A 57,671-nucleotide genomic window follows, 5' to 3' on the forward strand; every position below is an offset into this window, starting at 1 on the left:
TGCAACCTTGGGGTACTGGCTGTGGTACGTCACCAGCGCGCCTTCGCAATTCAACTCTCCGGGCATGGACCTCAACAACATGATGCCCGCGGCGCTCAACGAGTGGGGCTGCGCGCGTCTGCAGGAGCGTTTTGCTGATGGTCCGGCACCTTTCGGTTGTGCCGGGGACGATTTTCGAAGCTGGAAATAAAGGCTTTCTCTCTTGGCGTTTATTGGGCCGGTCGCAAGAGCTTGATGGGCTGGCGCGTCGGCCCGGCGTCTCCTGGCTCTTTGTCGATGAGATCGATCAATTATCCAAAGTTGCATTAGAGATTTATAAATAAACCAACTCCATAGTGCGATCGTGGGCGGTTCTCGAGGCTGGGAGAGTGCATCATGTTCACAGTTCTGGAATGCGTTGCGGTACAACACGATCATGCGATCGTGCTGCTTGCAGCGGTTATTTGCCTGCTTGGCATGCATGCTTTCTTCCATTTGTTGTTGCGTGCGGAAGAAAGCCCGGCTGGCCGCAAGCCTTATTGGGTGCTGGTTGCCGCCTTTGCAGCGGGGCTCAGCGTCTGGGCCACGCATTTCGTTGCCATGCTTGCTTATAAGGGTTCAGTCCCGATCGGCTTTGATTTCCAGTTCACGGCGCTGTCGGCGGTTCTGGCCGTTCTGGGGTTCTGGCTGGCGCTCAGGGCGCGCTCGCAGGCGAGCTACAGTCCCGTTATCGTCGGAACGCTGGTTACCCTTTCGGTTGCCGTCATGCATTTCGTCGGCATGGCGGGCATGGATGTGGCCGCTACGATCAGCTATCGCTGGGGCCCCGTTTTGGGTGGCTTTGCCGTTGCCTGGGTATTTTTTCTGCTGGCCTTTTTCCTGTTCCTTCGTTCCGCCGCATGGAAACGCATCGTCATTCCGGCCGGATGTTCGATCTTGGCAATCTGCGCTTTGCATTTCACCGCCATGTCGGCCACGATCCTGTCGCCGGATCCGTCCGTCGCTGGCCCGGATCCCGACAATCTGGCCAGAGTAATCATGATTGCTGCCGTTTCGGGCGTGACTTTCCTGGTCCTCGCAGCCACTGCCACCGCCGCTCTCGTTGACCGTTACCTTGTCGATCTCAAGGGCCTTGTGGATGCGACGCTGGATGGTCTTGCCGTGGTCCGTGATGGCCGTATTGTTGAGCTGAATACCCGTTTTGCCGGGCTTGTCGGCAGCGATGAGGCATCGCTGATGGGTAAAAATCCAGATGATCTCTTCAAGGCCATGGACGGACAGCCCACCTATCTGCCGCGCCTCGCGCCGGTTGAGGCAATCCGCGAACGCAGCGACCGGCCGCAGGTGTTCGAGCTTGCCGTGCGCACAATCGAGTATCGCGGCCATCCTTGCGAAGTGCTGGCCATCCGCGACCTGACGGAAAAGCGAGAGGCGCAAAGGGAGATCGAATATCTGGCCCGCCACGATGTGCTGACCGGCCTTTCGAACCGCACCATGTTCCAGACGCGGCTGCACCAGCAGATCGAACATTGCGACGCGGAGGATGAGTTTGCCTTGCTGGCGCTTGATCTCGACCGGTTCAAGGCGGTCAACGACATTTTCGGCCATGCCGAGGGCGACCGGGTGCTGAAAAAAGTTGCGACCATCCTCGATGAATGCGCAAGGCCGGGAGATATCGTCGCCCGTCTCGGGGGCGATGAATTCGTTATCCTGACTGCCCGGCACACCAAATCGGAGGAGGCACGTCTGCTTGCCGAGACAATCCTTGCCATGTTCGGGTTGAAAATGAATGCGGCCAACGACCCGACCGCTGTCGGCGTCAGCATCGGCATCGCTGTTTTTCCGCGGGACGGGAACAGCAACGAAAGCATCTTGCACGCCGCTGATCTGGCGCTTTACCGCGCCAAGATGGGCGGGCGCGGAATATTGTCCTTTTATGATCCCCTGATGGATCAGGAGGCCCGCGAGCGCCGCCAGCTCGAAACTGATCTGCGGCTCGCCATCAACCGCAACGAATTGGTGTTGAACTATCAACCTGTCCTTTCCGTCGAATGTGGTCAGGTCGTCGGTTATGAGGCGCTGGTACGCTGGCAGCATCCGACAAGGGGTGTCGTACCTCCGGATGTCTTCATTCCGATTGCAGAGGAAAGCGGGATCATCATCTCGCTCGGCGAATGGGTGCTGCGCGAGGCCTGCCGCCAGGCGAGCACCTGGGCGCCGCACCTGAAAATCGCTGTCAATGTTTCACCATTGCAGTTTTCGCTCGCAAATCTCGGCCATGTGGTCTGCACGGTTCTCATGCAGTCCGGCCTTTCGCCGAACCGGCTGGAACTCGAGATCACCGAAGCCGCGTTGCTGAAGGACCGCAAGGCGACGCTGATCATCCTCAACCAGTTGAAGGCGCTGGGTGTGGCCATCGTCATGGATGATTTCGGCACCGGTTATTCCTCGCTCAGCAACTTGCAGAGCTTCCCCTTCGACAAGATCAAGATCGACCGCAGCTTCATCGCCGCCATGAGCGAGGATGATAATGCCCGCGCCATCGTGCGCGCGGTGATCGGCCTCGGTCGCAGCCTCGACCTGCCGGTTACGGCGGAGGGTATCGAAACCGACGCACAATATCGCATGGTTGTCGATGAAGGTTGCGCGCAGGCGCAGGGTTATCTCTTCGGCAGGCCGGATGTGGCTCCTGCCGCGGCGGCAAGTACCGGCAAGCGGAAGAAACATTCCGTCTGAAAGAGGAGTGCGGCGGCGTGATGCCGTCGTAATTCCATTCTCCTACGCCAATGGAACGAGAGCGAACGCAGATCGTTAGGATTGTGTGTGGTGCGTCCGTGTCGCCACCGCCGCAGCCGGCGGCAGACGACAGCCGTGACCTTCCGATGATGAATTCGCTGGTCATGAGACGCACCAAGGATGGAATTCTATCTCTGGGAGAAACCAATGACAGACCGCCTTGAGCCGCAGGACCCGAGCAACCAGTATCCGCGCCCGCCCTTTTCAACGCCGACTCAGGAAATGCCGGGGCTGGTCACGAACATGATGCCTTTCCCTGATCATGGTGAAAAGACCTATCGCGGCAGCGGCAAGCTTGCTGGGCGCAAGGCGCTCATAACCGGCGGTGATTCCGGCATCGGTCGCGCCGTGGCAATTGCCTTTGCGCGAGAGGGTGCAGATATCGCGATATCCTATCTGCCGGAGGAAGAATCGGACGCCGAAGAGGTGGTAGCACTTATCGAAGCGGAAGGCCGCGTGGCGGTCGCCTTACCCGGAGATATTACCGATGAGGCATGGTGCCGCGAACTGGTTGAAAAAGCGGTAGGTGATCTCAACGGCCTCGATATTCTTGTGATCAATGCCGCAAGACAACAATATCGCGAGGGTATCGCCGAGCTGTCGACTGAAGATTTCGACCGCACGATGAAGACCAATCTCTACGCGCTGCACTGGATTGCGCAGGCCGCCGTCCCTTATCTTGAGCCCGGATCGTCGGTAATCACCACTGCATCTATACAGGCCTATGAGCCGTCTCCCATTCTTCTTGATTATGCCACTACGAAAGCCGGCATCGTTGCCTATACGAAAGCGCTCGCCAAACAGCTTATCGAAAAGGGCGTTCGGGCAAATGTCGTCGCGCCTGGTCCCATCTGGACGGTTTTGCAGCCAAGCGGCGGGCAGCCGGACGAAAAGGTCAGGAATTTCGGTAAGGACAGCGATTTTGGCCGTCCAGGCCAGCCTGTGGAACTGGCACCGGTCTATGTGCTGCTGGCTTCGCAGGATGGCAGCTTCATCAATGGCGAGGTCTATGGTGTGACCGGAGGCCGGGGCGTTGCCTGATCGGCTTTGAGGACTTGATATGAAACGACAGACAGAACGTTCAGACAGAGATGTGAAGCCCTTCGATGTCCGCGACCGGCTGATACTGGCGCTTTATGCGCAGCTGAAGGCCGAGCGGCAAACGCGCGAGGCCATGGAATGGGTCATCCGCAATGGCGGGCTTTCGCCAGAGGTCCTGGAGGCAATGGCATCCGACCCTGTGCCGGTGTTGGCGGAGGCGGACGTTCCCGCTATCGAGCGCATCCTTGCTGCGGACCGGGGCAGAGGCCAATCCTCTCAAGATGACAATGGGCGGCCATCATGAACCGGAGAGCGAGCTGGAAGGGTCATCTGACATTCGGCGATTTCACCTGTGAAATCGGTCTCTATTCCGCGCTCACTTCATCGGAAAAAATCTCCTTCAACATCGTCAACCGAAAGACCGGCCATCGCGTCGAAAGGCAATATGTCGATAGCGATACCGGCGACGCTGTCGACCGCGAGGATCAGGTCAAGGGATATGAACTCGACAATGGCGACCATATCGTCATCGAGGGAGATGAGATCGCAACGCTGATGCCGGAAAACGACAAGGTCATCCGCATCAAGCATTTTCTGAGCCACGACGAGATCGACAAGCTCTATTTCGACAAATCCTATTATCTGGCGCCGACGCAGGAAGGTGGCGAAGAGGCTTTGACGCTGCTGGCAAAAGCCATGGACGACGAGAAGGTCTCGGCACTTGGCGAAGCGGTACTCTTTCGCCGAAACCGCGTGCTGTTGATCCGTCCAAGCGGCAAGGCGCTCGTGGCGACGACCTTGAATTTCGGCTACGAGGTTCGCTCGCAAACCACTGTTTTCAAGTCCATTCCAGATATTCAGTTCGATGAAGAGATGCTTGAACTCGCCGGTCACATCATCGGGAAACGGGCAGGCACATTCGATCCGGCGGAATATACCGATCGTTACAATGATGCGCTGGCGGAACTGGTGAAGGCGAAGATCGAGGGCAGGGAAATCAGCAAACAGCCGCCGCGCAAGCAAGATAACATCATCGACTTGAAGGAGGCTTTGCGCCGCAGCGCCGGTGACGGCGACAGCGGAAAATCTACCGCTGGTGCGGGGCGCAAATCCTCCCGGAAAGCGAGCTGATCCATGGGTTTGCAGAGCTATAACGCCAAGCGCAGTTTCGACAAGACGCCGGAGCCGAAGGGCGACAAGGTCGATGCGCAGGGATCGAGTTTCGTCATACAGAAGCACGATGCCCGCCGGCTGCATTACGATTTCCGGCTGGAGATGGACGGCGTCCTTAAAAGCTGGGCGGTAACCCGCGGGCCGAGCCTTGACCCGGAGGACAAGCGCCTTGCGGTGCATGTCGAGGACCACCCTCTAAGCTACGGCGACTTCGAAGGCGTAATCCCGAAAGGTCAATATGGCGGCGGCACCGTCATTCTTTGGGATCGTGGTGTCTGGCGCCCGATTGGCGACGCGAAGAAAGGCTACCGCAAAGGCCATCTCGAATTCGAACTGGAGGGCGAAAAGCTTAAAGGCCGCTGGCATCTTGTGCGTATGCATGGAAAGCCCGGTGAAAGCCGTGAAAACTGGCTGCTGATCAAGGGCGACGACGAAGAGGCAAGGCATGATGGCGGCGCCGATATTCTGGAGGAGCGGCCGGAATCCGTGAAGACTGGCCGAAGTGTTGAAGACGTTGCCGCCAAGCCGAAGGACACCTGGAATTCGAAGCCCGTATCGAAAAAGACCGTTAGTTTTTCCTCGGGCAAAAAACAGGCGCATGCCCTGCCGAAAGGTGCCCGCAAACAGGCGCTCCCATCCTTCGTGCCGCCGGCACTTGCGACGCTGAAACCCAAGCCACCGGAAGGCTCCCGCTGGCTGCATGAGATCAAGTTCGACGGCTATCGCCTGCAGGTCCGTATCGACCACGGCAAACTCCAGCTTCTGACCCGTAGCGGACTGGACTGGACCGAAAAGTTCGGCGATGCCGTGGCTCGAGCGCTCAAGTCGCTGCCGGTCGAAACACTGATGATCGACGGCGAAATCGTGGTGGAACGGGACAGCGGCGCCTCGGATTTCTCAGCCTTGCAAAAGGACTTGAGCGAAGGGCGCAGCGACCGCTTCGTTTTTTATGCCTTCGATCTCCTGTATCTGGATGGCACGGATTTGCGCGGGGCGGCGCTGACGGATCGCAAGGCGCTACTGGAAAAGCTGTTGCCCGCCAGCAACCCGCATCTTCGCTACAGCGAACATTTCGAGGAAAGCGGCGGGCTTGTTCTCGATCATGCCTGTCGCCTCAGCCTCGAGGGCGTTATCTCCAAGGTCAAGGACAGCAAATACGTCTCGGGCCGCAAGGGTAACTGGGTGAAATCCAAATGCTCGATGCGGCAGGAATTCGTCATCGGTGGCTATACCCTGTCATCCGCGTCGGACAATGCCATCGGCTCGCTGGCGCTCGGCGTCTATGAGGAAGGCAAGCTGCGTCATGTCGGCCGCGTCGGCACCGGCTATACCGCTGACATTGCCGAAATGCTGCTTGGCCGCCTGAAACCGCTCGGCATCGATGACAGCCCTTTCGGCGAAAAGCTCACGGCACTTGCGCGCCGCGACCTGCATTACGTCAGGCCGGAACTGGTTGCAGAAGTGGAGTTTCGTGCCTGGTCCGGAGATGGCAATCTGCGCCATGCATCATTCCGCGGCTTGCGGGAAGACAAGCCGGCGGGTGAAATCGAACGCGAGGATAAGGCAGTGTCGGAACAAGGGACGCCGCAGTCAAAGATCAAGTTCACCCATCCGGAACGGCTTTATTGGCCGGGCGATGGCGTGACCAAGGAAGGGCTTGCCGATTATTACACGCAGGTCTGGCGCTATATGGCCCCCTTTGTCGTCAACCGGCCTCTGGCGCTGCTGCGTTGTCCTGAAGGGATCGATGGTCAGCGTTTCTTCCAGAAACACGCCTGGCGCGGTGTGAACAAGGCGATAGAACAGATCAAGGATCCGAAGGACAAGGGCGGGGAACCGCTTATCAGGATTACGGATTTCGATGGCATGATGGCCCTGGTCCAGTCCGCTGCGCTTGAAATTCACCCATGGGGGGCGACAACCGCGAACTGGGAAAAGCCTGACATGATCACCATGGATATAGACCCCGGCGAGGACGTGTCATGGCAGGAGGTAATCGGCGCGGCACTGGAACTGAAGCGGCGTTTCGAAGATGCCGGTCTGGCCGCTTTCGTGAAAACCTCCGGCGGCAAGGGGTTGCATGTCGTGGCACCCTTGAAACCGGAAGCGGGATGGCCGGCCTTGAAGGCCTTTGCAAAGACCATGGCGGATGACATTGCCAAGGCGGAGCCGGAGAAATATCTTGCGGTGGCAACCAAAGCGAAACGCCAGGGCCGCATCTTCCTCGACTATCTGCGTAATGGCAGGGGCAATACGGCTGTTGCGCCCTATTCGACACGTGCCCGACCCGGAGCCGCCATTTCAGCGCCAATCGAATGGGCGGAACTCTCAGATGAGATAGGTCCGGCACACTTCACGGTCAGCAATATCGGCGCGCGCCTTTCTGCCCTGAAGAAGGATCCATGGGACGGCTTTTTCGCTGCCGCGCGACCCCTGCCGAAAAAGGCCCGATGAGCGTCAGCCTTTCTTGTCCGAGGCAAGGCTTTTCTTCAAGGCATCCATGATGTTGATGACATTGCCGCCGGTCCGGGTTTTCGTGCCGGTCTTCTTTTCCGGGGAAGATACGGTCTTGCTCTTGGTTTTTAGCAAAGCGCTGATCTTTTTCTGGATCGGATCCTGCACCAGCGCCGGTTTCCATCCCGTCATCTGTTTGCCGATGCGTTTTTCCATCGCGTCCAGCAGCGGCTTTTCGAATTTCATCTTCGGATCCAGCGCGTCGATGCTTTCGCGCACTTCCTCGCCATAGTGCAGGGTCCACAGAATGATGCCCTTGCCTGACGGTTCCAGCAGAACCGCTCTTTCGCGGCGATAGAGAACAAGCCGCGCAATGCCGACAACGCCGTTTGCCCGCATGGCTTCCCGGATCACGCTGAAGGCTTCCGTGCCGATCTTGTCTTCCGGGCGCAGGAAGTGCGGCCGGTCGTACCATATCCAGTCGATAGAACCTGTGGGTACGAAGGTCTGTATGTCGATGGTGCGGGTGCTTTCGAGCGCGACCGCATCGATCTCGTCATCCTCCAGCAACACATAATCGTCTTCGGCGCGGGGAAACCCCTTCACCTGGTTCTTTGCGGCCACCGGCTTGTGGGTAACGCTGTCGACATATCGGCTTTCGACGCGATTGCCGGTTTTGCGGTTGAGAACGTGGAAGCGGTATTTGTTGCTTTCGGTTGTGGCAGGCGTCAGCGAAACTGCGGCCGTCACCAGCGACAGCTTCAGATAGCCCTTCCAGAAAACCTGCCGTGCCATGATCCGCGATCCGCCTTGTCGCCTGTTGTCTCCCGGATCAACAACCACAGGGTGGCTTTTGTTCCGGGAGCTTTGGCAGAGAGGGCAGTACTCTGTCTCAACCGAACAACGATGTAAGACCATAGACAGATGCGGATATCAGGGCAGCGGCCGGCATGGTCACGACCCAGGCAATGACGATATTGCCCGCAAGGCCCCAACGCACCGCCGAGACGCGACGTGCGGCACCGACGCCGATGATGGCGCCGGTGATCGTATGGGTGGTGGACACCGGAATGCCGAGCCACGTCGCGCCGAAAAGTGTCAGCGCACCGCCGGTTTCGGCGCAGAACCCCTGCATCGGGTTCAGCCTGGTGATTTTCGACCCCATGGTGTGCACGATGCGCCAGCCGCCGAACAGTGTGCCGAGCGCCATGGCCGACTGGCACGAGATCACCACCCAGAACGGCACGTAGAAGCTCTCTCCAAGATGCCCCTGGCTGAACAGCAGCACAGCGATGATGCCCATGGTCTTCTGTGCGTCATTGCCGCCGTGGCCGAGCGAATAGAGCGAGGCGGAAATGAACTGCATGATGCGGAAGGTACGATCCACGGCGAAGGGTGTCTGGCGCACGAACAGCCAGGAGACGGCAAGCACCAGCAGCAGTGCCAGGAAAAAGCCGATGGCCGGCGACATGAAGATCGCGCCCACGGTTTTCAGAAGACCCGACCAGACGATGGAATTGAAACCGACCTTCGCAAAGCCCGCACCGACGAGACCGCCGATCAAGGCATGTGACGAGCTGGAGGGAATGCCGAAAATCCAGGTTACGATATTCCAGACGATGGCGCCCATCAATGCCGCGAAGATGACCTGCGGGGAAACGATGGCCGGATCGATGATGCCGGTGCCGAGCGTTTCGGCCACATGCAGGCCGAAGAACAGGAAGGCGATGAAATTGAAGAAGGCCGCCCATGCCACCGCATATTGCGGGCGCAATACACGGGTGGAGACGATGGTGGCGATGGAATTTGCGGCGTCGTGGAGACCGTTCAGAAAATCGAAGAACAGCGCGATGGCGATAAGGCCGACAAGCAGCGGCAGTGCAAGCGCGACATCCATCAGACGTTCTCGATAACGATGCCGCTGATCTCGTTCGCCACGTCCTCGAAGCGGTCGACGACCTTTTCGAGTTCGCCGTAGATCTCGCTGCCGATCATATAGGCCATGGCATTGCCGGTCGCACCATGGCGCCGGAAGAGGTCCTTCAGGCCCTGGTCATGAAGCTCGTCGGAGCGCCCTTCGACGCGGGTAACCTCTTCGGCAATCACCGACAGGCGCTGGGCATTGGTGCCGACCTTTTCCAGAAGCGGGATGGCTTCGGCGACGAGGCTTGCCGCACGCACGATCTCGTGGCCCATCTCGCGCATCAGCGGGTCGAATTCGGTTTGCTCGAACAGCCGGATCGTCTTGACGGTCTTGTGCATCATGTCGATGGCGTCATCCATGGACTGGATGAGGTCCTTGATATCGCCACGATCAAAGGGCGTTATGAAGCTGCGGCGCACCGCAAGCAGAACGTCGCGGGTAATATCATCCGCCTGGTCTTCGAGGGCGACGATAAGGTCGCAGTTTTTCTCAACGTCGACGCCGCTCAGAAGGTGGTCCAGAGCTGCGGCGGCTTTGACGACCGTTTCCGAATGTTTGCTAAACATGTCGAAGAAACGGTCCTCGCGCGGCATCAGCTTGCGAAAAATGCTCATCATGCGAATTGGCCCTCAATGGCGCTTTATTAGTTGTGGGGGGTGATTGTCATAAAACTGTCATAAATGCACGCGGGGCATTGATGCAACCCGGAAAATCGGCAGTATCAACGGATATGAAATCCATGAAGAAAAGCCGGAAAGCCCGTCCGGCGCGTTCCCTGACATTGCTTCAGCAACTTGCTGCTGTTCCTGAAAAGCTGTTCACCGGCTCTTTCCGGCAGCAATATGCCGCCTTATGCTTCCGTTATACCGGAAGCGGCGAAGAGGTCGAAATCCTCGTCGTCACCTCCCGCACCAGCGCACGCTGGATCATTCCGCGCGGCTGGCCGATGAAACGCAAGAAGCCGCATGAGGCTGCCGCGATCGAGGCGTGGGAGGAAGCGGGCGTTCGTGGCCGCGTGAGGAAGGACGCCGTTGGCCGCTACACCTATCTCAAGATGCTCGACAACGGCGATGTCGTTCCCTGCGTTGTCGATGTCTTCCAGATCGAGATCACCGGGGAGGAAACGAGTTTCAAGGAGCGCGGCGAACGCCTTCTGGAATGGGTTCGCCCGGACGAGGCAGCAAGGCGCGTCCGGGAAATCGAACTGAAATCGCTTCTGGTCGACTTCCGCCCGAGGGGGAAGAGGAAACGCCTGACCGAAGAAAAGTCCTAACGGCAAACGTCACCGGCGAACCTAGGATGGTGAAGATGGACGTTCGGTCGATCCCGTCTCCCCCATCTCGTCCGGTGCCTTCGGTAGCAGGCGGGCGAAACGCCGGGTGATGCTGTCGATGTAAGACAGGATTGTTGGCACGACGATCAGGGTGAGCAGGGTGGAGCTGATGAGGCCGCCGATTACTGCGTGCGCCATCGGCGCGCGCTGCGCCCCGCCACCGCCAACAGCCAGCCCGAGCGGAATCATGCCGAAAATCATCGCAAGCGTCGTCATGATGATCGGGCGGAAGCGGATGATGCCGGCGCTCGCCAGCGCTTCGTTGAGCGAAAGTCCACGCTTCCTTTCGCGGTTGGCGAAATCGACAAGCAGGATGCCGTTCTTTGTAACGAGGCCCATCAGCATGATGAAGCCGATCAGCGAGAACATGTTGATCGTGCTGCCGGCAACCAAGAGCCCGACGAGGACGCCGATGAGAGACAGCGGCAGCGACGCCATGATGGCGAGCGGTTGCAGGAAACTGCCGAATTGCGAGGCGAGCACGATGTAGATGAAGATGACCGCCATTGCGAGCGCAATTACCATGTGGCCAACCGTCTCCTCCATGGTTTCGGCGTCGCCGCCGAAGCGGATACGGTAGCCGTCCGGCAGGTCGCGGGCGGCGGTAAGGGTTTTCAAAACGTCTATCACTTCGCCAAGCGCTCGTCCGGATATGTTGGCCGAAACCAGCACCTCGCGGCGATTGTCGATGCGGCGGATTTCGGCGGGTGCTTCCACGGTGGTGATATCGGCGACCTGATCCAGACGTACCAACAGGGGCGAGCCGTTGGATGCCGTGCGGCTGGTGGCGATCATCAACTCGCTGATCCTCGCCGTGTCGGCACGCCGCTCGCCGGGCAGGCGCACGACGATGTCGTAGCTGTTACCGCCCGCATCCGTCCATTTCGACACGTCCTCACCGGCGATGAGCGGCGAGAGCGCTGCGGCAAGATCGGATCGGGAAATGCCGAGATCGCTTGCCGCCTCGCGTTTCAGGCGTACCGAAAGGATAGAGGTCACGTCGCGGGTGCTTGAGGTCACATCCACGAGGCCGGGGATTTTTTTCATGTCTTCCATCAGACCGTCGGCGATCTTTTCGAGGATCGCCCGGTCGTCGCCAAGAATGCTGAGCTGGACGGGGCTTTCGCCACCGCCAAGACCGTTTTGCAGGATCGCGACCTCTATGCCCGATATGGCCGACAGGCGTTTGCGGATCGGATCGGCCAGCGTGACCGGAGTTCGGGTGCGCATCTCCAGCGGCACCAGTCCCACCAGAACGGCGGCGCGATGTTTACCGACGGTGCCGCCGGTATTGACGGTGGAATAGAGCATCTCGACTTCCGGGAATTCCTGGAGTGCCTTCTCGACCTGCCGCACCTTCGCCGTGGTGTAATCCAGCGAGGAGCCGACCGGTGCCGTGACGTTGATCTGGAAGCGGCCTTCATCCGTATTCGGGACGAATTCCGCACCGACCAACGGCACCATGAGCAGGCTGCCGACAAAAATGCCTGATGTGACGAGCAGGGTGACGAGGCGGTGGTGCAATGTCCAACCGATCACGTGCCGATACTGATCGGCGAGCCATTCGAAGCCGTGATCGAAACGGGCGATCAGCCGGCCCACCGGCCCGCGCGGGGCGTTGGGTTGCGCATCCGGATCGTACCAGACGCTCGACAGCATCGGATCGAGCGTGAAGGCGACGAAAAGCGAGATCAGCACGGCAGCTGAAACGGTGATGCCGAATTCATAGAAGAACCGACCGACGATGCCGTCCATGAAAGCGACGGGCAGGAAGACCGCCACGATTGTCGCCGTTGTCGCGATAACCGCAAGTCCGATTTCGTTCGTGCCGTCGAGTGCTGCGCGGATATGGGATTTCCCCATGTGAAGGTGACGGGTGATGTTTTCGCGCACAACGATGGCGTCATCCACCAGAATGCCGATGGAAAGCGTCAGCGCCAGGAGGCTCAGTGTATTGAGCGTGAAGCCCATAACGTCAATGACCGCCAGCGTGCCGATGATCGCAATCGGCAGCGTCAGTCCGGTGATGACGGTGCTGCGCCAGGAATTGAGGAACAGGAAGACGATGGCCACGGCAAGTGCCGCCCCTTCTATCAACGTCGTCTGCACCTGCGTGACGGATTCCCGGATGGGAATGGATGTGTCCGTAATGACCCGCAATTGCACGTTTTGCGGAACAAGGTCGGCATTGAGGGCGTCCAGGCGCTTTCTCACATCCGCGACAACCTGAACCGTGTTGGCACCCTGAACCTTGACGATGTCGATCGCCAGCGCAGTCTGGCCATTATAGAGGGCACGGTTTTCGGGGTCGGCAGCCCCTTCGGAGAGTGCGGCGATGTCGCGAAGATAAATGGCTGCGCCACCGCTCCGGGCTACGACCATGTCCAGCAGCGCCTGCGGTTCTGCGATGCGGCCCTGGACCTGGATCGTGCGTTCGGAAACGGTATCGACAAGGCTTCCAGCCGGGCTGTTGCTGTTGCCGGTGCGTAGCGCGCTTACCACCTCGTTAATGCCGATCCCAAGCGCGCGCATGCGGGTATCGTCGATCACAATGTCGATCTGCCGCTTGCGGGCGCCGACCAGCGTTGCCTGCCCGACACCGGGAACGGTCGTCAGTTGCCGCAGCACCCTTTGGTCGGCAAGGGTGGTGAGTGCGGGTATGTCGAGCGACGTCGAGCTTATCGCCACCGACAGGATAGGCTCGGCGGCGGGATCGAACCGGGATATGACCGGCTTTTTGGCCTCTTGCGGGAAATTCGCGTCGATGGCGGCGATCTTGTCGCGCACGTCCTGTGCCGCGGTCGCGCTCTTAACCTCGAGCTTGAATTTTGCGACGACGACAGAGCGTCCCTCGTAGGAGGTTGACGTGATCTCGTCCAGACCGCCGATGGCGTTCAGCGCATCCTCGACCGGGCGCGTCAATTCTGTCTCCACCGTTTCCGGCGTGGCGCCCGGATAAGCGGTGGACACCACGACGACCGGAACGTCGACATTGGGGTAGAGGTCGAGCCCCAGCCGCTGCAACGAGAAAAGACCCATGACCAGAAGCGCCACCATCATCATGGTGGCGAAAACAGGGTGGGAGACGGATATGCGGGTCAGAAACATCTCAGCCTGCCTTGTCGACGGTAACGGCCATGTCGAGCTGCAATTCGGGAAGCGGTGCGGTCAGGATCGTCTCACCGTCCTCTAGACCGGCGCCTATCTCGATCAGGCTGCCATCGTTCCAGCGCGATCCCACAGCCACCGTCTGGCGGCGAAGGTGGCCGTTCAGGACTTTAAGGACGTGATAGCCGGTTTCGTCTTTGCGAAGCGCGATTGCAGGAACGACAAGCGCATCGTTTTTTTCGCGCACGAGGATGGACCCGCTGGCGAACATTCCTCCCCACAGCCGGCCGTCGCGGTTGGCAAGCCGGAGATAGACGGCGACAAAGCGCGTCCCGTCTTCGGCAACCGGGCTGATGCGCTCAACGGTGCTTCTGAGAGGCTGGCCGCCGATGCCGTCAATATCGAGTTCGGCGGTCTGGCCAACGGCGACACGTGGGATGTCGCGCGTGGCAACGAGAACCTTCGCCTCAAGCATGCTTTTATCGACCAGCGTCATGAGTTCACCATCGGCACTGACGCGGGAGCCGGCTTCTGCCTGCCGGCGGGTAATGGTGCCATCAAAAGGCGCGCGGATTTCGGCATTGCGAAGGGCAAGGCGGGCGATATCCACCTGCGCCGAAAGGCTCTGAAGCCTTGCCGTTTTCACAACGACATCGCTCTTCGCCTTGTCGAGCTGTTCAGCCGATGCGATGTTTTTTGACGCTAGCTGTTCGGTTCGGGTGAGGGCCTGCATCGCCAGTGTGAGTTCGGCCTCGGCCGCATCCCGGTCGCTCTGCCGCAGCAGGAGAGTCGATTGCAGTTCCTCGGTTTCGAACCGTACCAGCAGGTCGCCCGCCCGCACCGCCTGCCCGTCCCTGACATTCATATCCAGAATTTTTCCAGCCTCGCGGGCGCGGATCACGACACGGCTGACCGGCTGAAGTTCGCCACTGATGCTGAGCCGCTCCGCCATCGCTCGTGTGCCGATCCTTGCGATTTCCGCAGCCGTCAGTTCGAACGGGATACCGGCCGGGCTCATCGAGGTTGACGCCACGATCCCCTTGACGCGCTCGTTCGCATCGACGCTTCCGCGCGCCGGATCGAGAGCCGTGACGACGAGAGCGCAGCCCGCAAGCGCGATCCCCGCCTTGATCGTTCTTTTCACCCACATAACATAATCCTTCCAGGCAAAACTCATCCTGTGACCGATCGAGCGGTCATGTCGCCTGTCTTGCAGGCTGATGGCTTCTGGATAAGTGTTGATAATTGCAGCAGCATTACCCGCCCGCATCTTCTGCGCCGCAATACTGTCGCAACCTTTCTGGCAGACAAGGAGGGGGCGAAGGGACGGTGGCAAATGAGACTTCTGTTGATTGAGGACGAAAAGGAAATGGCGGATGCGCTGTCGGCGACGCTCGGCAAGCAGGGGATCGTCATCGACCATACGATGCGGCTCGGCGATGCGATGGAGCTGGCGCGCCAGCATGTCTATGATGCCATTCTGCTCGACCGTCGTCTGCCGGACGGGGAGGGACTTACCTTCATTCCAAAGCTGCGCCGCGCCGGTATCGATACGCCGATCATCTTATTGACGGCGATGAACGAACCGGAGGAGCGGATCGAGGGGCTGAATGGCGGCGCCGACGACTATCTCGGCAAGCCGTTTCTCGTCGGTGAGCTGTTGGCGCGGCTGCGCGCGGTTTTGAGAAGGCCGGCAAGCATCGCCCCGTCGCAAATCGCTGCAGGCCGCATCGTGATCGATCCGCTTCATCTCAGCGTCACGATCAACTCGCTTCCATTCGATCTGCCAAGGCGCGAGCTGATGGTCCTCATCACGCTGGCGAAACGAAAGGGCAAATCCGTGCTGCGCTCGACGCTTGAGGCCGCCGTCTACAATTACGAGGAGGAAATCCAGTCCAATGCGCTCGATGCGCATATATCGCGACTGCGCAAACGCCTGCTCGACGCTTCGGCCGGGGTTAGCGTGCATAATATTCGCGGCATCGGTTATCTGCTCAGGGAAGACACATGAAAGCGCAGGGCAAGTCCAATCCGTCCTTGTGGTGGCAATTGAGCTGGCAGCTCAGCATTGTCGTCTCTTCCATGATCGCTGTCGTCATTGTCGGGCTTTGCGTTTACGGGGTGATGAAGCTCTCGCCCAATATCGGGCTCTGGAACGATTTGTCGGCGACGCTTGACGAGTCGCTTTCGCTTGATCCGCAAAAGGGTCTGGTCATTACCGAGGGGTCCGCATTACGCGCCTTGAAGGCGAAGAATGAAACGTTGTGGTTCGTGGTCTCGACGCCTGACGGTCACGCGGCCACCTTCGGCACCGTACCGGCTGTTTATGCCGAACTGGCGCGCTACGTTCATCTGATGGCGGACGCCGATATTCGCGGCGGCAGCGGCATATCCGAGGTTGCTTCGGCTGAAAGTATCGAGACGACGTCGGGACCCGTCAGGATCATGTTCGGCGGAACCTCTAATGCACGAGCGTCGTTTCTGACGCTTCTTGCCGGCACCTATCCGATTTATGTCCCCCTGCTGGCGGTTCTTTTGCCTGCGGTGTTTTTCTCCGTGCCACACATCGTGCGCCGGGCGCTTGCTGGCCTGAGTTCCGTCGTCAAAAAAGCACCGGAGATCGACCCGCGACGACCGGGTTCGAAGCTTCCCGTCGAAGATGTGCCGCGCGAAGTCGTTCCGTTGATCGTTTCCTTCAACAGCATTCTCGAGCGGCTCGAAGAGCAGTTCCAGGCGCGGCAACGTTTTCTGATCGATGCCGCGCACGAATTGAGGACGCCGATTGCAATCATGCAGACCCGGATAGAGGGCCTACCCGGACCGGACCAGCAGCGCCTGATGGGGGATGTCGCGCGGCTCGGTGAAACCGCCGAACAGCTTCTGGCCTTTGAGCGAAACGATCAGGTGAACGACCGGCGCGAGGTGGTGGACCTGGTCGATATCGCCCGCACGGTGGTGGCAGAGCTCGCGCCGCTTGCGCTTTCGGCAGGTTACGACATCTCCTTCGAAACGCAGATCGAAAAATACGACATGCAAGGCAACCCCTTCGCCCTGCCGCGCGCCATCAGCAATATCGTGCGCAACGCCATCGACCATGGTGGAAACAAGGGGCTGATCCATGTCTCGGTTCTCGCAAACGGCGAAATCGCGATTTCCGACGAGGGGCAGGGCATACCCGAGGACCAGCAGGAGCGGATATTCGAACCTTTCTATCGGGTCACGCCGAAAAGCACGGGTGCCGGACTTGGCCTCAGCCTCGTCAAGAAGATTGTCGCCAATCATAACGGCCGTATCGTGCTCGAAAGTAACCCCTCTGGAAGCACGTTCCGGGTTCGATTCTGATTGCGCTTTGCGTGCTGTAGACCGGTCGCGGCGATTGTAATGCTGCCGCAACGTTCGCGGTCATAATGTGTGGGCACGGGATCAACCGTGCCAACCGGAGTACACACAGTGACACACCCACCGGATCGTTTTCTTCCGGATTGCCGGCGAGAAGACGGCACGTAGAAAGCGCGTCGCCGGCCCGGAACCTCGCGCAATGCCGTAGCGCCAATGATCGCAGCAGAGCACCAATCCGATTTCATATTCGGTTCATCCTGGGCGCGCACAGTCCCGGCCAAATCACTCCACGCCCCAGTCCAAACAGTCATACTCCCCGGAATTTTACGATGTCGCATACTGAAATCGCCGCATTCGCTGCGGAAAAAAACTCGGCGAAACCCGAGCCGGTCATCGCTGCGCAAACCATGACTGGCGATGGGATGGAACTCCTCCGTTTTCCCCTGGCCTGGAGCGTTGTGACCTTGGTTATGCGCGCCCACTGGAAACGGGGTTTCCTTTTCTGGATGCGTTTTTTGGCTCATCCGCTTGTAACCCTGCGGTGGTGGCGGTTTCTGTCCCGATTCTCGGCGACGCAAAAACTGCCACCGCCGCATGACGAGCTTCTTCAGAAACCCCTGTCGAAATTCCTCGTCGGCAAAATCTCCTATGGAAGACGGCTGGATTTTCTCATGAAGAATTTCGTCATCGCCAGCGGTTGTTTTTCCAGAGAGGTTATGGCTGCGCTCTGGAGTGGAAAAACGATCGAAATCGGTACCATAGGCGGCCGTGCTGACGAATATCGCTGCACGCTTGCTCTTGCGGATTTATGTGGCGGCCGCCACGAAGGCGCTCTCGCGGTTCGGTTGATCAGAACCCGTGACGACGTCACCTTGTGGACGACGAAGTTTATCTTCGTGACGCAGGATGGGGGCGGGTACAGGACGATTGCCGTTGGCGGCATGCAGGGGCCACGCGCCGCAAAGCAGGAGATGGTGGCAGTAACGCGCGACCTTGCGGGTCTTCGCCCGAAGGATGCCGGTTTGATGCTGCTGCAAGGTCTAATAGAGACGGAAGCGGGTTTCTATTTCGCAGTCTCCCACGCCCGACATCCGATCAATTATCGGCGCGCGCGGCGGCAGAAAATGTTGCTTTCCGACATAGACGCATTCTGGCGGGAACGTTCCGCCGAGCCGGACGACGTGTTCGGTTTTCAGGTGCCGGTTTCAACCCTCGAGGGCGCGGACAAACGCAGCAAGATGAAGCTTGCCTTCTTTGCCATGGCCGGCCGGCTTTGCGAGGGTAAAGCTGGGAGTGCTGCGAAGAGTTGAGGCCGCAAATCCGAGTTGGCCCTCGACACCGTCACGCCGCTGCATCGGCAACACGACCGAGTTTTTGCATGCCGCATTCGCGGACGATCTCGGCAATGTGGGTAAACTGCGCCGAGAGCGGATTGCTCTTGCGCCACACCATGCCGATGGTGCGGGATGGTCTTGGCTCTGCCAGCCGAAATACCGAGACGGTGGATTGCCGCGTTTCCATATCGACAGCCATCTGCGGAATGAGCGTGACGCCGATGCCGGCGCCGACCATCTGGACCAGCGTCGAGAGCGAACTGCCCTCCATCAGCACGCGCGGCGGCGCGTTCGTTGTACTGCAGAAAGACAGTGCCTGATTGCGGAAACAATGGCCTTCCTCGAGCAGCAGCAGGCGCATTTCACCGAGCTTGCCAGCGCTCGGCACCGGCATCCCCGCATCCTCCATCGGCCGGACCAGAATGAATTCCTCGGAAAACAGCGGAACCTCTTCCAGCGACGCTTCAGACACCGGAAGCGCGACGATTGCCATGTCCAGCCGGGCTTCCAGGAGGTCCTCGATCAGTTTCTGTGTCACCGCCTCGCGCGGGCGCGTTTCCAGTCCCGGATAATGCCGGGTGAGCGTCTTGATGACCTGCGGTAAAAGATAGGGCGCGACGGTTGGAATGACGCCGATGCGCAGGCGGCCGCTGAGCGGGCCGTGCCTTGCCCTCGCCAAATCCTGCAATTCATCCACCGAACGCAGGATCAGGCGGGTGCGTTCGGCGAATTCATCGCCGAGAGCGGTCAGCCTGATCTGGCGGCTGCCCCGTTCGACGAGAGGTGCGCCGATCAGCTCTTCCAGTTCCCTGATCTGTAGCGAAAGTGCTGGCTGGGAAATGGAGCACGCCTCCGCTGCCCGCCCGAAATGGCCGATCTTCGCCAAGGCGTCGAAATAACGCAGGTGTTTCATCGATAGTCCAATCATAAGCTGAGCATATCGCAGCCTTTAGAATATACAATTGGAAATTATGGAACCCGGCTGTTAGTCATCGTCATGACAGAAAGAGGATGTAGCTGTTCGGTATCACCAGCGTCACTGCGCGCTTTCCGTAAGGATGAACTGCTGTGGGCTGTGGTTCCAACATGCTGCGCATGTCGAATTGACTATGTCGTTTAATTACTAAACCCATCGGAGGGCGAAATGGACGCAACTTCAAAACCGGCTGGCAAGTGTCCCGTCATGCATGGAGGCAATACGGCCTCCGGTAAATCGGTTACCGAATGGTGGCCGAACGCGCTGAACCTCGATATCCTGCATCAGCACGACACCAAGACCAATCCGCTCGGCACCTCCTTCAATTACCGCGAAGCGCTAAAGACGCTCGACGTGGAAGCCCTGAAGGCCGATCTGCGCGCCCTGATGACGGAAAGCCAGGAATGGTGGCCGGCCGACTGGGGCAGCTATGTGGGCATGATGGCCCGCGTGACCTGGCATGCGGCCGGTTCCTACCGCGTGACGGACGGACGCGGCGGTGCCAACACCGGCAACCAGCGCTTTGCACCGCTCAATTCCTGGCCCGATAATGTGAACACCGATAAGGGCCGCCGCCTGCTGTGGCCGATCAAGAAAAAATACGGCAACAAGATTTCCTGGGCCGATCTCATCGCGCTCGCCGGAACGATCGCTTATGATGTCGCGGGTCTGAAGACATTCGGTTTCGCCTTCGGCCGCGAGGATATCTGGGCTCCCGAAAAGGACACCTATTGGGGTGACGAAAAGGAATGGCTGGCACCGAGCGATGGTCGTTACGGTGACGTAACCAAGCCCGAGACGCTGGAAAATCCGCTTGCCGCCGTGCAGATGGGTCTCATCTACGTCAATCCAGAAGGCGTCAACGGCAAGTCCGATCCGCTTGCGACAGCCGCGCAGATGCGCGAAACCTTTGCCCGCATGGGCATGGATGACGAAGAAACCGTCGCGCTCACCGCAGGCGGCCACACCATCGGCAAGTCGCACGGCAACGGCAGCGCCGCCAACCTCAGCCCCGATCCGGAAGCAGCAGGCCCCGAATATCAGGGTCTCGGCTGGATCAACACCAAGGGTCGCGGCATCGGCCGTGACACCGTGGTGTCCGGTATTGAAGGTGCCTGGACAAGCGAACCGACCAAGTGGGACAACGGCTTCTTCGACATGCTGTTCAAGCATGAGTGGACATTGACGCACAGCCCGGCTGGCGCGTCCCAGTGGGCGCCGATCACCATTGCCGAAGAGGACAAGCCTGTTGACGTCGAGGATCCCTCGATCCGCACCATCCCGATGATGACCGATGCCGACATGGCCCTGAAGGTCGATCCGATCTACCGCGAGATTTCGCTGAAGTTCAAGGATGACCAGGACCACTTCTCCGAGGTCTTTGCCCGCGCATGGTTCAAGCTGACCCACCGCGACATGGGCCCGAAGTCCCGCTACTTCGGCCCGGATGTTCCCGCAGAAGACCTGATCTGGCAGGATCCCATCCCGGCAGGTTCCACGAGCTACGATGTCGCTGCCGTAAAGGCAAAGATCGCCGCTTCCGGTCTGGCGGTCGCCGATCTGGTCTCGACCGCATGGGACAGCGCCCGTACCTTCCGTGGTTCGGACAAGCGCGGCGGCGCCAATGGTGCGCGCATCCGCCTTGCGCCGCAGAAGGACTGGGAAGGCAACGAGCCCGCCCGTTTGGCCCATGTGCTTTCGGTGTTGGAGCCGATTGCCCGTGAGACTGGCGCCAGCATCGCTGATGTCATTGTTCTCGCCGGCAACTACGGTGTTGAGCAGGCGGCGAAATCAGCCGGCTTCGATGTCGCCGTGCCTTTTGCACCCGGTCGTGGCGATGCCTCAGCCGAGCAGACTGATGCAGACAGCTTTGCGCCGCTCGAGCCGCTGGCGGATGGTTTCCGCAACTGGGTGAAGAAGGACTATGTCGTCAGCCCCGAAGAACTGCTGCTGGACCGCGCTCAGCTTCTGGGCCTCACGGCGCCGGAACTGACCGTTCTCATCGGTGGCCTGCGCGTCATTGGCGCCAATTACGGCGGCGCAGCGCATGGTGTGTTCACGCAGACCCCAGGTGCTCTGACCACCGATTTCTTCACAACGCTGACGGATATGGCCTATTCCTGGGCTCCGACCGGCGGCAATCTCTATGAGATTCGCGATCGCAAGTCCGGAGCAACCCGATATACGGCGACCCGCGTGGACCTCGTTATCGGCTCCAACTCCATCCTGCGTGCCTATGCGGAAGTTTATGCGCAGGACGACAACAAGGAAAAGTTCGTGCGTGATTTCGTCGCCGCCTGGACGAAGGTCATGAACGCCGACCGTTTCGACCTTGTCTGATAAGGCTGACTAGTCCAAAAAAGCCCCTCCCTGAGCGATCAGGGAGGGGCAATTTTCTATCTGCGGTCTGAGGATGGAACCGGTTTTTCGGGTGATGGCTTTTCGCCACTATCCCCCGGCGCCTTGCCGCCCTTTTCATTCTCATGCGCATCCGGCCCAGCGACGATGACGCCGCGGCCCTGCTCTTCGCGCTTCTTGTCGGCGAAATCGCCGGGTTCCCTTTTGTCGTTCATAGTGATCTCCCTTCGTGATTTCATTTGTCTGGAGATCAAACGGCTGGTCGGGGCAGAGGTTCCAAGGCTCACATTGGAGCGGGATCGACTGGCAGCACAGCAATGTTTTGCATTACAACCATCTTTGCTATTAACATGAATTGATAAGTCATGTTATTGCGGCCTCATATGGTGGAGCGTGCGGCGCCGTTATCGTGACGCGCATGTCTTACAACCTCGGCTCGACAACTGAACGGTACCCGCATTGAGTTTCTGGCACTCCATGACCTGGCACACGGAAGGGATCAGCGTCACTGCGCCGGTCAAATGGCGCCAGCTGGACGGGCTCGTCAGCGCCTTCTGGGAGGCAGAGAGCCAGATGGGCGCGAAGGGTTATTACCTGGCCGCCGATCCACGTATCATGATATTCTTCAACGATGTCTCGTCGCGCATCAGCATTTCCAACCGCGACGGCGAGTTCACGCAGCATTCCCGCCCCATGACGCGGGCGGTCTATGTGCCGGCCGGTGTTCCGATGTGGACGAGCAGCAATGCTACGCACAGGTTTTCGCATCTCAATCTGCATATCCACAAGGACCGCCTGCTGCGTTTCCTGTCGCCATCGGTCGGCAGTTCGGCGGCGATGACAGCCTTGCGCCGCCCGGTCGAGATACAGGATATCGGTTCGGTCGAAACACTGGCTGGACTGCTTGTCGATGAACTCGCCGAGCCTTCGAAACATGCGGTCTATGCGGAAAGCCTTGTTGGCAGCATCGTTGCCGGTCTTCTCGATATTCCCGGATCTTCGCCGGAACAGGTAAATGGCAGGCTGACGCAGGCGCAGATGAACAAGCTGCTTGCCCGTGTCGAAAGCCGCGGTGACGACCGCATGACGGTTGCAGAAATGGCCGACATCGTCGGGCTTTCGGAAAGCTGGTTCGCAACGGTGTTCCGCCAGACAACGGGCAAGACGCCGCTGCAATGGCAACTGGAGCGGCGGATAAGCCTTGCCCAGAAACTGTTGCTCGAAGGCGATCTCACGGTGGCCGATATCGCTGCCCAGCTAGGCTTTTCCGATCAGGCCCATTTGACCAAAGCCTTCCGCCACTCCGTGGGCAATACGCCAGCCGCCTGGCGGCGCATGCACAGGCTGCTTTGAATGGTCGCCTTGCCGTCTATGCGGAGCGGGTTCGGCGCATGCCTCGAGCTTCGTTCGACGTCACCCCAGGGGATGACGTGGAACGTTAGGATGGTTACGTAGTATGTTGAAAAGTAGGGATATACTTACCCTCACCACGTCTTGCGCAGCGTAGCTGAGAACGCTCGGCCGGGGTTGTAGAAGTCTGCGCCGAAACCGCCATAAGAGACGTGCTTCTCGTTGAAGAGGTTGGAAACATTCACCTCCAGCGAGGTGGTTTCCTGGATTTTGTAGCTGAACGCTGCGTCCATGGTCACGCTGCTGCCGGTCGAAACCTTGTTCGCGTCATCAAAATAATACGCGCCGGTGAAGCGTCCGCCGAGCCCGAAGGTCATGTCGCCGCGTTTGTCATTGCCGGCCAGCGTGTAGTTTACCCAAAGCGAGGCCTGATGTTCAGGCACGAATTGCGGGCGGTTGCCGACATTGCCAGCGATGCCGTTTTCGGTGATTTCCGCGTTGAGATAGGAATAGGCCGCCGTCAGGCTCAGCTCGTCGGTAACCTCCGCCTTGGCCTCGAGGTCGAGACCGCGCACGCGCACCTCGCCGATGGTGGTGGGCAGGCTGGTGATCGGGCTGGTGACGGTAATATTGTTCTTCTTGAGGTCGTAGATCGATGCCGTGAACAGGGCAGGGAAGGCATCCGGGCGATACTTCACGCCAAGCTCGATCTGCTCGCCGCGTTCGGGCTCGACGGTCAGGCCCGAGGCCGGCACTACGGATTCGGCGTAGCTGATATAGGGCGCGATCTCGTTCGTGACCTTGTAAGACACGCCGATGCGCTTTGTCAGTTCGCTGATATCGCCGCTTGCCGTCGTGCCGTTCAGCCTGTTGGTCTGGTCGGTGTCGATCCAGTCATTGCGCAGACCGGCGCTGACGGTAAGCCTGTCGAAGAAGGTCAGGTCCTGCTGGAGGTAGAGTGCCCTTGTCTTTTGATCGGTCAGCGAGCTGGCGTAGAGCGGCACTGAGGCTGGTGCACCGGTATAGACCGGGTTCAGCCAGTTGATGCCTGGCGCAGAACCGAAGTAGCTTTTGCTGCCGGACGAGTAGTCGTTATAAAAAACGCCGACAAGGCTGCGGCTTTCGACGCTTTCGAACGTCGTGTCATATTGCAGCCGTGTGTCGATCAGGAAATTCTCGGTTTCGGTCTCGTTGCCGAAATAGGAACGGTTGGCGATGGTCGAGCCATTGGTCGGTGTGGACGAGATATACGCGTAACCGAAATCGGTATTTGCCTTGCTGTAGCGCGCGTTCGAACTCAACGTCAGGCCAGAGCCGAAATCATGGTCGAACATCACGCTCAGCGAATTGCGGTTGGTGCCGCGGTAATTATAGTCCGGTTCACCGAAGAAACGGCTTCTGTCGAAATGCGAGCCGACCGGATGGCCGCCGCCGCCGGGAACGCCGTCCTTGTTGAGATGATCGTATACGACGGTGAGGCTGGTGGCATCGGTGGGCCGCCATGTCAGGCCGCCCATGAAGAATTTTTCATCGTCGCGGGAATAGTCATATTCCGCGTCGGCATTTCTGAGCTTGCCGGTCAGGCGGTATGACAGTGTGTCGTCGCTGGTGATGTTGTCACCGAAATCGAAGCCGGTTTCAGCGCGGCTATAGGAACCGCCTGTCACATAGGCCTCACCAAAGCGGCTGCGTTTGGGAACCTTCGTCGAGTAGTTCACCGAACCGCCGGGATCGGATACGCCAAAGGTCGTGGAATTGCCGCCCTTCAGGACTTCCACGCGCTCATAGGCATAGGTCTCTTCTCGCAGCGCGCCGAAGGGACGGCCGAGCGTCAGCCCGTCGCGATAGGTGTAGGCGTCGAAACCGCGAATCTTGAAATAGTCGAAACGGTCGTCCGAGCCGTAGAAATCCGCGGTCACACCTGCCGTGTATTGCAAGGCTTCTTCCACGGTCTGCACGCCACGCTGCTGCATTTCCTTGGAGGTGATGACGGAAACGGCGGCCGGCGTATCGAGAATGTCGGTTGCCATCTTGCTTCCGCTTGTGGTGCGGGTGGCGACGATCGACTTCTGGTCATCGTCACCGCTGTCGATGGTGATGCGCTCGAGAACCGTGCTTCCGCCCGTATTGGCGGCCTCCTGCGCCAGCGAACGAGCGGGCAGTACCGTCACAAGCGCCGTGCAGGCAAGAAGGGCTGCCTGCCCATAGCGCAGTCGCGCGGTCCTGCTGTTGACGCCATTCATTTCAGTGTTCATTGCTAAATTCCAGAAGTTGATGCCCCAATCGCCGCTTCCACGGCCCGCTCTCGAAGCGCCCAATAACTTGAGAAAGATTGTCCGGTATTGTAAGTTTTTGCGGTTTTGTACAAAACCCCGGAAATTTCACCACTGTTGTGGCGGCATTTCCTCACCGGGGTTGACGGGGGCATGTGAAGCTGAGAGTTCAAGTCCACTTTTGAACCGTTGAGAGCTTCGCCCATGCTTTTCCTGTTTCGCTGCCTCGCGCCGGCATTCGTGTTTTTTCTGTCGATGATCGTGCCGACCATTGCCTCGGCGGAAGAGGCGACGCGCTATCCCGTCGTCATCAAACACGCCTTCGGTACGACCACGATTGCGAGGAAGCCTCAGCGTGTCGCGACCGTCGCCTGGGCAAACCACGAGGTGCCGCTGGCGCTCGGCATGGTGCCCGTCGGTTTTGCCGCTGCCAATTTCGGCGATGATGACGGTGATGGATTGCTGCCGTGGGTGGCGAAGCAGCTTTCTGAATTGGGTGCTGCAAAGCCTGTTCTGTTTGACGAGGGTGATGGTATCGATTTCGAGGCCGTGGCGGCAACGCAGCCGGATGTCATCCTCGCCGCCTATTCCGGCCTCAGCCAGTCCGACTACGATACGCTAAGCCAGATCGCACCGGTCGTTGCCTATCCCGTGTCACCGTGGGCAACCGACTGGCGCGAGATGATCCGGCTGAACAGTGCCGGGCTTGGCATGGCGCCGGAAGGTGAGGCGCTGATCAAACGCATCGAGGGTGAGATCGCGCAGGTGGTTGCCGGCCATCCGCAGCTGAAAGGCAAGTCTGCGATGTTCGTCACCCATCTCGACGCCACCAATCTCAGTGTCGTCAATTTCTATACCGCCAATGACAGCCGGGTGAAATTTTTCACCGATCTTGGGCTGACCTCGCCGAAGAGCGTGGCGGAGGCGACGAAACCGGGGCAATTCGCCGCCGGCGTCAGCGCCGAGCGCGTCGATGCCTTCGACGATGTCGATATCGTCGTGACCTATGGCAGCCAGCCACTGCTCAAGGCGATGCGGGCCGATCCGCTGCTTGCCCGCATGCCCGCCGTTGCCGATGACGCCATCGTCATGCTGGGGCGTGATCCGCTCGGCACCGCATCTAATCCCACACCGCTGTCGATTTCCTGGGTTATGAAGGATTACGCCGATCTTCTGGCGAAAGCAGCGGATAAGTCCTCTGGTAAAGCGAAATGACAATGGAAGGGCCTGCCAAAGGTCCGGCCGTACTGCAAGGTGGCCGCTCCAACCGCATGCGGACGGCATGGCTCAGCGCCGTGCTGGCGCTTCTGGCGCTGCTATGTGCGCTTTCCGTGGCGATTGGCACCCGTGACGTCACGTTCGCTGACATCACGGCAGCGCTTGGCGGTCGCGTGGAGACGGTGGCGGAAGCGGCTGTTGCGGTTCGCCTGCCGCGAACGCTGCTTGCCCTGCTGTCCGGGGCAGCGCTCGGGCTCGCTGGCGCCATCATGCAGGGCGTTACGCGCAATCCGCTTGCCGATCCCGGTATTCTTGGCGTCAATATGGGCGCATCACTTGCCGTCGTTATCGCCATCGTCTGGTTCGGCATTGCCTCGGCGCAGGCCTTTATCATCACGGCGATTGTCGGGGCGGGTGCAGCTGCAGTTTTCGTTTATGTCGTCGGCTCGCTCGGACGCGGTGGGGCAACGCCGCTGAAACTTGCTCTGGCCGGTGCCGCCACCTCTGTCGCCTTCTCCTCACTCGTCATTGCCGTCGTGCTGCCGCGCAGCGATATTGCCGGTGGCATCCGTTCCTGGCAGATCGGCGGTGTCGGTGGTGCGACCTTTGACCGGATTGAGACCGTGCTGCCGTTTCTTGCCGCCGGTTTTGCCATCAGCCTTCTTTCGGCACGCAAGCTGAATTCTCTGGCGCTTGGTGATGAGTTGGCCGCCGGTCTTGGCGAGAATGTCGTGGTTGCGAGAGCCATTTCATCCTTTGGAGCTATCCTCCTCTGCGGCGCGGCGACTGCCATCTGCGGGCCAATCGGTTTCGTTGGGCTGGTCGTTCCGCATCTCTGCCGCCTGCTCGTTGGCGTCGACAATCGCTGGCTTCTGCCATTTTCCGCGCTCGGCGGCGCCTGTCTGCTGCTTGCGGCCGATATTGTCGGGCGCATCGTGGCGCGGCCGTCCGAACTCGATGTCGGTATTGTCACCGCCCTTGTCGGCGCACCTTTCTTCATCTGGATCGTCAGACGTCAGCGGGTACGCGAACTGTGAACATGCACACGTCCGTCATGGAAACATTGCTTTCCAATCGTCACGACCGCCAGCGCCGGCGTCGCCTTGTCATTGCAGCCCTTTCAGCTCTTTTGATCGCGGTTTTCGCATTGACGCTGATGCTGGGACAATCCTTCACGCCGCCCGGTGACGTCCTGCGGGTGCTGCTCGGAGAGGACATTGCCGGCGTCACTTTCACGGTCGGGCAGTTGCGCCTGCCACGCGCGCTGCTTTCCGTTCTCGCGGGACTGAGCTTCGGGCTGGGTGGTGTCGCCTTCCAGATCATGCTGCGCAACCCGCTTGCCAGCCCTGACATTATCGGCATCAGTTCCGGCGCAAGCGTGGCAGCGGTGTTTGCCATCGTCGTCCTGCATCTGAGTGGACCGCTTGTTTCTGTTTTCGCCGTCGTCGCCGGGCTTGGCGTCGCATTGCTGGTCTATCTGCTGTCCTTCCGCAACGGGGTTGCCGGAACGCGGCTGATCCTTGTCGGCATCGGCGTTTCGGCCATGCTCGAAAGTTTCATCGCCTATATCCTGTCCGTTGCACCGGCCTGGACGCTGCAGGAGGCGATGCGCTGGCTGACGGGCAGCGTCAACGGCGCAAAACTTGCCCAGACGCTGCCGCTCTTCGTCGCGCTCATCCTCTTTGGCGGCCTGCTGCTCAGTCGCGCGCGCGATCTCGAGGCATTGAGGCTTGGCGATGATACGGCCGCGGCGCTTGGGGTCCAGGTGGGGAGAACGCGCATTATCGTGATTATCGCCGCCGTCGGCATGATCGCCTTTGCCACGGCAGTGTCGGGGCCGATTGCTTTCGTCGCCTTTCTGTCCGGGCCGATTGCCGCGCGTATCGTTGGCAGCAATGGGTCGCTGCTCATTCCGGCTGCGCTCGTTGGGGCAGCCTTGGTGCTGGTGGGCGATTATTGCGGCCAGTTCCTGCTGCCTGGCCGTTACCCGGTCGGCGTCGTCACCGGCGCGCTCGGCGCGCCCTATCTGATCTACCTTATCGTGCGGGTGAACCGCAGCGGAGGCTCGTTATGACCAGCCACTCCCTTTCCGTGAACCGTCTTTCGGCCGGATACGGTGAAAACCTCATCATCGAAGGGCTGGATCTTGTCGTTCCGCGCGGACGGATCACCGTCATCGTCGGTGCCAATGCCTGCGGCAAGTCCACGCTTCTTCGCAGCATGTCGCGGCTTATCTCTCCCCGCGCCGGTCAGGTCCTGCTCGACGGAAAGTCGATCCACCGTCTTCCCTCGCGCGAACTTGCAAGACGGATGGGTCTTTTGCCGCAGTCACCGATTGCGCCCGAGGGCATTGTCGTTGCCGATCTGGTCAGCCGCGGCCGGCATCCCCATCACGGCCTTTTCGCGCGGTGGTCGCGCCAGGATGATGAGGCCGTGGCCGCAGCCCTCGTCGCCACCGATACGATGGAACTTGCCGAGCGGCCGGTGGACGAACTCTCCGGCGGGCAACGGCAACGCGTATGGATCGCCATGGCGCTCGCCCAGGAGACCGAGATATTGCTGCTCGACGAACCCACCACCTTCCTCGACATCAGCCATCAGGTGGAAGTGCTGGATCTTCTGACGGACCTCAACCAGGCCCGTCAGACCACCATCGTCATGGTGCTGCACGATCTCAATCTCGCGGCGCGCTACGCTGATCATCTGGTCGCCATGACCGGTGGAAAGCTACATATCTGCGGCACGCCGGAGGAGGTGCTGACGGAAGAAAACGTGCGGCACGTCTTCGGCATAGAAAGCCGTGTCATCGAAGACCCGACGTCTGGCAAACCAATGATGCTGCCGATCGGGCGGCACAGGACGGCGGCGCAACGGCCGCAATAATCCATCTATTTTTGCGGTGACCGTCTGCGTCCACGGGTGGTGGTTTTAACCGGAACGCTCGCGCCGTACTCGTTCCACCATGCCATCAATGCCTCCATGGTCGGGCCAAGTCCTTTCGCCTTTGCCGTAATTTCATATTCCACGCGTGGCGGAACCTCTGCAAAGACGGTGCGAGATACCAGTCCATCGGCCTCGAGCTCACGCAATTGAGAGGTCAACATGTGCTGTGTGATGCCGGGAATGGCTTTGCGCAGCTCGTTGAAACGATAGATCCGCTGGTTCAGAAGCCACATGATTTCGAGCTTCCACTTGCCGGAAAGCAGCGCGAAAGCGCGACGCATTTCCTCGTGCATGTTAATGGCTTCACCGCCATTGGTCTGGTTTTCCATACTTACCACGCCAAATTCATCCTACTTGCGCATATTCATTCAATAGCACATTTTCCATGTGAACGCCGGATCATGAGCCCCAAGCTGTTCCGGAACAACGAAAATATTGAACAAATCAAGCTGCCGAAGACATTCGGCGGCAATGGATATCCCATGTCTTCATTCTACATCTACTGGGTCGCAACAACCCTTCTCCTCCTGCTCTATCTGGCGTCGGCAGTCACCTACGTCGTCAAATCCGACTGGGTGAGGGAGACGATAACCGGCTTCGGTTACCCTGCATACCTTGTGCCTCTTCTGACGGCGGTGAAGATTGCCGCCGTCATCGCCATCCTTGCGCGGTTCAACGTCGCCATCAGCGATCTGGCGTATGCGGGGGTACTGTTTCACCTGCTGCTGTCCGGCCTTGCACATATCGGCGTCCGCAAACCTGCCGGCGCACTGCCTGCCGCCATCGGCCTCGGGCTGCTCGTCGTTTCCTTCGCCATGCAGAACGCTGCACGCGAAGTCCCATCCCCCTATGCCCTTGCACGGCAGCTCTGACGCATTCATCACGAAAGGAAATCAAAATGGGAAAACTGACCGGAAAAGTAGCCATCGTGGCGGGCGCAGGCAGAGGGATTGGCCGTGCGACGGCAGAACTCTTTGCAAGGGAGGGCGCCAAGGTCGTGGTATTGTCCTTGACGCCTGCAAATGTGGACGCGGTCGTCAGTCAGATACAATCCAGTGGTGGCACCGCGCTCGGCATCGTCTGTGATCTTGGCGATGGCCAACAGATCACCCGGGCTGTGGCTGAGGCAGCGGAGGTATTTGGCGGCATCGACATTCTCGTGAACGTCGCGTTCGATCCGACTGTCGTCCACTCCCCGATCCTCGAGCTGACAGTCGAGCAACTGCAACGAAACCTCGATATGGGGCCGATCGCCTATCTTCGCATGATGCAGGCTTGTTATCCGTACTTGAAGGCCAGTGGCGAGGGCCGGATCATTAATTTCGCGTCGCTGGCCGGTATTCTCGGCATGTCGCCGTATGGACCTTACAATCTTGCAAAGGAGGCCGTCCGCGCCCTGACGAGATCTGCTGCGCGCGAATGGGGTCCTGACAATATCACCGTGAACAACCTGCTTCCCGTTGCCGACACCTGGGGTGCGGGCGTCGACGCTCCTGCTCCCACGAATGCCCTTGGTCGTTACGGTTCCCCTGAAGAGGATGTCGCTCCGGTCGCTCTTTTCCTCGCAAGCAGCGATTCGAGGTTCATTACAGGCTCGAGCCTGACCCCCGACGGCGGCCAGATTATCGACAGCGCCCGCTAACGCCCCGTTGGAGTGCCGGGCAAACAGGCCGGCACTTCGCTCCGTTGTCTCTTCTGCCGCTCCTGATTTGCACCTGCCGGGCAGAACTCAAGGCCATGCGGCATAGGACGGCGGTGCTACGTTCTGTATGCGCACCGCCGTTCGCCGGAAACGGCCGGGAGACGTGCCTTCATTGCGGCTGAAGAAGCGGTTGAAATACCCAGGATCCTGAAATCCCAATCGAAACGCAATTTCAGCGACTTGCAGTGAAGAGTTGAGAAGAAGGTCGCGCGCTTCGGAAAGCAGTTCGCGGTGAATATAGGCCTGTGGTGAAAGCCCCGTTGCCTTGCGCACCACAAATCCAAGACGTTCACGGTTGACGCCGAGTTGACCCGCATAGTCTTCCACGCCCCATTGGTCGCGTTTGTGCTGACTGACAAGTAGCACAAACCGCTCCGTAAGGCTGCCTGCGGTGGAAGCCGCGCCCGCGACGTCGGCCATGGCATGCTGGCAGATGCGGATAAGGGTGACGGATAACAGGCTGGCGATAATCGTATCCGATCCTGTCGATGACCGGAAACTCTCATCCGCGATGGTGTCGAGATAACCCGCCAGTTCCTGGCTGTCCTTTTCAGCCAACGTCCGGGTCAGAACGCGCTGCAATGTGCTGCGCACCATGATTGCGCTCGTTCCGGTTGGCATGGCATGCGCAAGGCCGATTTCAGTCGTTTTCAGCAGTGATCCGCGGCTTCCGGCATTCAGCCGCAGGCGGCCGGCGGGGCCGGAGGCAGGCAGCCAGGCCAGCCCCGGCGCGGTAACCACAAGTGTCTTTTCGCCCTGAATGATCTCCGCTTCACCGGCTGAGACGAGGACAAAATGGGCTGCGCCCTGTTCCAGCTTGAACTCCGACACGCGCAGGGACGAAGTCAGCATGCGCGCCGTCGTTTCGATCCTGTTAGCAGCTATCTGTCCGTGACGCGGCATTCACCCTCCAAAAGTACAATAATGCACTACATTAGTGCATTTTATATGCGCCTGTCGTTGCTAAACTTCCATCAGCGCAGGGAAGCCTTGAGGAGAATGGTAATCCCGCTACTGCGCCGATGGAGGAAAATCATGAATGGTATGAAGCGCAGAACGCTGTCCTGCCTTGCGCTGGCGCAACAGGGTGTTCGCGGTAGCTTTGCCCTTGTCGATCGCGATTATCTGCTGGAAGCCGGAAGGATCGCAGGGGCGGGGACGGCAGCAGCCCTTTCCTCCCGTCCCACCTTGCAACGGGCGTTTTTCGGCGGTGCCGCCGCCACCATTTTCTGAATTCAGGAGGAAGACCATGCAGACTGTCAATCTTTTCATCGGTGGCGACCATTGCCCGGCCGCAAACGGCAAGCGTTTCGAGCGCAACAATCCGATTACCGGGGACCTGGCAACCAGTGCGGCGGCGGCAACGCCTGAGGATGCCACACGTGCGGCCGATGCCGCAGCCGCAGCCTTTCCCGTCTGGTCGGCAACGCCGCCCGGCGAACGCCGTCGCCTGCTTCTTGCCGCGGCGCAGGCGCTCCGCGATGCCGGGCCGCAGATTACGCTGGCGATGAAAGAGGAGATTGGCGCGACGGATGCCTGGGCCGGTTTCAACGTGATGCTGGCCAGCGACATGCTGGTCGAGGCGGCCAGCCTGACGACCCAGATAAAGGGCGAAATCATTCCCTCCAACCGCCCGGGAACCACGGCGATGGCACTTCGCCAGCCGGCAGGCGTGGTTCTGTCCATCGCGCCATGGAATGCACCGGTCATTCTCGGCGTACGCTCCATCGCCACGCCACTTGCCTGTGGCAACACCGTGGTGATGAAGACCTCGGAGCTTTGCCCGCGCACCCATGCGCTGATCATCGAGGCCGTCGCTTCGGCAGGTCTGCCGAAAGGTGTGCTGAACGCCGTCTCCAACGCGCCGGAAGATGCGGCGAAAATCGTTGAAACACTGATCGCCCATCCGGCTGTCAGAAGGGTGAATTTCACCGGTTCGACCCGCGTCGGTCGTGTCATCGCGGAAACGGCGGGCCGTTACCTGAAGCCAGCGCTTCTGGAGCTTGGCGGCAAGGCACCCTTCATCGTGCTTGATGATGCCGATATCGATGCGGCAGTGGCTGCGGCCGCCTTTGGCGCTTACATGAACCAGGGCCAGATCTGCATGTCGACGGAACGCATCATTGTACTCGACAGCGTTGCCGACACCTTTGTCGAGGCCTTTGCCAAAAAAGCGACGAGCCTGAAGGCTGGAGACCCTCGCGAGGGAAAAATGCCGCTTGGCTCCTTGGTCAGCGCCGAGGCCGCGTCCCGCATCCGGGCGCTGGTGGATGACGCCGTTGCCAAAGGCGCACGCCTTGTGGCGGGCGGAGGCGGCAATGGTACCATGCTGGATGCGCTTGCCGTCGATGGCGTGACCTCTGCGATGCGGCTCTATTCCGAAGAAAGCTTCGGCCCGGTCGTTTCCATCATTCGCGCCGGCAGCGTCGATGAGGCAGTCAGTATCGCCAACGAAACCGAGTTTGGTCTTTCCGCTGCTGTTTTCGGCAGGGATCAGGCAAAAGCACTCGCGGTAGCCGGACGAATCGAAAGCGGCATATGCCACATCAACGGACCCACCGTTCACGACGAGGCGCAGATGCCGTTCGGTGGGGTGAAGGCCTCCGGTTACGGCCGTTTCGGCGGCACGGCGGGCATTGCGGAATTCACCGAACTGCGATGGGTCACGCTGCAGGACGGACCGTTGCATTACCCGATTTAAGCCGGAAGCATCACCGGCTGGCTGGTCACGTCAACGCTTCTCGTCGATCAGCCAGCCGGTGAGTTTTCTGACCGCACTGTCGCTGCTTTTCGGCCTCAGCAACCAGTAGCCGCGACCCGGCGCATCCAGACTCGGGCCTGCGGTCACCAGCACGCCTGCCTCGACCAGCGGATCGACCAGTCCCGCCCAGCCGAGGGCAAAACCCTGTTCGCCGATCGTCGCCTGAACCACCATGGTGTAATTGTTGAAGCTGATGTCTCCGCTTTCGTTTTCCGCGCCTCTCAGCACGCCGAAATGCTTGAAATAGGACGCCCAGTCGAACCAGTGCGCCTGTGAGGTATTTTCGAGGTGGATGAGTTTCAGCCGCGAAAAATCAGCCACTGTTTCTGGCGCCGACTGCTCCGCCAAAAGCGCCGGCGAGCAGACGGGCGTGACCTTCTCCGAAAGCAGCAGCACCGCGCCGTCGCCGGCATCCTGCCGCGTGCCGAAGATGATCATCACGTCGCTGTCGTGTTTGCCCTGTCCGAGCGGATCCTGCGTGGCGACGATCTGGATGTTGATGTCAGGATTGAGCGCGCGAAAACCATGCATGCGTGGGATGAGCCAGAGAGAGGAGAAGGCATAGTCCGTGTGCAGGCGGATTGTCTGCCGCTCCTCCGTTCTGCGAAGTTGCTGGGCCAGAAGGTCGATGGCATCGACATTGCGCGAGACGATCTCGAACAGCTTTTGCCCCTCGGCCGTCAACTCGATGCCGCGATGTTTACGCCGCACCAGTGCAACGCCCAGATCGTCTTCCAGCCGGCGGATCTGATAGCTGACGGCTGGCTGGGTCAGCCGCAGGGACGCCGCCGCTGCCGTCAGGCTGCCGCGACGGGCGACCTCGGTAAAAATGCGCATCCATCCAAGATCGAGCGGCCGCTCTGTCATAGAAATTCCTTATATCAGTCATCGAAAAATACCCGCTTCACAGGCAAAAACAATGTGGTGTTCAATAAACTGGACTAATAAAAGGGGAGCCGCAATGAAAACCGTTTCTCGCATGCACCGCATCGCCGCCGGTCTGTTTTTGTCCGTGGCGGCCTTCTCCACCCCGCTTTATGCCGCCGATGATGCGGCCTGCAAGACCATTCGCCTCAGCGATCCTGGCTGGACCGACATCACCGCCACCAATGGCCTCGCCTCGGTTCTGCTCGATGCTTTGGGGTATGAGGCTGACGTCAAGACGCTGTCGGTGCCGATCGGCTATCAGGCCATGAAAAACGGCGAGATCGACGTCTTTCTCGGCAACTGGATGCCCGCCCAGAAATCCTTCGTTGACGACCTCAACGCCGCCAAGGCGGCCGACCTGATGACGAAAAACCTTGAAGGCGCCAAGTTCACCCTGGCAGTGCCTTCCTATATGGCCGAAAAGGGCGTGAAGGATTTTTCGGATCTTGCCAAACACGCTGACGAATTTGAAAGCAAGATTTACGGCATCGAGCCGGGCGCACCCGCCAACCAGAACATTCAGAAGATTATCGATGCCAATGATTTCGGCCTGAAGGGCTGGCAGCTTGTCGAATCCGGCGAGCAGGCGATGCTGGCGCAGGTGGAACGGGCCGGAAAAGACAAAAAGGCGGTCGTCTTCCTAGCATGGGCGCCGCACCCGATGAACGAGAAGATCGATATCGCCTATCTCTCCGGCGGTGACGCCTATTTCGGCCCGAATTTCGGTGGCGCCGAGGTCTATACGCTTGCCCGTACCGGCTGGCCGCAGAAATGCCCGAATGCGGCGACGCTTTTCAAGAACCTCAAATTCGATATCGGCATGGAAAATGCCCTGATGGGTTCCATTCTCGGTGGCGAGGATTCCAAGGCGGCGGCAGCGACGTGGCTGAAGGCCAATCCGACATCGCTGGATGGCTGGCTGCAGGGCGTTACCACGCTGGATGGCAAGCCGGGTGCGGATGCCGTCAAAGGCAAGCTTGGCCTCTGAGACTGTAGGGTGAAATGCCGCGTCCCAATATCCTGATTCTGATGGCCGACCAGTTCAACGGGACGTTTTTTCCCGATGGCCCGGCCGATTTTCTCCACGCGCCACATCTGAAAGCGTTGGCGGAGCGGTCTGTCCGTTTCGCCAATACCTATACGGCAAGTCCGCTTTGCGCGCCGGCCCGGGCTTCGTTCATGTCCGGTCAATTGCCCAGCCGGACGCGGGTTTACGATAATGCCGCCGAATTCGCGTCGGATATTCCGACCTATGCGCATCACCTGCGGGCAGCTGGTTATTACACCGGCCTTTCCGGAAAGATGCATTTTGTCGGACCGGACCAGCTTCACGGCTTCGAAGAGCGTCTGACGACGGATATTTATCCGGCGGATTTCGGTTGGACGCCTGATTATACCAAGCCGGGCGAGCGGATCGACTGGTGGTATCACAATCTCGGTTCGGTCACCGGCGCGGGCGTTGCCGAAATCACCAATCAGATGGAATATGACGATGAGGTTGCCTATCACGCAACCCGCAAGCTCTACGATCTGTCGCGCCGGCTCGATGACCGCCCATGGTGCCTGACCGTCAGCTTCACCCATCCGCATGACCCGTATGTGGCACGGCGGAAATTCTGGGATCTCTATGAGGATTGCCCGGCGCTCGATCCGCAGATAGGGGCGCTTCCCTTCGAGCAGCAGGATCCGCATTCAAAACGGTTGCTGGAAGCCTGTGATCATCAGGCCTTCGATATTTCACCCGACGAGATACGCCGGGCGCGGCGCGGTTATTTCGCCAATATCTCCTATATCGATGAGAAGGTCGGCGAAATTCTCGACGTATTGAAGGCGACGCGGATGGAGGAGGACACGATCATCCTGTTCCTCTCCGACCATGGCGATATGCTGGGCGAGCGCGGCCTGTGGTTCAAGATGTGCTTTTTCGAGGGTTCGGCCCGCGTGCCCTTGATGATCGCAGCACCCGGCTGGAAACCGGCGCTTATCGACGCGCCGGTTTCGACGCTGGATGTCACACCGACGCTATGCGGTCTGGCGGGCCTCGATATTACCTCACTGAAACGCTGGACGGATGGCGAAGACCTTGCGGCTTTGGCTGCAGGAACAGGCGAGCGTGGGCCGGTGCCGATGGAATATGCCGCCGAAGGTTCGATTGCGCCACTCGTCGCCATCAGGGATGGCCGTTACAAGCTCTCAGTCTGCGAAGCGGATCCGCCGTTGCTCTACGACCTCGAGACGGATCCAGAAGAGCAGATAAACCTTGCCGGCAATCCTGAATTCGCTGATGTGCTGTCATCGCTTTCGGCTGAAATCGGCCGACGCTGGCAGCTGCCCGTTTTCGACGCATCGGTGCGGGAAAGTCAGGCGCGGCGCTGGGTGGTCTACAAGGCGCTGCGAAACGGCGCCTATTTCCCGTGGGATTATCAGCCGTTGCAGAAAGCCTCGGAACGCTACATGCGCAACCACATGGACTTGAACGTGCTGGAAGAAAACCAGCGTTTTCCACGCGGGGAATAACGCTGGCATGGATTATGCGGCGGCGTTCGTTCTCGGCGCGCCGCCCGTGGCCTGCACGGCAAGGCTACCCGCCGCGACGCCTGCCTCAAGGCATTGCTTCTCGTCCGCCTGCCGAAGCCAGGCATCGATGAAACCGGCATTGAAGGCATCACCCGCGCCCGTCGTGTCGACGACGGGTACCTTCTTCGCCGCCGCATGGTGTAGGCCTGTCTGCGAGGACACCCAGGCGCCCTCTGCCCCGCCTTTCAGGGCGACGACAGGAAACGACCCCGACAAGGCTCTTGCCGCCGACTCAGGGTCAGAATGGCCTGTGATCGCCTCGGCTTCTTCGAGGTTGGGCAAAAACACGTCGACGCCATCACACGCCTTGAGCAAGCCTTTGTCATAAATCAGCGAGGCATCCCAGCTGGGATCGAGCGAGACGGACAGTCCGCTGTCCCTGGCGCGGGCGACGAGATCGGGGATTTCGTGCAGCGTGGCGAATTCTGCGATGTGCAGATGGCCGGCCCCGTTCCACGAAAAGGCGGAATCAAGGGTCGATGGCCGGGCAATACCGGCGCGCCGTGTCAAAAACGCCCTGTCATGGCCAACCACCGTCGCGACGGTGACTTGCGGGCCCGCATCTGCCGAGTGTTCCACAAATTGCAGGTCTACACCGCTTTGCTGCATTTTCTCGCCGATGGCGCGTGAGAAGGTGTCGGTGCCGAGCCTTGCCAGCAGCGTGGCCGTGCGGCCGATATGGGCGAAATGCGCAGCCGCAATGAAAGCCCCGCCACCGGCGGCGATTTCCATGTCGCTGGCAAACAGCTCCCGTCCGAGCACCGGCAATTCGTCAAGCCCGGTGAAAATGAGGTCGCAATAGATCCGGCCGATACTGATGACCGCTGACTTTTCCGTGTCTGTCGTCATCATGCGCGGCCCAGAAGCTTTTCCGTCTTGGCATCGAAAAGATAGAGCGCGCCTGCCTGCGCCTCGCATTGCAAGCGGCTACCCACCGTGGGAATGGCCTTGCCCCTTGCTGTCGCGATGACCGAGGTCGTGGGCGTGTCCAGATGAACCAGCGTTTCCGGGCCGAGCGGCTCCACGGCTGTCACTGTTCCCTCCAGCGAGAAGGACCCTTGAGTTGTCTCGCCTTCTCCAACCAGCAGATCATGGGGGCGAATGCCAATCAGCAGATCGCCATCGGCAGACTGTGTAACGCTGTTCGTCGTTCTTTTGCCCCGCAGCAGGTTCATCGATGGGCTGCCGATGAAACGCGCAGTGAAGACGTCCACCGGCGTCTCGTAAAGTTCCGAGGGCGTACCGACCTGCAGGATATGGCCGTCCTTCATCACGACAATCCGATCGGCCATGGTCATGGCTTCCACCTGATCGTGAGTGACGTAGACGGTGGTTGTCTTAAGACGTTGGTGCAAGCGCTTGATTTCAATGCGCATCTGCGATCTCAACTGGGCGTCGAGATTGGACAGCGGCTCATCGAAAAGGAAGGCTGAGGGATCGCGCACCATGGCGCGGCCGATGGCGACGCGCTGCCTCTGTCCGCCTGACAAAGCCGCGGGCCGACGGTCGAGCAATGCCTCAAGTCCGAGCACCCGACCGGCCTCCTCGATACGCCGGTTCTTTTCCGCCTTGTCGAGCTTTGAGGTATAGAGCCCGAAGCCGATGTTCTGGCGAACCGTCATATGCGGGTAGATCGCATAGTTCTGGAAGACCATGGCGATGTTGCGCTGTTTCGGTTCTTTCTCGTTGACGACGTTTCCGGCAATTTTCAGCGTTCCGCCCGAAATCTCTTCCAGACCCGCGATCATTCTGAGTGTCGTGGATTTGCCGCAGCCGGAAGGGCCAACGAATACGACGAATTCGCCGTCTTCAATGGCAAGGTCGATGCCTTTGACTGCCTCCACCTTGCCGTAGCGCTTTACGAGTTGATTGAGTTCGATTGTCGCCATTATCGCGCTCCCGTCAGGGCGGTAAATTTCTCTGCAAGCTCAGCGGCTTTTGTCGCTGCGTAGTCGGCGGATCGCTGGGCTTCTGCTTCAAACGCAGCAAGTTTGTCGCGATAGGCCGTAATCGCCTCGCGCATCGGCTCCGGGGCAGGGCCGCCGAAGCGGCTGCGCACGGCGACAAAGTGCTCGGGCGAGACGATCTGCCTGAACTTTTCCTCATCGACACTGGTCTCGCGTCCTGCCAGTTCCTCGAACGCCCTGCGGAACGGCTGGTAACCGTCGTTCGGCAGGTCGCCCTTCAGCGCGACAACGCTTTTGGCGACGGTTGCGGCAATTTCATGGGCCTGGCGGAATGACAGGTCTTCGATGCGGACAAGAGAATCTGCCAGTTCCGTGATGGTGATGCAGGAACGGCGAATATTCTGGTCGACCCTTTCCGGATCGATACTGATCTTGCCGACAAGGCTGGCAAGGAGATCGAGCACCCGGCCGGCAGAGGCGAAGGCTTCGTAACCCATGCCCTGGGTTTCGCCCTCGCTGTCGTTCATGTCGGTGAAGGGCGTGTTGTGCATCACGTCGAGCATGGTCCTTGCCCGCCCGAATGTCTGGCTAGCAAGGTGGCGCAGATGTTCGATCGGGACCGGGTTTCGTTTCTGCGGCATGATCGACGAAATCTGCACCAGCGAATTCGGTACGTAGATCTGCCCGACTTCGAAACTCGTCCAGAACTGGAAGTCCTGAATGAGCCTGCCGAGATGCAGGAACATCAATTCGATGGCGCCATAGGTCGCTGTTGTATAGTCGACGGCGGCGATGCAGGAATAGGAATTGCGCAAGGGTGCCGCAAAGCCGAGAAGTTCGGCGACACGTGCCCGGTCGATGGGAAAGCCAGACGTGGTGATGGCCGCAGCGCCCATGGGTGAGAGATCGACGATGCGCCGGGCCTCAGTGAAGCGGTCAATATCCCGGATCAGCACTTCGATGGCGGCGGAAAGATAGTGGCCGAAGGTGGTGGGCTGGGCCGGTTGTCCGTGCGTATAGGCGACGATCAACGTCTTTTCATTGCGCTCGGCGGCGTCGATCAGAGCGGCCAGCAGACGCCGCGCCTTGGCAGTGAGCGTGTCGATCTTGTCTTTCAGGCCGATTTTGAAAAGCGTGTGATCGATGTCGTTGCGCGAGCGTGCCGTGTGCAGGCGGCCTGCCACATCGACACCGATGCGGGCTTTCAGCTCCTTTTCGATCAGGAAGAAGAAATCCTCGACCTCGCCGGTATAGACCAGCTCCGACGGATTGATGGTCCTGTCGATGTCATCAAGCGCTCCGGCGATTTTTGCTGCCGTGTCCGCATCGAGAATGTCGGTCTCGCGCAGCATGACCAGATGGGCGCGGTCGATGCGGCGGAAACCGTCGACATGGTGGTTCTTGGCGCCATCGAAAAGCGGACGCAGCACGGTTTCCTTGTAAACTGGGTCGGGAAACTTGCTGGTATCCGACAGGCGCGGGTTCATATCGGCCATGATGTTATCCTTTCAGGCCTGCCAGCATCACACCGCGAACGATGTAGCGTTGCAGGACGATGAAGACGATAAGGGTTGGGATGGTCGCAATGGCAGCGCCGGTCATGATCATTTCCCACTGGATCTGTTGTTCCACCGCAAAGCTCGATAGGCCGACGGGCAGCGTGTACAGCTCCTTGCTGGTAGTCACGATCAGGGGCCAGAAGAATGCTGTCCAGTTGCCGAGGAAGGTGAAGATTGCAAGCGCCGAAAGGGCAGGCGTCACCAGCGGCAGGGCTACCTTCCACCAGATCTGGAATTCGTTCAGCCCGTCGACACGCGCTGCCTCCAGGAAGTCATTCGGAACCGTCTCAAAGAACTGCTTCATCAGGAAGGTGCCGAAGGCCGTCATCATTCCCGGGAACATGATGCCCCAGTAGCTGTCGAGCCAGCCAAGCTGGCTGGACATCAGATACCAGGGGATAACAAGCATTTCGGTCGGGATCATCAGCGTGGAAAGGATCGCGAGGAAGATGAAGTAGCGACCGCGAAACTCGAATTTGGCCAGCGTATAACCGACCAGACTGTCGAAGAAGCAGTTGGAGATGGTGACGATAACCGCAACGAACATCGAGTTGAAGAACCAGCGGAGAAAACGGCCGTCGGCCATGACAGTCATGTAATTCGCAAGCGTCGGTGCTGCGGGAATGAGCCTGAGATCATAGACCTGATCCGCGGTCTTGAACGAGGTCGAAAACATGAAGAGCAGCGGCGAAATCATGATCAGGCCGCCGATGAACAGCAGCGTCCAGGCAAGGATGCGGCCGGGGCGGACGCGGGCGTGGGAGAGTGGCAACGCTTCGCTCATTTCTTTTCCCTCAGAACCCAGAGCTGGACCAGCGACACGACAAGAAGAATGGTGAACAGGACAACCGTCTGCGCAGCGGCATAACCCATCGCATAAGAATTGAACGCGGTCTGGTAGATCATCAGCACCAGCGGTTTGGTTGAGCCGAGCGGTCCACCCGGATCGTTGGTGGTCATGTTGTAGACCTGATCGAAAATGCGCAGGAACCCGATTGAGGAGAAGACGACCAGGAAAACGGTGGTTGGTTTCAGGAGCGGCAGCGTGATCTTTCGAAGGATCGCCCATTCGCCAAGTCCGTCGATGCGCGCGGCCTCATAAAATGTCGTCGGAATGGAGCGCAGGCCCGCCATGAAGATAATGATCTGGAAACCAAGCCCCGCCCAGATGGACGTCACCATGACCGAATAAAGCGCCTGATCGGTGGAACGGATGAACGGCTGCTGGGGAATTCCGATCATGCCAAGCACGTCGTTGATGATGCCGATCGGCGGCGGCTGATAGAACCAGCGCCAGACCCATGCCATTGCTGCTGCCGTCGTCAGATAGGGCAGGAAATAAAGCGCGCGGATGAAACCGTGCAGGATGCGCACCCGATCCAGATAAAAGGCGATGACGAAAGCCAGAACCAGACTGATGGGCGTGCCGACGATGAGATAGGTGAAGGTGTTCTTGAAAACCTTCCAGAATTGCGGATCCTTGAACAGCTTGACGTAATTGGCAACGCCGATGAACTTTGCCGGGCGCAGCAGGTCCCAGTTGGTGAAGGACAACCAGAAGGCCTGCAACGTCGGGTAAAAACGGATGATGCTGTAAAACAGGATCGGGATAGCAAGAAAGCTCCAGATCCACACAAGCCGCTTCGTGCGCATGGAAAAGCGATCCCCGAAGGAGCCGCCGGGACGGCCGGATGCCGCCCCCTGTTGATCGATCGCTGTCATGATTGGACCTGCGGTTTTACGGTTTGGCCGCGTCGATGATTTCCTGCTCGGCGCTGGCGGCCTGCTTGATGGACTCCTCGACGGATTGACCCTCGAGCAAAATCCGGTTCGTCATGTCGATGGCGTTCTGCCGCTGGGCTGCCTCATCCATGAACCGTGTCGTATGGGCGTATTCGAGACCCTTCAGGAACGGTGCATAGATCGGGTCTTTCAGGTTCTCCTCGGTCAACGCCGCAGATCGCCGCGCCGGCAACTCGCCAACCGTCTTCAGCCAGATCGCCATGGCTTCCGGTGAGGAGATGTAAGCGAGGAATTTCTTCGACGCTTCCAGTTCTTCACCGGTTGTCTTGGCGCTGATGCCATTGGCGAAATAGCTGGCATAGTTGGAGCGGATATTCTTGTCGTTGGTGGGAAGCTCGGTCACGCCCCACTCAAAGTCCTTGATGGTTCTGAAAGATCCAAGCCTGAACGTGCCGTCGATGGTCATGCCTGCCTTGCCCGCACGGAAGGCAGCCTGGCCTTCGTCCATGAAGCCCACCTGACCGATCTTCTTTTCAAGCTGCAGGCTCGTATAGAACTTCAGCGCCTGGATGCCCGCCTCGCTGTCATAGGTGACTTTCTGGTCGTTGTCGGTGTAGGGCTCGCCGCCATATTGGCGGATAAGAACTTCGCGCCACCATTGGTGGTCCTGACCGCCCATATCGAGCGTGGAGCCTGCAACGGTGAGGTTTCCAGCGGCATCGTGCTTGGCGATCTTTTCCGCCGCGGCAACAAATTCGTCCAGCGTCTTCGGCGGATTGGCGGCGTCGAGGCCGGCTTCCGTGAAGAGCTTCTTGTTGTAGAAAAGTGCGAGCGAGCGAACCGCCGTCGGCAGGCCGTAATAATCGTCGCCGCGCTTCATGGCGCCGACGATGGGGAAAAATTCGCTTTCGATCTTGTCATGCGGGAAAGCGTCGGTCGGCAGCGGCTGCAAGATACCGCCGGCTGCAAACTTGTCGAGCCAGCCGTAGAAGAGCTGCATCACGTCAGGGCCTTTACCGGACATGTTGGCGGCAATCACTCGCGTCTGGTAGTCGGCATAAGGGAAGGTCACCTGTTTGACGGTGATATCCGGATTGGCCTTCTGAAACTCGGCGATAAGCTCGTCCATCGCTTTGACGCGTGTGTCGAAGACATATTGCCAATATTCGATTTCAACCGCCTGCGCGGCGTTGAATGCAAATGTGCTGAAACCGGCGACCAAGCCGGCGAACAAAGTTGCCCTGCGCATGTAAGCCTCCATTTTCTCCGCCCGGTCTTCCGGATGCGGAGTGATCGTTCCCTTTATCCGCGCTTTCGCGCGCGCTCATCGATTTGCCGGCAGCGGGATTTTTACGCGTTCCGCCCCTTGCAATTCTGACCCCCGGTCGCTCTCTACGGTTCTCTGAAGGCGAGCATTTGTCAATAACATAATTTACTTGAATTATTATATTGCGCTTATCCTCACTTCGACGCTATGAATTTTCTAACGGACGGGAAGTTGAAGACATGACGGTGCACACGGTGGATACCTATCCCGTAGCAATCGGAAAAAATCCTGAGCGCAGCCGCGAACACAACAGGCGAGTCGTACTCGACATCGTCAGGCGGCACGGCTCGCTCGGTCGCGCCCAGTTAGCCAAGATCACGCATCTCACACCCCAGGCGGTCGCCAATATCGTCGATGAACTGGTGGGCGAGGGACTCCTGAAAGAGCTTGGTCGCCGGCGCACCGGCAGGGGCCAGCCGCCGATACAGTTTGCTGTCAACCCGGATGGTGGCGCAACGATCGGGGTGGAGATTGCCGCAGACCATATGGTCACCGTCGGTCTTGATCTGGCCGGCGTGTTGCGCACGCAGCGCGTTACCCCGCTAAAGGACACCACGCCGGACGCCATACTCAAAACCTTTGCGGCGGAGCATGCAGCGGTTGCGAAGAATGTCGGGTGCAGGCTGCTTGGCACCGGCGTCGTCATGCCCGGGCCTTTCGAGATTGACGGCATGACCTCTGTCGGTCCGACGACGCTTTCCGGCTGGGTGGGTATCGATGCCCGCCAGATGCTGAGCGATGCCTGCGGCCAACAGGTCGTGGTGGAAAACGATGCGACGGCCGCTGCCGTCGGCGAGCGCCTGTTCGGCGCAGGGCTGGCTATCCCGAATTTCTGCATGATCTATTTCGGCGTCGGCATTGGTCTCGGCATCATCCAGGATGGTTCGCCCTATCGCGGCGCTTTCGGCAACGCCGGCGAAATCGGCCATGTGACGGTCTCGCCCAAGGGAAGGCCTTGCCCGTCTTGCGGGCAAAGAGGTTGCCTGGAGGCCTATGCTTCCGTCTATGTGCTCAAGGAAAAGCTCGTCTGCGCCGGTGTTGCGGACACGGAGCTTGACGATCTTGAAGCCCTGTTCAGCGCGGGCAATCCGGTCGTGATGGAATGGATCGACGAGGCAGCCGTCCATCTGGCGCCCATGGTGGCGATGCTCGAGAACATTCTCGATCCGCAGACGGTCATTCTCGGCGGTGCGCTGCCTGAGAACATCATCAGCGAGATCATTGCGCGGATGGGGCATCTGCCGACTTCGGTTGCAAGCCGGCGGCAAAGAGAGTTGCCGCGCGTCATCCACGGCAAGTCCGGACAGTTGACGGCGGCGCTTGGTGCTGCCGCCTTGCCGCTGTTCGACATTGTCACACCAAAACTCGAGACGTCCCTGGGCGCCGCAGCGCAGGTGCCCGGCTGAATATTGGAGGAGACCGCCCATGCTTAACCCCCGGGAGCGCATCGAACGGCAGATGGCCGATCCGTGGCTCGTGCGTCTGCACCGTAGACTGAGCGCACTGAAATCCACTGTCACCGTCATGCACACCGGTGCGCACCCGGACGACGAGCAGAACGGGCTTCTCGCCTATTTCCGGATGGAACTGGGCATGCGGATCATCATCGCCTGCTCGACGCGCGGTGAAGGCGGGCAGAATGCGCTCGGGCCGGAGCGGCTGGGCGCGCTTGGCGTCATCCGGTCGCGGGAGCTGGAGGAGGCTGCCCGCATCATCGATGCGGACATAAGCTGGCTCGGCCATGGCCCGGCGGATATCATCCACGACTTCGGCTTCTCCAAGGATGGCGACCAGACCTTCGGTCGATGGGGGCAGCAGCGCATCGTTGAGCGGCTGGTGCGCGCCTATCGCAAGGAACGGCCCGATATCGTCATTCCGACATTTCTCGATGTGCCGGGACAACACGGGCACCACCGCGCCATGACGCGCGCGGCGAAAAACGCAATCGCGCTGGCGGCTGATCCTGCCGCCTATCCCGAGCATTTCTCCGAGGGGCTGAAGCCGTGGAAGGTGGCCAAATATTATCTTCCTGCATGGTCTGGTGGTGGTGACACCTATGATGACGAGGTGCCTCCGCCGGAAACGACGCTGACAGTCAATGCGGTGGGCAAGGAGCGGGCAACCGGCGCGCAATATGACCGCATCGGCGAATGGTCGCGTTATTATCATGCCTCACAGGGAATGGGGCATTGGCCGAAGCGGGCGCAGGAAGCATGGCCACTGCATCTGGAACTCTCCAACGTCGCAGTCGGTAAGGAAAGCTCGATCCTCGACAGCCTGTCGTCGTCGCTGGCTGATCTCTCGGCTTTTCCGGGTCTTACCGCCGATTTGGCAAAGGCGCTGGTTGCGGCCGAACAGGCAATCACTGACGCAATCGATGCCTTTCCCGACAAGCAGCGGATCACGGCCTCACTTCGGACGGCGGCAACCCTTTTGCAAGAGGTCGACGAGGCCGCAGCGCCGGACTTCAGGGAGTTGCATGGGCACCGGATCGCGCGCAAACGGGCGCAGGTCGATGCCGCTATCCTGACGGCACTCGATCTTTTCGAGCGAGCTTATGCCGAGCCGGCCGAGATCGTTCCGGGCGGGACGTCATCTCTCTATGTGGAACTCGCGGGAAAGGCGGCTGAATTTGACGTCGAGGTTACTCCCGTCCTTCCGGCTGGCGTATCGTCTTCGGTTCAGTCGCGTGGCCAGACAATGGTCTTCTCACTTGCCGCCGATCAGGACGCGGCCGTTTCCGGGCTTTACCAGCCCGACTGGAAAGCCTCAGGCGGCAATGGTCATGCCTCGGTGCGCCTGTCCGTAAGGATTGGAGGCAGGGAGGTTTCGGCCGCTTTCGATCTGGAGGAGCCGTTTTTCGTGACGCCGGCGCAGTCGGTGACGATTTCGCCCGATGCGCTTCTGGTTCCACTTGGACAGGGGCAGGATTCCCATGTTTTTCAGGCACACATAAAGGGTGCCGATGCACCGCTGTCTTTCAGGAGTGCGGGTGGCTGGAACCTGCGCAAGACCGGCAATGACTGGATTGCCGAGCGTACCGGTGAGGCAGCGGTTGGCCTTGCCCAGATCGAAGCGCTTGTCGGTTCACAACCTGCCTTCCAGATCACGCCCATCGCATATCCGCATATAGGCCGGGCGCGGTTTCTGGCACCCTCCGCTCTGAAAATCCTCTCGCTCGATCTCAAGCTGCCCGAGGGCGCACGCGTCGGTTATGTCGGCGGCGGTGCCGACCGGGTCGGGTCATGGCTTTCGCGCATGGGTCTTGATGTCACAGAACTCGATGCGCAGGCGCTTGGCGGTGATCTCTCGTCCTTCACGACAATCGTTGTCGGCATCTTCGCCTTCGGCATTCGCAAGGATCTGGCTGCGGCAACCGAAAGGCTTCACCGCTTCGTCGAAGAAGGCGGCCATCTTGTCACGCTCTATCACCGTCCAACCGACGGATGGAATCCCGAGACGACGCCCGTCAGGCGGCTTGAGATCGGTAAGCCTTCCCTGCGTTGGCGGGTGACGGACCCAAATGCGGAGGTGACGGTGCTATTGCCCGATCATCCATTGCTTGTCGGGCCCAACACGATCCGTGCTGCCGACTGGACGGGCTGGGACAAGGAGCGCGGGCTCTATTTCGCTGCGCGCTGGAATGATGCTTATGAACCCCTGCTCGCCATGCACGATGTCGATGAACAGCCTCTGAAAGGGGCGCTGGTCTCGGCGGCCATTGGCAGGGGCCGGCATACGCATACAAGCCTCGTGCTGCACCACCAGATGGACAAGCTGGTGCCGGGGGCATTCCGCCTCATGGCAAACCTTGTGCAACCCGCGTGAATGGCCAGGACCAGAGTGAAAAACAGGAAAACCCGCGCGAAAACGATGCTCGCGCGGGCATCGGCTGGCTGCTCATGGATATGGCCCTCGTTTCGGGTGGAATGACAGCCCTCGTCAAGGCGCAGGGTGTGACCTATCCGGCATTCCAGCTTGTCTTCATAAGGGCGATGATCGGCCTGATCTTCATCCTGCCGCTTATCTGGCGACACCGGGGGGAAATGGCGCGCGTCAAATATCCCTGGCGCAACCTTTTCCGAATCTGCTGCAACGCCATTGCACTCACCAGCAACTTCGTCGCCATCACCCTCTTGCCGCTCGCCACCGTCAATGCTGTCGGCTTCTCACGCCCGCTGGTGACGATGGCCATGGCGGTTGTCTTTCTCGGTGAAAAGGTAAGCCGATATCGCTGGGTCGGCGCTTGCCTCGCATTTGTTGGCGTTCTTGTAGTCATCGGGCCGGGCGGCGCGGAGATTAACGCAGGCGTGCTCGTCGTCCTCGTCTCCGTCGTGTTCGGCGCGCTTGCGGTGATCCAGACCCGGGCGCTGCGGCAGGAAAACACCACTGTCATGATGGTGTTCTACACGGTGGGTCTTGCCGTCATTACCGCCGTTCCGGCGATCTGGACGTGGAAACCGGTCATGCCGCTCGACTGGGTGGCGCTGCTCGCCATCGGCCTGCTTGCGCAAATGGGGCAATATTGCTTCCTGCGGGCCTATCGCATCGCTGACGCCAGTGTTCTGGCGCCCGTCGGATATCTGTCGATATTGTTCGTGACCGCTGTGGGATACTTCCTGTTTGACGAGGTGCCCGAAGCCCGTGTTGTTCTTGGCATTGCCATCATTCTCGTCTCCTTGCAGGCAACCGCCTTTGCGGAATATCTTTTGAAGAAGTTGCGCGGCCGGCGGTGAAAGGTGCCGCTTTTATCTTTGACGCGCCAGAACGCTCAGCCGGATCCAGCCCAGTGTCGCGCGCTTGAAGCGATCGTAAAACGAACGGGCAAACCGCACATATCGCATGATCCATGCGAACCAGGCGTAGGTGAGGAGCTTCTCCCGACCGGCGTGGTAAATGCGCTCGACAATCAGGAATGTGGCGAGGTGAGCGAGGATCGTCAGCGCAATTCCCGTTTTGACGGTGCCGTGCGCGATGAGGAGCAGGCCGATGATTTTCATCGGTTCGGCGATGGCAAATGGCACCGCCAGCAAAAGAAGAATGGCAAGACGCGGTAATCCGCCAATCCGGCTTTCCAGTTTCCTGATGAATGTCAGTCTGGATATCGCCTTGATGATCGGCCGATAGAGCGGGCGAAAAATGCCGTCGAGGACCAGGACAAACACGATGATTGCCCGAAGCGGAAAGATGAGGATCTTCCTGATTTTGTTGTTCACCTCATTCGGTCTCCAAAAGGGGCTGTATGGCCAATTCTTAATCGCCTGAAACGTGGCAAAACGAAGTTGTTTTTTACGATCTGCTCTGCTGAACGCTCGCATACATGCCGGTGGTGCGGAATTCGCTTGGATTGATGCCATATAGCCTGCGGAAGACCTTCGAGAAATAGTTCGGGTCTTCGAAGCCGCATAGCACGGATACCTCCTTGATGGGGATGTTTTCGGCTGTGGTGAGAAGCTTGGCTGCCCGCCTCAACCGTCGCTGCAATACAAATTCGGCCGGTGGCAGGCCTTCGCTTGCCGTGAAGATGCGGGAAAAATGCGCACGGCTGAGGCCGGCGACGGCGGCAAGATCGCTGACGGAAAGACGCTCTCCGAGATGCCCGTCTATATAGCTCAGCACCTGCTGCATGGTGCGATATTCACCGCCAAAGGAGGGATGCGAGCCGAACACGTCGTCATAAAGCGTCATCGCCGCTTCATAGGCGACGGCGGAGGCCGCCCCTGGTGTTTCCGCGCCGTTGACGAGGCGCGAGCAACAATGGGCGAGATGATCGACGGTTTCCTGTTGCAGCTTGAGGATAGGCCCGGTGACGGCAAGAATATTGCGGTGAATGCGCAAGGCCTCCTCGCCATTCATGGAGATCCAGAAGAACTCCCATTGCTTTCCCGCTTCCAGCCAGTAGCGATGATTGTGCGGGATGAGCAACAGGAGGGTTTCGCCCGGCTTCACCACGTAATGACGGTTCTCGTAACGAAGGTTTCCCTGTCCGCCAATGCAATATTGCAGCACAGTGAATGGTGTCTGTCCGCGCTTTCGACCGTCCCAGTCATAATTGTCACTGCTGCGGATTTCATAGCCGCTGCTGGTGGGCATTGTGTGCAGGGTCTGGCGGCCGCGGGGCAGCGAGACGGTCCTCATCCCCGGCCCTTGATCGATCAAATCGCGCAGCACAAAATTACCCATGAAAGCATAATCCTTCTCTGGTTCCGCTCGTCATTATACGCATAATCCCGAACCGAGGAGACAGCCAGCGCGATATTGTTGCGGAGAATTTTTCAGGAGTGCCGGTTTTCCGGGGTTCTTACAGGTATATTCTCGCATCGCCTTATTATGATCGTTTGGCCCGTTTCACCCGTTCGATTTGCAACAGAGGTGGCGTTATGAGTTTCAAAATCGCTATAATCGGCGCCGGAAGCGTCGGATTCACGAAAAAACTGTTCACCGATCTCCTGTGCGTGCCGGAGTTTCGCGACATCGAGGTCGCGCTGACGGATATCAGCCAGCACAATCTGGATATGATCAGGGCGATCCTCGACAAGGTCGTGGAGGCAAACGGTTTTCCGGTGAAAGTGACAGCGCATACCGACCGCCGTCGCGCGCTTGAGGGTGCGAAATACATCATAAGCTGTGTGCGGGTCGGCGGTCTGGAAGCCTATGCGGACGACATCCGTATCCCGCTGAAATACGGGATCGACCAGTGCGTCGGTGACACCATCTGCGCCGGCGGCATTCTCTATGGCCAGCGTAACATTCCGGTCATTCTGGATTTCTGCAAGGATATCCGCGAGGTCGCCGCACCCGGTGCCAAGTTCCTGAATTACGCCAACCCCATGGCCATGAATACATGGGCAGCCATCGAATATGGCAAGGTGGATACGGTTGGTCTTTGCCACGGTGTGCAGCACGGTGCGGAGCAGATCGCTGAAATTCTCGGCGCAAAATCCCCGTCCGAACTTGATTACATCTGCTCGGGCATCAACCACCAGACATGGTTCATCGATCTAAGGCTGAATGGCCGCAAGATCGGCAAAGAAGAGCTGGTCGCCGCTTTCGAGGCGCATCCGGTTTTCTCACAGCAGGAAAAGCTGCGCATCGACGTGCTTAAGCGCTTCGGTGTCTATTCGACGGAGAGCAACGGCCATCTGTCCGAATATCTGCCGTGGTACCGCAAGCGCCCTGATGAAATCGCTCGCTGGATCGATATGTCGGACTGGATTCACGGCGAAACCGGCGGTTATCTGCGCCACTCCACCGAGACGCGGAACTGGTTCGAAACGGAATTCCCGCAGTTCCTGGCGTCAGCCGCCAAGCCCATCGAACCGGAGAAGCGCTCCAACGAACATGCGAGCCACATTCTCGAAGCGCTTGAGACCGGGCGTGTCTATCGCGGCCACTTCAACGTCAAGAACAATGGCGTCATAACCAACCTTCCTTCTGATGCGATCATTGAGTCGCCCGGTTTCGTGGATCGTTTCGGCATCAACATGGTCTCGGGTATCACGCTGCCGGAAGCCTGCGCAGCGACCTGCATGGCGTCCATCAACGTGCAGCGCATGTCGGTACATGCGGCGGTCAGCGGCGATATCGATCTTCTGGAGCTTGCCGTGCTGCATGACCCGCTGGTCGGCGCCGTCGCCACTCCGGAGGAGGTCTGGCAGATGGTGGACGAGATGGTCGTCGCACAGGCGCGCTGGCTGCCGCAATATGCGGATGCCGTGCCTGATGCCAAGGAGCGGCTTGCGAAATCCACCGTCAAGACCCGCGACTGGGCGGGTGCGGCGCGCCGCAATGTGCGCTCAATCGAGGAACTACGGGCCGAGAAATCGGCGCTGAAAAAGGCCGTTTGAAGGAAAAGGCATGGGAACAGGCCGGTGGTGAAAAGGGAGTTCGCCGCCGTGGCTATCGCGACAACAGAGGGTGGGCGGTCGAAGAGCTGCCATTTGGGAGGAATGACGATGCAACTTCAACGCAAGATCGGTATCATCTCGGCATTGGGTCTTGGTGTTTCGATGATCGCACTCAGTGCGAACGCCTTCGAAACCACCACGCCGCCGGAGCCGCCGCAGTTTCCGGCGGAAGGCAAGATCAATTATGTGGCGCGCGACTCGATCCTCGAATTCAAGGCCCTGCCTGATTACAGCGAGCCGGACTGGATCACCGAAAAATTCGAGAAGACAGGCAAGCTGCCGCCCTTGAAGGAACGCTTGCCTGAGGAGCCGCTGGTCTACAAGACCGGCAACATGGTGGATGGCATCGGCGTTTATGGCGATACGATGCGCCATGTGATCGGCGGACGGCCCGAAGGCTGGAACTACATTGCCGGCCAGAGCCAGGGCTGGGGCGGCATCGATATTGCGCTTTCCGAATGCCTGACGCGCACAGCGCCGCTGTTTCAGGTGAATGCCAAGGACACCGAACCGCTGCCCAATCTCGCCAAAGGCTGGGAATGGTCGCAGGATGGCCATAAGCTGACGATGCATCTGGTCAAGGGTGCCAAATGGTCTGACGGTGTGCCGTTCAACGCCGATGACGTCATGTTCTACTGGGAAGACGCGGTTCTCGATCCCAACGTCTCGCCGCTCGGCGGCGGCGCGTCGCCTGAAGCCTTCGGCGAAGGCACCACGCTCAAAAAGATCGATGACTATACGGTGGAGTGGACTTTCAAGACCGCTTTCCCGAAGCAATATCTCTACACCATGGCTTATCCGAGCTTCTGCCCCGGACCGGCGCATATTCTGAAACCACAGCACCCGAAATATTCCAAGAACACCTATAACCAGTTCAAGAACGCCTTTCCGCCGGAATATATGAACATGCCTGTCATGGGTGGTTGGGTGCCGGTGGAATATCGCCCCGACGACATCATCGTGCTCAGGCGCAATCCATACTACTGGAAGGTCGACGAGAAGGGCCAGCAGCTGCCTTATCTCAACGAGCTTCATTACAAGCTCTCCACCTGGGCCGATCGCGATGTGCAGGCTGTGGCGGGATCGGGCGATTTCTCCAATCTCGAGCAGCCGGAGAATTTTGTCGCTTCGCTGAAACGCGCAGCTGACCCGAATGCGCCGGCTCGCCTTGCCTTCGGGCCACGCCTGATCGGCTATAACCTGCAGATGAACTTTTCCGCCAATGGCTGGGGCAATCCGGACGAGCGCGGGCAGGCCATTCGCGAGCTGAACCGCAACGAGGTGTTCCGTCAGGCGGTGACCTCGGCCCTCGATCGCAAGGCAATCGGCGACTCGCTCGTCAAGGGCCCATTCACGGCGATCTATCCGGGTGGCATTTCCTCGGGCACCGGTTTTTACGATCGCAATTCCACGGTCTATTACCCCTTCAACCTTAAGGAAGCGAAAGCCGCCCTTGCATCAATCGGCCTGAAGGACACCGATGGCGACGGCTTCTTGAACTTCCCGAAGGAGACACTGGGCGGACGAAACGTCGAGATCATTCTTCTGGTCAATAACGGCTACACAACGGACAAGAGCATTGCGGAAGGCCTTGTCGGGCAAATGGCGAAACTTGGCCTTCGCCTCGTCATCAACAGCCTTGATTCCAACCAGCGCGATGCGGCCCATTATGGCGGTCAGTTCGACTGGCTGGTGCGCCGCAACTCCACCGAGCTTTCGTCCGTGGTGCAGAATACCGAGCAGTTGGCACCCGTTGGCCCGCGCACCAGCTGGAACCATCGCGCACCTGAAGGCAAGGAACTGGATCTGATGCCGTTCGAAAAGGAGATGGCCGATATCGTGCGCAAATTCATCTCCTCGCAGGACAATGCCGAGCGGGCGGAACTGATGAAGCAATATCAGAAGGTCTACACGCAGAACCTCTACACGATCGGGCTTACCGAATATCCCGGCGCGCTTATCGTCAACAAGCGGTTCTCGAATGTGCCGCAGGGCACGCCGATCTTCATGTTCAACTGGGCTGAAGACGCCATCATCCGCGAACGCCTTTGGGTCGCGGCCGACAAGCAGGGCAAATACGAGCTTTTCCCCGAGCAGCTTCCCGGCAAGCCGGGTGAGGGCGGCCCGATCAACTAGAACTCCTCCCGGAGAAAACCCGGTACCGGTCGCGCGTGAAGCGCGGCCGGAGACACACGGACTAGCCAAGCGGAGGATACCCGTTCGATGCTGAGATTCCTGACAATACGCATAGGCTCCGCCATTCCGGTGCTGCTTATCCTGAGCGTGGTGACATTCGCCATCATTCAGGCGCCACCCGGCGACTATGCTGACTACATCCGCTCGCAATTGATGAACCAGGGCGGTGCGTCCTTCGAACAGGCGGAAGCGCAGGCGCAGGCCTACCGCATCGAACACGGTCTCGATAAGCCGATCGTCGTGCAATATTTCAACTGGATCGGCGGCATCATCACACGCGGCGATTTCGGCTACAGCTTCTATTACAACAAGCCGGTTGCCGATGTGGTCGGCGAACGCCTGCCGCGCACCATCGCACTCGCCCTTGTCTGCCACATTCTTTCATCGCTTCTCGGCATCGGTTTCGGTATCTGGGCTGCCACCAGACAATATTCCTGGATCGATAATCTGCTTTCGACCGTCGCCTTCCTCGGCATGACCATTCCGCGCTTCCTGATGGCGCTGATCCTCGTCTACCTGATGGTGTTTCATTTCGACGTGTCGGAAATCGGCAGCTTCTTTTCGCCGCAATATGGCGGTGCGCCATGGTCATGGGGGAAGTTCGTCGATCTCGTCAGCCATGTCTGGCCGGTGGTTGCCATCGCCGTTTTCGGTGGACTTGCCTATAATATGCGGGTGATGCGCGGCAATCTGCTGGATACGCTGAACGCCCAATATGTGGAGACGGCGCGCGCCAAGGGCCTTTCGGAAGGCGCGGTCATCATGCGCCACGCCGTGCCGAACGCCGTGCATCCGCTCATTATGTATCAGGGCGTCGTGCTGCCCTACATGCTGAGCGGCGAAATCGAAACTGCGATCATCTTTGCGCTGCCGACCGTCGGTCCCGCCATCGTCGGGTCCATGGCGGTCGGCGATGTCTATGTCACCGCAACCTTCATGATGGTGCTGGCCGCCACGCTCATCGTCGGCAACATCATCGCCGACATGCTGCTCGCCATGCTCGACCCGCGTGTGCGCGAATTCGGGAGGGCTTGAGATGGTGGCCGTTGACGAACTCAAGAATGAATCGGCTGCCGCACCGAAGCCCGAGCGGGGTGTTCAGGGTAACGAGTCCTATCTCGCTCTGGTGTGGCGGCGCCTCAGACGCTCTTTCACCGGCATGGTGGGGCTGGTGCTGGTGGTGCTGTTGATCACGATCTCAGTCTTCGCCGATTTCTTCGCGCCGATGAACCCGCTTGAAACCAATGACAGTTTCTCCCCGCCGCAGGTGGTGCGGTTCTCCGACAAGGACGGCAATATCAGCCTGTTCCCTCGGGTCTATGCCACCGCTGAAACGGACGAGCTCGATCCGGTGACCTTCCAGCCTATCGTCGGCCCGGATTACGACAATCCGCTTTATCTCGGCTTTTTCGTGAAAGGCGCGGAATATCGGCTGTTCGGCCTCATCCCGGCAAACCGGCACTTCTTCGGCACCACGGACGGGCAGCCGGTGCATTTTCTCGGAACCGACAAGTTCGGACGCGATGTGCTGTCACGCGCCATTTATGGATCGCGCATCTCGCTTGCCATCGCGCTCAGTGTCGTCACCATCGTTACCGTCATCGGCACCAGCGTCGGGTTGATCTCAGGATATTTCGGCGGGCCGCTGGATGCCTGGGTGCAGCGTTTCGTGGAAGTGGTTCTGGCCTTTCCACAATTGCCGCTCTATCTCGCCTTGACGTCGCTTATCCCGGTCACTGCCCCGACGACTGTTTTCCTCCTCTTCGTGGTCGGCGTCATGTCGGCGCTCGGCTGGGCGCAGATGTCTCGCGAAGTGCGCGGCAAGACGCTGGCGCTGGCGCGTATCGATTATGTCCGCGCCGCGATTGCCGTCGGCGCCACCGACCGGCGCATTATTTTCCAGCACATCCTGCCGAATGTGATGAGCCATGTGATCGTTGCCGTCACGCTGCATATTCCAAGCGTCGTGCTGCTCGAATCCTTCCTTGGCTTTCTCGGTTTCGCGGTCAAGCCGCCGCTGATCTCCTGGGGGCTGATGCTTCAGGATACGGCCACCTATTCAGTCATTGGTTCCTATCCATGGATCCTTGCGCCGGTCGGCTTTGTGCTGGTCACCGTTTTTGCCTTCAACGCGCTGGGCGATGGCCTTCGCGATGCTGTCGATCCCTATTGAGAGGAGCGTAACATGGTTGCTGCACAGAACAACTACGCCCCTGCCATCCGCTTCGATGCTGATAATCGAAACGACCAGGCCATCATCGATGCACGCAATATTGCCGTGACTTTCAAGGTTGAGCACGGCACGGTGGAGGCAGTGAAGGACATTTCCTTCCAGCTTTACCGGGGGGAGACGATCGCCATCGTTGGCGAATCCGGTTCGGGAAAATCGGTGACCGCCCGCACCATCATGGGGCTTTTGACGAAGCGGGCCTCGGTTTCGAAAACCGCGACCGTGCGCTTCAACGGCGACGACATCCTGAAATTTTCAAGCCGCCAGCGGCGGGCGTTGCGCGGCAACCGTATCTCGATGATCTTTCAGGAGCCGATGAGTTCGCTGAACCCGATCTATACGATCGGCAGTCAGATCGTCGAGGCGATCCGCGTCCACTCGAAGCTGAGCAGGAAGCAGGCCGAAGCGAGGGCGCTCGATCTTTTGCGGCAGGTGCAGATTCCGGAACCCGAGGCGCGGCTGAAGCAATATCCGCACCAGCTTTCAGGCGGTCAACGGCAGCGTGTCATGATCGCCATGGCGCTCTCCAACGATCCGGATGTGCTGATCGCCGACGAACCCACCACAGCACTGGATGTGACAGTACAGGCGCAGATCCTCAACCTCATACGCGATCTGCAGAAGAAGCGCGGCATGGCCGTGGTGCTCATCACCCATGACCTGACGATCGTGAAGCAGTTTTCCGATTACGTCTACGTCATGCAGCATGGCGAGATGCGTGAGCACAACACCACTGAGCGGCTGTTTGCAGCGCCGAACCACCCCTATACCCGAAAGCTGCTTGCTTCCGAGCCGCATGGCACCGCCAAACCATTGCCGGAAAATTCCGGTGTGCTGCTGACGGCGAATGGCGTGCGGGTGTCGTTCATGATGCGCTACGGTGGCCTGTTCAAGCCGGAATTGAAGGAACTTGTTGCCGTCGACGATCTTGGTCTTACCCTCAAGCGCCATGAAACGCTGGGAATTGTCGGCGAATCCGGGTCTGGCAAAACGACCTTTGGCCAATCCCTGTTGCGGCTGAACGAGCCGGTGGCCGGAGAGGTGATTTTCGATGGCGAGAGGGTCGACGGCCGCTCCCGGTCTCAAATGCGGCCTCTGCGCTCTCGCATGCAGGTCGTCTTTCAGGACCCTTTCGCCTCGCTCAATCCACGCATGACCATCGGCCAGATCATCGAGGAAGGGCTGGTTATCAACGGGCTTGGTAAAACCAAGGCCGAAAGGCTGGAGCGGGTGCGC

Annotated in this window: 49 protein-coding genes (2 of these 49 only partly in view); 30 read left to right on the forward strand and 19 right to left on the reverse strand. The window is 59.4% G+C overall.

All coding sequences use genetic code 11. The features are described from left to right. The 6 genes from GH784_RS08655 to ligD all read left to right on the forward strand — a co-directional run. Positions 1 to 190, forward strand: partial view of a hypothetical protein gene (locus tag GH784_RS08655; protein WP_153793348.1) — the 3' end only. Its footprint begins 914 nt before the window's first position; the window shows 190 of its 1,104 coding nt (coding positions 915-1,104); its start codon lies beyond the left edge, outside the window; the stop codon is at positions 188 to 190. 185 nt (positions 191 to 375) lie between these two features. Next, positions 376 to 2,715, forward strand: a complete 2,340-nt coding sequence (locus GH784_RS08660; RefSeq protein ID WP_111800786.1) for a bifunctional diguanylate cyclase/phosphodiesterase — start codon at positions 376 to 378, stop codon at positions 2,713 to 2,715. Between the two features lie 207 nt (positions 2,716 to 2,922). Next, positions 2,923 to 3,816, forward strand: a complete 894-nt coding sequence (locus tag GH784_RS08665) for an SDR family oxidoreductase (protein ID WP_153793349.1) — start codon at positions 2,923 to 2,925, stop codon at positions 3,814 to 3,816. Positions 3,817 to 3,835: 19 nt separating this feature from the next. Continuing rightward, positions 3,836 to 4,120: a hypothetical protein gene (locus tag GH784_RS08670; protein ID WP_111804004.1), complete on the forward strand. Its 285-nt coding sequence runs from the start codon at positions 3,836 to 3,838 to the stop codon at positions 4,118 to 4,120. Next, positions 4,117 to 4,947, forward strand: coding sequence for a non-homologous end joining protein Ku (ku, locus tag GH784_RS08675; protein WP_013761132.1), 831 nt, complete (start codon positions 4,117 to 4,119; stop codon positions 4,945 to 4,947). The genes GH784_RS08670 and ku (GH784_RS08675) overlap by 4 nt, the downstream gene beginning before the upstream one ends. Positions 4,948 to 4,950: 3 nt before the next feature. After that, the gene (gene ligD / locus GH784_RS08680; protein ID WP_153793350.1) at positions 4,951 to 7,443 is read left to right on the forward strand and encodes a DNA ligase D; all 2,493 of its coding nucleotides are present in this window, start codon (positions 4,951 to 4,953) and stop codon (positions 7,441 to 7,443) included. A gap of 3 nt (positions 7,444 to 7,446) precedes the next feature. Here ligD and ku (GH784_RS08685) read toward each other — a convergent pair whose 3' ends face one another. The 3 genes from ku (GH784_RS08685) to GH784_RS08695 all read right to left on the reverse strand — a co-directional run bounded on the left by ku (GH784_RS08685) (position 7,447) and on the right by GH784_RS08695 (position 9,984). Then, positions 7,447 to 8,238 carry a non-homologous end joining protein Ku gene (gene ku, locus GH784_RS08685; RefSeq protein WP_065660285.1) on the reverse strand — a complete coding sequence of 264 codons (792 nt, stop codon included), beginning with the start codon at positions 8,236 to 8,238 and terminating at the stop codon, positions 7,447 to 7,449. Positions 8,239 to 8,335: 97 nt separating this feature from the next. Beyond that, positions 8,336 to 9,340: an inorganic phosphate transporter gene (locus tag GH784_RS08690; protein WP_004431194.1), complete on the reverse strand. Its 1,005-nt coding sequence runs from the start codon at positions 9,338 to 9,340 to the stop codon at positions 8,336 to 8,338. Then, positions 9,340 to 9,984: a DUF47 domain-containing protein gene (locus tag GH784_RS08695; RefSeq protein ID WP_004431197.1), complete on the reverse strand. Its 645-nt coding sequence runs from the start codon at positions 9,982 to 9,984 to the stop codon at positions 9,340 to 9,342. Before GH784_RS08695 ends, GH784_RS08690 begins: the two co-directional genes overlap by 1 nt. A gap of 113 nt (positions 9,985 to 10,097) precedes the next feature. Here GH784_RS08695 and GH784_RS08700 point away from each other — a divergent pair, with 113 nt between their 5' ends. Further along, positions 10,098 to 10,640 carry an NUDIX hydrolase gene (locus GH784_RS08700; RefSeq protein ID WP_065660287.1) on the forward strand — a complete coding sequence of 181 codons (543 nt, stop codon included), beginning with the start codon at positions 10,098 to 10,100 and terminating at the stop codon, positions 10,638 to 10,640. A gap of 21 nt (positions 10,641 to 10,661) precedes the next feature. On the opposite strand, the gene GH784_RS08705 is transcribed toward GH784_RS08700, so the two are convergent. Next, complete coding sequence (locus tag GH784_RS08705) at positions 10,662 to 13,808, reverse strand: efflux RND transporter permease subunit (protein ID WP_153793351.1); 3,147 nt, start codon at positions 13,806 to 13,808, stop codon at positions 10,662 to 10,664. A gap of 1 nt (position 13,809) precedes the next feature. Then, positions 13,810 to 14,958, reverse strand: a complete 1,149-nt coding sequence (locus GH784_RS08710) for an efflux RND transporter periplasmic adaptor subunit (protein ID WP_153793352.1) — start codon at positions 14,956 to 14,958, stop codon at positions 13,810 to 13,812. A 186-nt stretch (positions 14,959 to 15,144) separates the two neighbouring features. On the opposite strand from GH784_RS08710, the gene GH784_RS08715 reads away from it, so the two are divergent. The 3 genes from GH784_RS08715 (at position 15,145) to GH784_RS08725 (ending at position 18,457) form a co-directional block, all read left to right on the forward strand. Beyond that, positions 15,145 to 15,819 carry a response regulator transcription factor gene (locus tag GH784_RS08715; RefSeq protein WP_111788565.1) on the forward strand — a complete coding sequence of 225 codons (675 nt, stop codon included), beginning with the start codon at positions 15,145 to 15,147 and terminating at the stop codon, positions 15,817 to 15,819. After that, the gene (locus GH784_RS08720) at positions 15,816 to 17,150 is read left to right on the forward strand and encodes a sensor histidine kinase (protein WP_153793353.1); all 1,335 of its coding nucleotides are present in this window, start codon (positions 15,816 to 15,818) and stop codon (positions 17,148 to 17,150) included. The genes GH784_RS08715 and GH784_RS08720 overlap by 4 nt, the downstream gene beginning before the upstream one ends. Positions 17,151 to 17,476: 326 nt before the next feature. Then, on the forward strand, positions 17,477 to 18,457 hold the full coding sequence (locus GH784_RS08725) for a DUF535 family protein (protein ID WP_153793385.1): 981 nt from the start codon (positions 17,477 to 17,479) through the stop codon (positions 18,455 to 18,457). Between the two features lie 31 nt (positions 18,458 to 18,488). On the opposite strand, the gene GH784_RS08730 is transcribed toward GH784_RS08725, so the two are convergent. Then, positions 18,489 to 19,409 carry a hydrogen peroxide-inducible genes activator gene (locus GH784_RS08730; RefSeq protein WP_112496107.1) on the reverse strand — a complete coding sequence of 307 codons (921 nt, stop codon included), beginning with the start codon at positions 19,407 to 19,409 and terminating at the stop codon, positions 18,489 to 18,491. A 216-nt stretch (positions 19,410 to 19,625) separates the two neighbouring features. Here GH784_RS08730 and katG point away from each other — a divergent pair, with 216 nt between their 5' ends. Next, positions 19,626 to 21,797: a catalase/peroxidase HPI gene (gene katG / locus GH784_RS08735; protein WP_153793354.1), complete on the forward strand. Its 2,172-nt coding sequence runs from the start codon at positions 19,626 to 19,628 to the stop codon at positions 21,795 to 21,797. 56 nt (positions 21,798 to 21,853) lie between these two features. Here katG and GH784_RS08740 read toward each other — a convergent pair whose 3' ends face one another. Then, entirely contained in the window at positions 21,854 to 22,030 is a 177-nt protein-coding gene (locus GH784_RS08740) for a hypothetical protein (protein ID WP_035200363.1), read from the reverse strand. Positions 22,031 to 22,274: 244 nt separating this feature from the next. Here GH784_RS08740 and GH784_RS08745 point away from each other — a divergent pair, with 244 nt between their 5' ends. Then, the gene (locus GH784_RS08745) at positions 22,275 to 23,168 is read left to right on the forward strand and encodes a helix-turn-helix domain-containing protein (protein WP_210251782.1); all 894 of its coding nucleotides are present in this window, start codon (positions 22,275 to 22,277) and stop codon (positions 23,166 to 23,168) included. 131 nt (positions 23,169 to 23,299) lie between these two features. Here GH784_RS08745 and GH784_RS08750 read toward each other — a convergent pair whose 3' ends face one another. Then, positions 23,300 to 25,420 (reverse strand): TonB-dependent siderophore receptor, encoded by a 2,121-nt coding sequence (locus tag GH784_RS08750; protein ID WP_153793356.1) that lies wholly within the window; start codon positions 25,418 to 25,420, stop codon positions 23,300 to 23,302. A 222-nt stretch (positions 25,421 to 25,642) separates the two neighbouring features. Between GH784_RS08750 and GH784_RS08755 the strand changes: the two genes are divergently transcribed. Genes GH784_RS08755 through GH784_RS08770 form a run of 4 tightly spaced genes read left to right on the forward strand, consistent with a single transcriptional unit; the run spans position 25,643 to position 29,539 of the window. After that, positions 25,643 to 26,653 carry an iron-siderophore ABC transporter substrate-binding protein gene (locus GH784_RS08755; RefSeq protein ID WP_153793357.1) on the forward strand — a complete coding sequence of 337 codons (1,011 nt, stop codon included), beginning with the start codon at positions 25,643 to 25,645 and terminating at the stop codon, positions 26,651 to 26,653. Then, positions 26,650 to 27,693 (forward strand): FecCD family ABC transporter permease, encoded by a 1,044-nt coding sequence (locus GH784_RS08760; RefSeq protein ID WP_153793358.1) that lies wholly within the window; start codon positions 26,650 to 26,652, stop codon positions 27,691 to 27,693. Before GH784_RS08755 ends, GH784_RS08760 begins: the two co-directional genes overlap by 4 nt. A 2-nt stretch (positions 27,694 to 27,695) precedes the next feature. Next, positions 27,696 to 28,730, forward strand: coding sequence for a FecCD family ABC transporter permease (locus GH784_RS08765; protein ID WP_112161240.1), 1,035 nt, complete (start codon positions 27,696 to 27,698; stop codon positions 28,728 to 28,730). Beyond that, positions 28,727 to 29,539, forward strand: coding sequence for an ABC transporter ATP-binding protein (locus GH784_RS08770; protein WP_153793359.1), 813 nt, complete (start codon positions 28,727 to 28,729; stop codon positions 29,537 to 29,539). Before GH784_RS08765 ends, GH784_RS08770 begins: the two co-directional genes overlap by 4 nt. 5 nt (positions 29,540 to 29,544) lie before the next feature. On the opposite strand, the gene GH784_RS08775 is transcribed toward GH784_RS08770, so the two are convergent. Further along, a complete protein-coding gene (locus GH784_RS08775; RefSeq protein ID WP_173995299.1) occupies positions 29,545 to 29,928 on the reverse strand; it encodes a winged helix-turn-helix transcriptional regulator in 384 nt (127 codons plus the stop codon). A 153-nt stretch (positions 29,929 to 30,081) separates the two neighbouring features. Here GH784_RS08775 and GH784_RS08780 point away from each other — a divergent pair, with 153 nt between their 5' ends. Then, on the forward strand, positions 30,082 to 30,471 hold the full coding sequence (locus tag GH784_RS08780) for a DoxX family protein (RefSeq protein WP_173995265.1): 390 nt from the start codon (positions 30,082 to 30,084) through the stop codon (positions 30,469 to 30,471). A 26-nt stretch (positions 30,472 to 30,497) separates the two neighbouring features. After that, on the forward strand, positions 30,498 to 31,241 hold the full coding sequence (locus GH784_RS08785) for an SDR family NAD(P)-dependent oxidoreductase (protein WP_153793361.1): 744 nt from the start codon (positions 30,498 to 30,500) through the stop codon (positions 31,239 to 31,241). An 87-nt stretch (positions 31,242 to 31,328) separates the two neighbouring features. On the opposite strand, the gene GH784_RS08790 is transcribed toward GH784_RS08785, so the two are convergent. Then, positions 31,329 to 32,204, reverse strand: a complete 876-nt coding sequence (locus tag GH784_RS08790) for an AraC family transcriptional regulator (RefSeq protein WP_153793362.1) — start codon at positions 32,202 to 32,204, stop codon at positions 31,329 to 31,331. Between the two features lie 132 nt (positions 32,205 to 32,336). Between GH784_RS08790 and GH784_RS08795 the strand changes: the two genes are divergently transcribed. Together GH784_RS08795 and GH784_RS08800 are read left to right on the forward strand one after the other, a co-directional pair. After that, complete coding sequence (locus GH784_RS08795; protein WP_041694585.1) at positions 32,337 to 32,534, forward strand: hypothetical protein; 198 nt, start codon at positions 32,337 to 32,339, stop codon at positions 32,532 to 32,534. 16 nt (positions 32,535 to 32,550) lie between these two features. After that, entirely contained in the window at positions 32,551 to 34,002 is a 1,452-nt protein-coding gene (locus tag GH784_RS08800; RefSeq protein ID WP_153793363.1) for an aldehyde dehydrogenase, read from the forward strand. Positions 34,003 to 34,032: 30 nt separating this feature from the next. On the opposite strand, the gene GH784_RS08805 is transcribed toward GH784_RS08800, so the two are convergent. Further along, a complete protein-coding gene (locus tag GH784_RS08805; protein WP_111800805.1) occupies positions 34,033 to 34,929 on the reverse strand; it encodes a choline sulfate utilization transcriptional regulator in 897 nt (298 codons plus the stop codon). 94 nt (positions 34,930 to 35,023) lie between these two features. Between GH784_RS08805 and choX the strand changes: the two genes are divergently transcribed. Together choX and betC are read left to right on the forward strand one after the other, a co-directional pair. Further along, positions 35,024 to 35,977 (forward strand): choline ABC transporter substrate-binding protein, encoded by a 954-nt coding sequence (choX, locus tag GH784_RS08810; RefSeq protein WP_153793364.1) that lies wholly within the window; start codon positions 35,024 to 35,026, stop codon positions 35,975 to 35,977. Between the two features lie 14 nt (positions 35,978 to 35,991). Beyond that, on the forward strand, positions 35,992 to 37,506 hold the full coding sequence (gene betC / locus GH784_RS08815; RefSeq protein WP_013761107.1) for a choline-sulfatase: 1,515 nt from the start codon (positions 35,992 to 35,994) through the stop codon (positions 37,504 to 37,506). Between the two features lie 12 nt (positions 37,507 to 37,518). Here the strand turns inward: betC and GH784_RS08820 are convergent, their stop codons facing one another. From GH784_RS08820 to GH784_RS08845, 6 genes are read right to left on the reverse strand one after another with little or no spacing between them, the layout of a single operon-like run. Next, on the reverse strand, positions 37,519 to 38,418 hold the full coding sequence (locus tag GH784_RS08820) for a carbohydrate kinase family protein (RefSeq protein ID WP_153793365.1): 900 nt from the start codon (positions 38,416 to 38,418) through the stop codon (positions 37,519 to 37,521). Then, positions 38,415 to 39,455: an ABC transporter ATP-binding protein gene (locus tag GH784_RS08825; RefSeq protein ID WP_065660304.1), complete on the reverse strand. Its 1,041-nt coding sequence runs from the start codon at positions 39,453 to 39,455 to the stop codon at positions 38,415 to 38,417. Before GH784_RS08825 ends, GH784_RS08820 begins: the two co-directional genes overlap by 4 nt. After that, positions 39,455 to 40,969 carry an argininosuccinate lyase gene (gene argH / locus GH784_RS08830; RefSeq protein WP_153793366.1) on the reverse strand — a complete coding sequence of 505 codons (1,515 nt, stop codon included), beginning with the start codon at positions 40,967 to 40,969 and terminating at the stop codon, positions 39,455 to 39,457. Before argH ends, GH784_RS08825 begins: the two co-directional genes overlap by 1 nt. A gap of 4 nt (positions 40,970 to 40,973) precedes the next feature. After that, entirely contained in the window at positions 40,974 to 41,816 is an 843-nt protein-coding gene (locus GH784_RS08835) for a carbohydrate ABC transporter permease (RefSeq protein WP_004431250.1), read from the reverse strand. Then, the gene (locus GH784_RS08840) at positions 41,813 to 42,754 is read right to left on the reverse strand and encodes a carbohydrate ABC transporter permease (RefSeq protein WP_004431252.1); all 942 of its coding nucleotides are present in this window, start codon (positions 42,752 to 42,754) and stop codon (positions 41,813 to 41,815) included. Before GH784_RS08840 ends, GH784_RS08835 begins: the two co-directional genes overlap by 4 nt. Before the next feature lie 16 nt (positions 42,755 to 42,770). Then, positions 42,771 to 44,036 (reverse strand): extracellular solute-binding protein, encoded by a 1,266-nt coding sequence (locus GH784_RS08845; protein ID WP_019566690.1) that lies wholly within the window; start codon positions 44,034 to 44,036, stop codon positions 42,771 to 42,773. Between the two features lie 245 nt (positions 44,037 to 44,281). Between GH784_RS08845 and GH784_RS08850 the strand changes: the two genes are divergently transcribed. Genes GH784_RS08850 through GH784_RS08860 form a run of 3 tightly spaced genes read left to right on the forward strand, consistent with a single transcriptional unit; the run spans position 44,282 to position 48,838 of the window. Next, entirely contained in the window at positions 44,282 to 45,508 is a 1,227-nt protein-coding gene (locus tag GH784_RS08850) for an ROK family transcriptional regulator (protein ID WP_013761100.1), read from the forward strand. Between the two features lie 19 nt (positions 45,509 to 45,527). Further along, positions 45,528 to 47,930: a PIG-L family deacetylase gene (locus tag GH784_RS08855; RefSeq protein WP_153793367.1), complete on the forward strand. Its 2,403-nt coding sequence runs from the start codon at positions 45,528 to 45,530 to the stop codon at positions 47,928 to 47,930. Further along, positions 47,927 to 48,838: a DMT family transporter gene (locus GH784_RS08860; RefSeq protein WP_035200396.1), complete on the forward strand. Its 912-nt coding sequence runs from the start codon at positions 47,927 to 47,929 to the stop codon at positions 48,836 to 48,838. Before GH784_RS08855 ends, GH784_RS08860 begins: the two co-directional genes overlap by 4 nt. 12 nt (positions 48,839 to 48,850) lie before the next feature. Here the strand turns inward: GH784_RS08860 and GH784_RS08865 are convergent, their stop codons facing one another. Both GH784_RS08865 and GH784_RS08870 read right to left on the reverse strand, forming a co-directional pair. Continuing rightward, positions 48,851 to 49,318, reverse strand: coding sequence for a hypothetical protein (locus GH784_RS08865; protein WP_173995266.1), 468 nt, complete (start codon positions 49,316 to 49,318; stop codon positions 48,851 to 48,853). A 73-nt stretch (positions 49,319 to 49,391) separates the two neighbouring features. After that, the gene (locus tag GH784_RS08870; RefSeq protein ID WP_153793369.1) at positions 49,392 to 50,285 is read right to left on the reverse strand and encodes an AraC family transcriptional regulator; all 894 of its coding nucleotides are present in this window, start codon (positions 50,283 to 50,285) and stop codon (positions 49,392 to 49,394) included. 197 nt (positions 50,286 to 50,482) lie between these two features. Here GH784_RS08870 and melA point away from each other — a divergent pair, with 197 nt between their 5' ends. From melA to GH784_RS08895, 5 genes are all read left to right on the forward strand, one after another. Beyond that, positions 50,483 to 51,949 (forward strand): alpha-glucosidase/alpha-galactosidase, encoded by a 1,467-nt coding sequence (gene melA, locus GH784_RS08875; RefSeq protein WP_153793370.1) that lies wholly within the window; start codon positions 50,483 to 50,485, stop codon positions 51,947 to 51,949. Positions 51,950 to 52,057: 108 nt separating this feature from the next. Next, positions 52,058 to 54,145, forward strand: a complete 2,088-nt coding sequence (locus GH784_RS08880; RefSeq protein ID WP_013761094.1) for an ABC transporter substrate-binding protein — start codon at positions 52,058 to 52,060, stop codon at positions 54,143 to 54,145. Positions 54,146 to 54,232: 87 nt separating this feature from the next. Beyond that, on the forward strand, positions 54,233 to 55,240 hold the full coding sequence (locus tag GH784_RS08885; protein WP_019566696.1) for an ABC transporter permease: 1,008 nt from the start codon (positions 54,233 to 54,235) through the stop codon (positions 55,238 to 55,240). A 1-nt stretch (position 55,241) separates the two neighbouring features. After that, the gene (locus tag GH784_RS08890) at positions 55,242 to 56,378 is read left to right on the forward strand and encodes an ABC transporter permease (RefSeq protein ID WP_153793371.1); all 1,137 of its coding nucleotides are present in this window, start codon (positions 55,242 to 55,244) and stop codon (positions 56,376 to 56,378) included. A 12-nt stretch (positions 56,379 to 56,390) separates the two neighbouring features. Next, positions 56,391 to 57,671: the 5' portion of an ABC transporter ATP-binding protein gene (locus tag GH784_RS08895; RefSeq protein WP_153793372.1), read on the forward strand. Its footprint extends 384 nt past the window's final position; only the first 1,281 of its 1,665 coding nucleotides appear in the window; it begins with the start codon at positions 56,391 to 56,393; the stop codon falls past the right edge of the window.

Source organism: Agrobacterium tumefaciens, from assembly GCF_009649785.1.
Lineage (GTDB): Bacteria > Pseudomonadota > Alphaproteobacteria > Rhizobiales > Rhizobiaceae > Agrobacterium > Agrobacterium tumefaciens.

Bases quoted from the DNA above. Each gene is read 5' to 3' on its own strand.
- GH784_RS08750 (WP_153793356.1), bottom strand. From the start codon at position 25,420: ATGAACACTGAAATGAATGGCGTCAACAGCAGGACCGCGCGACTGCGC.
- GH784_RS08740 (WP_035200363.1), bottom strand. From the start codon at position 22,030: ATGAACGACAAAAGGGAACCCGGCGATTTCGCCGACAAGAAGCGCGAA.
- GH784_RS08700 (WP_065660287.1), top strand. From the start codon at position 10,098: ATGAAATCCATGAAGAAAAGCCGGAAAGCCCGTCCGGCGCGTTCCCTG.
- GH784_RS08705 (WP_153793351.1), bottom strand. From the start codon at position 13,808: ATGTTTCTGACCCGCATATCCGTCTCCCACCCTGTTTTCGCCACCATG.
- GH784_RS08825 (WP_065660304.1), bottom strand. From the start codon at position 39,455: ATGGCGACAATCGAACTCAATCAACTCGTAAAGCGCTACGGCAAGGTG.
- GH784_RS08850 (WP_013761100.1), top strand. From the start codon at position 44,282: ATGACGGTGCACACGGTGGATACCTATCCCGTAGCAATCGGAAAAAAT.
- GH784_RS08670 (WP_111804004.1), top strand. From the start codon at position 3,836: ATGAAACGACAGACAGAACGTTCAGACAGAGATGTGAAGCCCTTCGAT.
- argH (WP_153793366.1), bottom strand. From the start codon at position 40,969: ATGGCCGATATGAACCCGCGCCTGTCGGATACCAGCAAGTTTCCCGAC.
- katG (WP_153793354.1), top strand. From the start codon at position 19,626: ATGGACGCAACTTCAAAACCGGCTGGCAAGTGTCCCGTCATGCATGGA.
- GH784_RS08785 (WP_153793361.1), top strand. From the start codon at position 30,498: ATGGGAAAACTGACCGGAAAAGTAGCCATCGTGGCGGGCGCAGGCAGA.
- GH784_RS08790 (WP_153793362.1), bottom strand. From the start codon at position 32,204: ATGCCGCGTCACGGACAGATAGCTGCTAACAGGATCGAAACGACGGCG.
- GH784_RS08890 (WP_153793371.1), top strand. From the start codon at position 55,242: ATGGTGGCCGTTGACGAACTCAAGAATGAATCGGCTGCCGCACCGAAG.
- ku (WP_065660285.1), bottom strand. From the start codon at position 8,238: ATGGCACGGCAGGTTTTCTGGAAGGGCTATCTGAAGCTGTCGCTGGTG.
- GH784_RS08770 (WP_153793359.1), top strand. From the start codon at position 28,727: ATGACCAGCCACTCCCTTTCCGTGAACCGTCTTTCGGCCGGATACGGT.
- GH784_RS08665 (WP_153793349.1), top strand. From the start codon at position 2,923: ATGACAGACCGCCTTGAGCCGCAGGACCCGAGCAACCAGTATCCGCGC.
- GH784_RS08780 (WP_173995265.1), top strand. From the start codon at position 30,082: ATGTCTTCATTCTACATCTACTGGGTCGCAACAACCCTTCTCCTCCTG.
- GH784_RS08845 (WP_019566690.1), bottom strand. From the start codon at position 44,036: ATGGAGGCTTACATGCGCAGGGCAACTTTGTTCGCCGGCTTGGTCGCC.
- GH784_RS08835 (WP_004431250.1), bottom strand. From the start codon at position 41,816: ATGAGCGAAGCGTTGCCACTCTCCCACGCCCGCGTCCGCCCCGGCCGC.
- GH784_RS08805 (WP_111800805.1), bottom strand. From the start codon at position 34,929: ATGACAGAGCGGCCGCTCGATCTTGGATGGATGCGCATTTTTACCGAG.
- ku (WP_013761132.1), top strand. From the start codon at position 4,117: ATGAACCGGAGAGCGAGCTGGAAGGGTCATCTGACATTCGGCGATTTC.
- GH784_RS08695 (WP_004431197.1), bottom strand. From the start codon at position 9,984: ATGATGAGCATTTTTCGCAAGCTGATGCCGCGCGAGGACCGTTTCTTC.
- GH784_RS08765 (WP_112161240.1), top strand. From the start codon at position 27,696: ATGCACACGTCCGTCATGGAAACATTGCTTTCCAATCGTCACGACCGC.
- GH784_RS08795 (WP_041694585.1), top strand. From the start codon at position 32,337: ATGAATGGTATGAAGCGCAGAACGCTGTCCTGCCTTGCGCTGGCGCAA.
- GH784_RS08820 (WP_153793365.1), bottom strand. From the start codon at position 38,418: ATGATGACGACAGACACGGAAAAGTCAGCGGTCATCAGTATCGGCCGG.
- GH784_RS08760 (WP_153793358.1), top strand. From the start codon at position 26,650: ATGACAATGGAAGGGCCTGCCAAAGGTCCGGCCGTACTGCAAGGTGGC.
- GH784_RS08755 (WP_153793357.1), top strand. From the start codon at position 25,643: ATGCTTTTCCTGTTTCGCTGCCTCGCGCCGGCATTCGTGTTTTTTCTG.
- melA (WP_153793370.1), top strand. From the start codon at position 50,483: ATGAGTTTCAAAATCGCTATAATCGGCGCCGGAAGCGTCGGATTCACG.
- GH784_RS08775 (WP_173995299.1), bottom strand. From the start codon at position 29,928: ATGGAAAACCAGACCAATGGCGGTGAAGCCATTAACATGCACGAGGAA.
- GH784_RS08885 (WP_019566696.1), top strand. From the start codon at position 54,233: ATGCTGAGATTCCTGACAATACGCATAGGCTCCGCCATTCCGGTGCTG.
- GH784_RS08690 (WP_004431194.1), bottom strand. From the start codon at position 9,340: ATGGATGTCGCGCTTGCACTGCCGCTGCTTGTCGGCCTTATCGCCATC.
- GH784_RS08720 (WP_153793353.1), top strand. From the start codon at position 15,816: ATGAAAGCGCAGGGCAAGTCCAATCCGTCCTTGTGGTGGCAATTGAGC.
- GH784_RS08730 (WP_112496107.1), bottom strand. From the start codon at position 19,409: ATGATTGGACTATCGATGAAACACCTGCGTTATTTCGACGCCTTGGCG.
- choX (WP_153793364.1), top strand. From the start codon at position 35,024: ATGAAAACCGTTTCTCGCATGCACCGCATCGCCGCCGGTCTGTTTTTG.
- GH784_RS08870 (WP_153793369.1), bottom strand. From the start codon at position 50,285: ATGGGTAATTTTGTGCTGCGCGATTTGATCGATCAAGGGCCGGGGATG.
- GH784_RS08660 (WP_111800786.1), top strand. From the start codon at position 376: ATGTTCACAGTTCTGGAATGCGTTGCGGTACAACACGATCATGCGATC.
- GH784_RS08710 (WP_153793352.1), bottom strand. From the start codon at position 14,958: ATGTGGGTGAAAAGAACGATCAAGGCGGGGATCGCGCTTGCGGGCTGC.
- betC (WP_013761107.1), top strand. From the start codon at position 35,992: ATGCCGCGTCCCAATATCCTGATTCTGATGGCCGACCAGTTCAACGGG.
- GH784_RS08800 (WP_153793363.1), top strand. From the start codon at position 32,551: ATGCAGACTGTCAATCTTTTCATCGGTGGCGACCATTGCCCGGCCGCA.
- GH784_RS08880 (WP_013761094.1), top strand. From the start codon at position 52,058: ATGCAACTTCAACGCAAGATCGGTATCATCTCGGCATTGGGTCTTGGT.
- GH784_RS08725 (WP_153793385.1), top strand. From the start codon at position 17,477: ATGTCGCATACTGAAATCGCCGCATTCGCTGCGGAAAAAAACTCGGCG.
- GH784_RS08715 (WP_111788565.1), top strand. From the start codon at position 15,145: ATGAGACTTCTGTTGATTGAGGACGAAAAGGAAATGGCGGATGCGCTG.
- GH784_RS08855 (WP_153793367.1), top strand. From the start codon at position 45,528: ATGCTTAACCCCCGGGAGCGCATCGAACGGCAGATGGCCGATCCGTGG.
- GH784_RS08840 (WP_004431252.1), bottom strand. From the start codon at position 42,754: ATGACAGCGATCGATCAACAGGGGGCGGCATCCGGCCGTCCCGGCGGC.
- ligD (WP_153793350.1), top strand. From the start codon at position 4,951: ATGGGTTTGCAGAGCTATAACGCCAAGCGCAGTTTCGACAAGACGCCG.